At 67.4% G+C, this 56,811-nt stretch carries 58 protein-coding genes (2 of these 58 cut by a window edge); 46 read left to right on the forward strand and 12 right to left on the reverse strand.

Annotated features, from left to right (window positions below):
• Positions 1 to 377, forward strand: partial view of a sterol desaturase family protein gene (locus G341_RS0104500; RefSeq protein WP_018177920.1) — the 3' portion only. The gene continues 322 nt to the left of window position 1, outside the view; the window shows 377 of its 699 coding nt (coding positions 323-699); its start codon lies beyond the left edge, outside the window; its stop codon occupies positions 375 to 377.
• Here the strand turns inward: G341_RS0104500 and G341_RS0104505 are convergent.
• Positions 346 to 1,449, reverse strand: a complete 1,104-nt coding sequence (locus G341_RS0104505) for an isochorismate synthase (protein ID WP_018177921.1) — start codon at positions 1,447 to 1,449, stop codon at positions 346 to 348. The genes G341_RS0104500 and G341_RS0104505 overlap by 32 nt on opposite strands.
• Before the next feature lie 154 nt (positions 1,450 to 1,603).
• On the opposite strand from G341_RS0104505, the gene G341_RS20960 reads away from it, so the two are divergent.
• Positions 1,604 to 2,086 (forward strand): MarR family winged helix-turn-helix transcriptional regulator, encoded by a 483-nt coding sequence (locus G341_RS20960; protein WP_051092642.1) that lies wholly within the window; start codon positions 1,604 to 1,606, stop codon positions 2,084 to 2,086.
• A complete protein-coding gene (locus tag G341_RS0104515; RefSeq protein WP_018177923.1) occupies positions 2,086 to 3,774 on the forward strand; it encodes an MDR family MFS transporter in 1,689 nt (562 codons plus the stop codon). Before G341_RS20960 ends, G341_RS0104515 begins: the two co-directional genes overlap by 1 nt.
• 154 nt (positions 3,775 to 3,928) lie before the next feature.
• Here the strand turns inward: G341_RS0104515 and G341_RS0104520 are convergent, their stop codons facing one another.
• Entirely contained in the window at positions 3,929 to 4,411 is a 483-nt protein-coding gene (locus G341_RS0104520; RefSeq protein WP_018177924.1) for an inorganic diphosphatase, read from the reverse strand.
• 184 nt (positions 4,412 to 4,595) lie between these two features.
• Between G341_RS0104520 and dacB the strand changes: the two genes are divergently transcribed.
• The 22 genes from dacB (at position 4,596) to G341_RS0104630 (ending at position 26,817) form a co-directional block, all read left to right on the forward strand.
• Positions 4,596 to 5,933, forward strand: coding sequence for a D-alanyl-D-alanine carboxypeptidase/D-alanyl-D-alanine endopeptidase (dacB, locus tag G341_RS0104525; protein WP_051092643.1), 1,338 nt, complete (start codon positions 4,596 to 4,598; stop codon positions 5,931 to 5,933).
• Entirely contained in the window at positions 5,930 to 7,009 is a 1,080-nt protein-coding gene (locus G341_RS0104530) for a zinc-dependent metalloprotease (RefSeq protein ID WP_245556909.1), read from the forward strand. The genes dacB and G341_RS0104530 overlap by 4 nt, the downstream gene beginning before the upstream one ends.
• Complete coding sequence (tilS, locus tag G341_RS0104535; protein WP_018177927.1) at positions 6,988 to 7,923, forward strand: tRNA lysidine(34) synthetase TilS; 936 nt, start codon at positions 6,988 to 6,990, stop codon at positions 7,921 to 7,923. The genes G341_RS0104530 and tilS overlap by 22 nt, the downstream gene beginning before the upstream one ends.
• Positions 7,924 to 8,116: 193 nt before the next feature.
• A complete protein-coding gene (gene hpt / locus G341_RS0104540) occupies positions 8,117 to 8,698 on the forward strand; it encodes a hypoxanthine phosphoribosyltransferase (RefSeq protein WP_018177928.1) in 582 nt (193 codons plus the stop codon).
• Positions 8,698 to 10,050 carry an amidase gene (locus G341_RS0104545; protein ID WP_018177929.1) on the forward strand — a complete coding sequence of 451 codons (1,353 nt, stop codon included), beginning with the start codon at positions 8,698 to 8,700 and terminating at the stop codon, positions 10,048 to 10,050. The genes hpt and G341_RS0104545 overlap by 1 nt, the downstream gene beginning before the upstream one ends.
• On the forward strand, positions 10,031 to 11,275 hold the full coding sequence (locus G341_RS0104550) for an MFS transporter (RefSeq protein ID WP_018177930.1): 1,245 nt from the start codon (positions 10,031 to 10,033) through the stop codon (positions 11,273 to 11,275). The genes G341_RS0104545 and G341_RS0104550 overlap by 20 nt, the downstream gene beginning before the upstream one ends.
• A 109-nt stretch (positions 11,276 to 11,384) precedes the next feature.
• Positions 11,385 to 12,632 (forward strand): lipase family protein, encoded by a 1,248-nt coding sequence (locus G341_RS20965; protein ID WP_162140698.1) that lies wholly within the window; start codon positions 11,385 to 11,387, stop codon positions 12,630 to 12,632.
• Positions 12,633 to 12,790: 158 nt separating this feature from the next.
• Positions 12,791 to 15,037 carry an ATP-dependent zinc metalloprotease FtsH gene (gene ftsH / locus G341_RS20970; protein ID WP_018177932.1) on the forward strand — a complete coding sequence of 749 codons (2,247 nt, stop codon included), beginning with the start codon at positions 12,791 to 12,793 and terminating at the stop codon, positions 15,035 to 15,037.
• Between the two features lie 26 nt (positions 15,038 to 15,063).
• On the forward strand, positions 15,064 to 15,696 hold the full coding sequence (folE, locus tag G341_RS0104565; RefSeq protein WP_245556914.1) for a GTP cyclohydrolase I FolE: 633 nt from the start codon (positions 15,064 to 15,066) through the stop codon (positions 15,694 to 15,696).
• Positions 15,697 to 15,788: 92 nt separating this feature from the next.
• Entirely contained in the window at positions 15,789 to 16,619 is an 831-nt protein-coding gene (folP, locus tag G341_RS0104570) for a dihydropteroate synthase (protein ID WP_026303247.1), read from the forward strand.
• On the forward strand, positions 16,612 to 16,998 hold the full coding sequence (gene folB, locus G341_RS0104575; protein ID WP_018177935.1) for a dihydroneopterin aldolase: 387 nt from the start codon (positions 16,612 to 16,614) through the stop codon (positions 16,996 to 16,998). The genes folP and folB overlap by 8 nt, the downstream gene beginning before the upstream one ends.
• A complete protein-coding gene (gene folK / locus G341_RS0104580) occupies positions 16,995 to 17,489 on the forward strand; it encodes a 2-amino-4-hydroxy-6-hydroxymethyldihydropteridine diphosphokinase (protein ID WP_018177936.1) in 495 nt (164 codons plus the stop codon). The genes folB and folK overlap by 4 nt, the downstream gene beginning before the upstream one ends.
• Positions 17,486 to 18,007 carry a DUF3180 domain-containing protein gene (locus G341_RS0104585; RefSeq protein ID WP_018177937.1) on the forward strand — a complete coding sequence of 174 codons (522 nt, stop codon included), beginning with the start codon at positions 17,486 to 17,488 and terminating at the stop codon, positions 18,005 to 18,007. The genes folK and G341_RS0104585 overlap by 4 nt, the downstream gene beginning before the upstream one ends.
• Before the next feature lie 187 nt (positions 18,008 to 18,194).
• Positions 18,195 to 19,319 carry a DUF6779 domain-containing protein gene (locus G341_RS0104590; protein ID WP_026303248.1) on the forward strand — a complete coding sequence of 375 codons (1,125 nt, stop codon included), beginning with the start codon at positions 18,195 to 18,197 and terminating at the stop codon, positions 19,317 to 19,319.
• Between the two features lie 184 nt (positions 19,320 to 19,503).
• Positions 19,504 to 20,418: a Rossmann-like and DUF2520 domain-containing protein gene (locus tag G341_RS0104595; protein ID WP_026303249.1), complete on the forward strand. Its 915-nt coding sequence runs from the start codon at positions 19,504 to 19,506 to the stop codon at positions 20,416 to 20,418.
• Positions 20,415 to 21,359 (forward strand): pantoate--beta-alanine ligase, encoded by a 945-nt coding sequence (panC, locus tag G341_RS0104600; RefSeq protein ID WP_051092645.1) that lies wholly within the window; start codon positions 20,415 to 20,417, stop codon positions 21,357 to 21,359. The genes G341_RS0104595 and panC overlap by 4 nt, the downstream gene beginning before the upstream one ends.
• Positions 21,360 to 21,364: 5 nt before the next feature.
• Positions 21,365 to 21,787: an aspartate 1-decarboxylase gene (panD, locus tag G341_RS0104605; RefSeq protein WP_018177941.1), complete on the forward strand. Its 423-nt coding sequence runs from the start codon at positions 21,365 to 21,367 to the stop codon at positions 21,785 to 21,787.
• 2 nt (positions 21,788 to 21,789) lie between these two features.
• On the forward strand, positions 21,790 to 22,584 hold the full coding sequence (locus G341_RS0104610) for a type III pantothenate kinase (RefSeq protein WP_018177942.1): 795 nt from the start codon (positions 21,790 to 21,792) through the stop codon (positions 22,582 to 22,584).
• Positions 22,585 to 22,842: 258 nt separating this feature from the next.
• Entirely contained in the window at positions 22,843 to 23,208 is a 366-nt protein-coding gene (locus tag G341_RS0104615) for a hypothetical protein (RefSeq protein WP_425402064.1), read from the forward strand.
• A gap of 133 nt (positions 23,209 to 23,341) precedes the next feature.
• Positions 23,342 to 24,880 carry a lysine--tRNA ligase gene (lysS, locus tag G341_RS0104620; RefSeq protein WP_018177944.1) on the forward strand — a complete coding sequence of 513 codons (1,539 nt, stop codon included), beginning with the start codon at positions 23,342 to 23,344 and terminating at the stop codon, positions 24,878 to 24,880.
• Positions 24,881 to 25,006: 126 nt separating this feature from the next.
• Positions 25,007 to 25,339: a histone-like nucleoid-structuring protein Lsr2 gene (locus G341_RS0104625; protein ID WP_018177945.1), complete on the forward strand. Its 333-nt coding sequence runs from the start codon at positions 25,007 to 25,009 to the stop codon at positions 25,337 to 25,339.
• Between the two features lie 74 nt (positions 25,340 to 25,413).
• Positions 25,414 to 26,817, forward strand: coding sequence for an outer membrane protein assembly factor BamB family protein (locus tag G341_RS0104630; RefSeq protein ID WP_162140699.1), 1,404 nt, complete (start codon positions 25,414 to 25,416; stop codon positions 26,815 to 26,817).
• A 24-nt stretch (positions 26,818 to 26,841) separates the two neighbouring features.
• Here G341_RS0104630 and G341_RS0104635 read toward each other — a convergent pair whose 3' ends face one another.
• A complete protein-coding gene (locus G341_RS0104635) occupies positions 26,842 to 28,449 on the reverse strand; it encodes a FadD3 family acyl-CoA ligase (protein ID WP_018177947.1) in 1,608 nt (535 codons plus the stop codon).
• A 143-nt stretch (positions 28,450 to 28,592) separates the two neighbouring features.
• Between G341_RS0104635 and G341_RS0104640 the strand changes: the two genes are divergently transcribed.
• The 7 genes from G341_RS0104640 to G341_RS0104670 all read left to right on the forward strand — a co-directional run bounded on the left by G341_RS0104640 (position 28,593) and on the right by G341_RS0104670 (position 34,834).
• The gene (locus G341_RS0104640; protein ID WP_051092650.1) at positions 28,593 to 29,786 is read left to right on the forward strand and encodes an acyl-CoA dehydrogenase family protein; all 1,194 of its coding nucleotides are present in this window, start codon (positions 28,593 to 28,595) and stop codon (positions 29,784 to 29,786) included.
• Positions 29,787 to 29,873: 87 nt separating this feature from the next.
• Positions 29,874 to 30,674: an SDR family oxidoreductase gene (locus tag G341_RS0104645; RefSeq protein WP_018177949.1), complete on the forward strand. Its 801-nt coding sequence runs from the start codon at positions 29,874 to 29,876 to the stop codon at positions 30,672 to 30,674.
• Positions 30,675 to 30,709: 35 nt separating this feature from the next.
• Positions 30,710 to 31,867, forward strand: a complete 1,158-nt coding sequence (locus G341_RS0104650) for an acetyl-CoA C-acetyltransferase (RefSeq protein ID WP_018177950.1) — start codon at positions 30,710 to 30,712, stop codon at positions 31,865 to 31,867.
• A gap of 272 nt (positions 31,868 to 32,139) precedes the next feature.
• On the forward strand, positions 32,140 to 32,271 hold the full coding sequence (locus tag G341_RS24265) for a hypothetical protein (protein WP_281171100.1): 132 nt from the start codon (positions 32,140 to 32,142) through the stop codon (positions 32,269 to 32,271).
• A gap of 78 nt (positions 32,272 to 32,349) precedes the next feature.
• On the forward strand, positions 32,350 to 32,964 hold the full coding sequence (locus tag G341_RS20975) for a hypothetical protein (RefSeq protein WP_018177952.1): 615 nt from the start codon (positions 32,350 to 32,352) through the stop codon (positions 32,962 to 32,964).
• Positions 32,965 to 33,021: 57 nt separating this feature from the next.
• Positions 33,022 to 34,011, forward strand: a complete 990-nt coding sequence (locus tag G341_RS0104665; RefSeq protein ID WP_018177953.1) for an alpha/beta hydrolase — start codon at positions 33,022 to 33,024, stop codon at positions 34,009 to 34,011.
• A 70-nt stretch (positions 34,012 to 34,081) separates the two neighbouring features.
• Positions 34,082 to 34,834 carry an isocitrate lyase/PEP mutase family protein gene (locus G341_RS0104670; protein WP_018177954.1) on the forward strand — a complete coding sequence of 251 codons (753 nt, stop codon included), beginning with the start codon at positions 34,082 to 34,084 and terminating at the stop codon, positions 34,832 to 34,834.
• A 19-nt stretch (positions 34,835 to 34,853) separates the two neighbouring features.
• Here G341_RS0104670 and G341_RS0104675 read toward each other — a convergent pair whose 3' ends face one another.
• Positions 34,854 to 35,498: a hypothetical protein gene (locus G341_RS0104675; protein WP_018177955.1), complete on the reverse strand. Its 645-nt coding sequence runs from the start codon at positions 35,496 to 35,498 to the stop codon at positions 34,854 to 34,856.
• A 451-nt stretch (positions 35,499 to 35,949) separates the two neighbouring features.
• On the opposite strand from G341_RS0104675, the gene G341_RS0104685 reads away from it, so the two are divergent.
• Positions 35,950 to 37,470, forward strand: coding sequence for an aldehyde dehydrogenase family protein (locus G341_RS0104685; RefSeq protein WP_018177956.1), 1,521 nt, complete (start codon positions 35,950 to 35,952; stop codon positions 37,468 to 37,470).
• An 85-nt stretch (positions 37,471 to 37,555) separates the two neighbouring features.
• Positions 37,556 to 37,921 (forward strand): hypothetical protein, encoded by a 366-nt coding sequence (locus G341_RS0104690; protein ID WP_245556911.1) that lies wholly within the window; start codon positions 37,556 to 37,558, stop codon positions 37,919 to 37,921.
• Between the two features lie 95 nt (positions 37,922 to 38,016).
• On the opposite strand, the gene G341_RS0104695 is transcribed toward G341_RS0104690, so the two are convergent.
• Positions 38,017 to 38,838: a crotonase/enoyl-CoA hydratase family protein gene (locus G341_RS0104695; RefSeq protein ID WP_018177958.1), complete on the reverse strand. Its 822-nt coding sequence runs from the start codon at positions 38,836 to 38,838 to the stop codon at positions 38,017 to 38,019.
• Between the two features lie 167 nt (positions 38,839 to 39,005).
• On the opposite strand from G341_RS0104695, the gene G341_RS0104700 reads away from it, so the two are divergent.
• Complete coding sequence (locus G341_RS0104700; protein WP_018177959.1) at positions 39,006 to 39,548, forward strand: TetR/AcrR family transcriptional regulator; 543 nt, start codon at positions 39,006 to 39,008, stop codon at positions 39,546 to 39,548.
• Positions 39,549 to 39,623: 75 nt separating this feature from the next.
• Here G341_RS0104700 and G341_RS0104705 read toward each other — a convergent pair whose 3' ends face one another.
• The 4 genes from G341_RS0104705 to echA20 are packed head-to-tail and all read right to left on the reverse strand — an operon-like array spanning position 39,624 to position 43,103.
• Entirely contained in the window at positions 39,624 to 40,718 is a 1,095-nt protein-coding gene (locus G341_RS0104705) for an NAD(P)H-dependent flavin oxidoreductase (RefSeq protein WP_018177960.1), read from the reverse strand.
• Positions 40,715 to 41,479, reverse strand: coding sequence for a CoA-transferase subunit beta (locus G341_RS0104710; protein ID WP_026303255.1), 765 nt, complete (start codon positions 41,477 to 41,479; stop codon positions 40,715 to 40,717). The genes G341_RS0104705 and G341_RS0104710 overlap by 4 nt, the downstream gene beginning before the upstream one ends.
• Positions 41,476 to 42,345, reverse strand: coding sequence for a CoA transferase subunit A (locus G341_RS0104715; RefSeq protein WP_018177962.1), 870 nt, complete (start codon positions 42,343 to 42,345; stop codon positions 41,476 to 41,478). The genes G341_RS0104710 and G341_RS0104715 overlap by 4 nt, the downstream gene beginning before the upstream one ends.
• The gene (gene echA20, locus G341_RS0104720; RefSeq protein ID WP_018177963.1) at positions 42,345 to 43,103 is read right to left on the reverse strand and encodes a (7aS)-7a-methyl-1,5-dioxo-2,3,5,6,7,7a-hexahydro-1H-indene-carboxyl-CoA hydrolase; all 759 of its coding nucleotides are present in this window, start codon (positions 43,101 to 43,103) and stop codon (positions 42,345 to 42,347) included. The genes G341_RS0104715 and echA20 overlap by 1 nt, the downstream gene beginning before the upstream one ends.
• Before the next feature lie 49 nt (positions 43,104 to 43,152).
• Here echA20 and G341_RS0104725 point away from each other — a divergent pair, with 49 nt between their 5' ends.
• The 5 genes from G341_RS0104725 (at position 43,153) to G341_RS0104745 (ending at position 47,404) form a co-directional block, all read left to right on the forward strand.
• Positions 43,153 to 43,917 (forward strand): SDR family oxidoreductase, encoded by a 765-nt coding sequence (locus G341_RS0104725; protein WP_026303256.1) that lies wholly within the window; start codon positions 43,153 to 43,155, stop codon positions 43,915 to 43,917.
• Positions 43,918 to 44,007: 90 nt separating this feature from the next.
• Positions 44,008 to 44,925, forward strand: coding sequence for an SDR family oxidoreductase (locus G341_RS0104730; protein WP_018177965.1), 918 nt, complete (start codon positions 44,008 to 44,010; stop codon positions 44,923 to 44,925).
• Positions 44,925 to 45,290, forward strand: a complete 366-nt coding sequence (locus G341_RS0104735; protein ID WP_018177966.1) for a DUF8021 domain-containing protein — start codon at positions 44,925 to 44,927, stop codon at positions 45,288 to 45,290. The genes G341_RS0104730 and G341_RS0104735 overlap by 1 nt, the downstream gene beginning before the upstream one ends.
• Before the next feature lie 72 nt (positions 45,291 to 45,362).
• Complete coding sequence (locus G341_RS0104740; protein ID WP_026303257.1) at positions 45,363 to 46,019, forward strand: GNAT family N-acetyltransferase; 657 nt, start codon at positions 45,363 to 45,365, stop codon at positions 46,017 to 46,019.
• 86 nt (positions 46,020 to 46,105) lie between these two features.
• Positions 46,106 to 47,404: an FAD-binding oxidoreductase gene (locus tag G341_RS0104745; RefSeq protein ID WP_081622424.1), complete on the forward strand. Its 1,299-nt coding sequence runs from the start codon at positions 46,106 to 46,108 to the stop codon at positions 47,402 to 47,404.
• Between the two features lie 9 nt (positions 47,405 to 47,413).
• On the opposite strand, the gene G341_RS0104750 is transcribed toward G341_RS0104745, so the two are convergent.
• Genes G341_RS0104750 through G341_RS0104760 form a run of 3 tightly spaced genes read right to left on the reverse strand, consistent with a single transcriptional unit; the run spans position 47,414 to position 50,477 of the window.
• Positions 47,414 to 48,784, reverse strand: a complete 1,371-nt coding sequence (locus G341_RS0104750; RefSeq protein ID WP_018177969.1) for a WS/DGAT/MGAT family O-acyltransferase — start codon at positions 48,782 to 48,784, stop codon at positions 47,414 to 47,416.
• Between the two features lie 42 nt (positions 48,785 to 48,826).
• Positions 48,827 to 49,309 (reverse strand): nitroreductase family deazaflavin-dependent oxidoreductase, encoded by a 483-nt coding sequence (locus G341_RS0104755; protein ID WP_018177970.1) that lies wholly within the window; start codon positions 49,307 to 49,309, stop codon positions 48,827 to 48,829.
• A gap of 1 nt (position 49,310) precedes the next feature.
• Complete coding sequence (locus G341_RS0104760) at positions 49,311 to 50,477, reverse strand: steroid 3-ketoacyl-CoA thiolase (protein WP_018177971.1); 1,167 nt, start codon at positions 50,475 to 50,477, stop codon at positions 49,311 to 49,313.
• A 207-nt stretch (positions 50,478 to 50,684) separates the two neighbouring features.
• Between G341_RS0104760 and G341_RS20980 the strand changes: the two genes are divergently transcribed.
• The 6 genes from G341_RS20980 to G341_RS0104790 all read left to right on the forward strand — a co-directional run.
• Complete coding sequence (locus G341_RS20980) at positions 50,685 to 51,908, forward strand: cytochrome P450 (protein ID WP_043450635.1); 1,224 nt, start codon at positions 50,685 to 50,687, stop codon at positions 51,906 to 51,908.
• A 13-nt stretch (positions 51,909 to 51,921) separates the two neighbouring features.
• Positions 51,922 to 53,139, forward strand: a complete 1,218-nt coding sequence (locus G341_RS0104770; protein ID WP_018177973.1) for a cytochrome P450 — start codon at positions 51,922 to 51,924, stop codon at positions 53,137 to 53,139.
• A gap of 108 nt (positions 53,140 to 53,247) precedes the next feature.
• Positions 53,248 to 54,009, forward strand: coding sequence for a class I SAM-dependent methyltransferase (locus G341_RS20985; protein ID WP_043450583.1), 762 nt, complete (start codon positions 53,248 to 53,250; stop codon positions 54,007 to 54,009).
• 224 nt (positions 54,010 to 54,233) lie between these two features.
• Positions 54,234 to 55,478, forward strand: coding sequence for a cytochrome P450 (locus G341_RS0104780; RefSeq protein ID WP_018177975.1), 1,245 nt, complete (start codon positions 54,234 to 54,236; stop codon positions 55,476 to 55,478).
• 277 nt (positions 55,479 to 55,755) lie between these two features.
• Positions 55,756 to 56,244: a hypothetical protein gene (locus G341_RS0104785; protein ID WP_245556912.1), complete on the forward strand. Its 489-nt coding sequence runs from the start codon at positions 55,756 to 55,758 to the stop codon at positions 56,242 to 56,244.
• Positions 56,245 to 56,247: 3 nt separating this feature from the next.
• Positions 56,248 to 56,811, forward strand: part of the annotated coding region (locus G341_RS0104790) for an MMPL family transporter (protein WP_018177977.1) (this coding region is incomplete at its 3' end). Its footprint extends 1,147 nt past the window's final position; 564 of its 1,711 annotated nt are in view.

The following is a 56,811-nucleotide window of genomic DNA, read 5'->3' on the forward strand; positions in this document are numbered from 1 at the left end:
ACCATCGGAATCCGCGCGATATTCCGCTGATCTTCATCCCGTGGCAGGTGGTGGTCGTGCTGCTGCCGTCGGTGGTGCTGATCGGGTTGTTCGCCTTCGTCGGCCAGCGTGGTGAGGGCCTGACGTTCATCGCGATGGTGACGACATTCCTGCTCGGCTACGAGTGGACGCACTACCTGATCCACACCGACTACAAGCCGCGGCATGCGCTGTACCGGGCGGTGTGGCGCAACCATCGCTTCCACCATTTCAAGAACGAGCACTACTGGTTCACGGTCACCACGTCGGGCACCGCGGATCGCTTGCTGCGGACCCACCCCGACCCCGAGTCGGTCGAATCCTCGCCTACGGCGAAGAATCTGCACGCGCTGGGATGACCGCGGACCCGGTCAGGGCGCGCAGGATCGTCGCGAACTTGGTGGTCGTCTCGGCGAGTTCGGCCTCCGGATCGGACTGCGCCACGATGCCGCCGCCGGCGTGGGCGATCAGGGAGCGTCGATCGGCCGACAGCTCCGCGCAGCGGATGGCCACCATCCAGTCGCCGTCACCGGCTTCGGTGTTGTAACCGATTGCCCCGGAATAGAATCCGCGTGGCCCCTCGACCTCGGCGATGATCGCGGCGGCCGAGGCCGTCGGGGTGCCGCAGACGGCCGGCGTCGGATGCAGCGCCAGCGCCAGCTCCAACGAGGTGATCGACGGGTCGGCGAGGGTGCCGACGATCGGCGTCGCCAGGTGCCACACCTCGCCGGTGGCCAGCAGCACCGGTGTGTCGGGCGCCTGCACGTCGACGCAGAACGGGCCCAGGGCCTCCCGTAGATAGTCGACGACGAAACGATGCTCGGCGTGATCCTTCGCCGATTCCGAAAGTGACTGGGCGGCAGCCTGATCGGCCGCCGGATCGGTCGACCGGGGCGCGCTGCCGGCGTACGGGTGCGCATACACCTGCGCGCCGCGTTTGGACACCAGCAGCTCCGGCGACGCGCCGATCAGCAGCCGATCCCGATAGTCGGGGCCCGCGGCGGACAGGTCGACGCAGAAGGCGTTGTGTTCGGCGTTGCCGCCGGCGAGCGCCTCGGTCAGGGCGAACTCGTCGACCGCGGATTCGGTGGCGAGCTCGATCGCCCGCGCCAGAACGACTTTGCCGGCGGCGCCGGCCGCGATGCTGTCGCGCACGGCGGCGACCCGGTCGCGGTGAGTGTTCGCATCGGGGCGGGTGCCGCGCAGCGCCACCGAATGTCGCAGCGGTGCTTGGCCTGTCAGCGGCCGCGAGTCCCGGACGAGCCGCTCGGGGATCGACAGCGCCGCCGGACCCTCGGGCTCGAAGGAGAAGGCGCCGACCATGGCCGATCCGGCCCGGGCGGCGTCGACCGCCGGGCCACGGGCACCGAACTGCCGGACCGGGCCGTCGGCGCGCACGGTGCCGTCGCGTCCGGACAGGAGAAAGCTCACGCCAATCACCGTAGCCACCCGGACCCTGTGTGAGACGTCGTGTGTGCTGTGTGCTGTCGCACGTCGGATGACCGACTTGATTCCGCGCGCACCCCGACGCATACTTGCACCGGTCAAATAGTTGGCAAATGAAACTTATTGAGGCGTAAAAGTAATGTCACGAAGCTCGGACGTCGAAGCACTGATGGATGCGATGCGTCGCTTCCAGCATGTGCGAGAGCGGTTCATCGCGGCACGGATGCAGACCTCCGACGGCGCGGTGGAAACCGCGGCCTTCGCCTGCCTCTTCGTGTTGAATCACGGTCCGGCGCGGTCCGGTGCGGTCGCCGAAAAGCTCTACACCGACCCGTCCACGGTCAGCCGGCACGTCGCCAACCTGGTGAAACTCGGCTATGTGCGGCGCGAAGCCGATCCGGACGACGGTCGCGCGACCATCCTCGTGATCACCGATCTCGGCCGCAAGCGTGTGGGGCAGCTGCGCGCGCAGCGGGCCCATTCGATGCTCGCCGCGATGGAGGACTGGTCCGACGCCGATTTGCATACGCTTTCGACCCTGTACGGCCGGTTCGTGGACCAGGCTGAGGTGACCGCGTGGGGCACTGCCGCTGCGCAGGTTCAAGACTTGGAGGAGATCTGATGGCAACGGCCGAAACCACCGGCACGGCACCGACCGCGCTGACCCACCGGCAGATCCTGACGATCTTCGCCGGGCTGATGATGGGCATGTTCCTGGCGTCGCTGGACCAGACCATCGTGTCGACGGCGATCCGCACGATCTCGGACGATCTGCACGGCTACTCCATGCAGGCATGGGTCACCACCGCATATCTGATCACCTCGACCATCGTGACGCCGCTCTACGGCAAACTCTCGGACATGCACGGCCGCAAGCCGTTCTTCATGCTCGCGATCACGATCTTCATCGTCGGGTCATTTCTGTGCAGCACATCGACATCGATGTATGAGCTCACGGCTTTCCGCGCGCTGCAGGGTCTGGGCGCCGGCGGCCTGATGTCGCTGGCACTGACCATCGTCGGTGACGTCGTCTCGCCACGGGAACGCGCCAAGTACCAGGGCTACTTCCTGGCCGTCTTCGCCACCTCCAGCGTGCTCGGCCCGGTGCTCGGCGGGTTGTTCGCCGGACAGGATTCGATCATCGGGGTCGCCGGCTGGCGCTGGGTGTTCCTGGTGAATGTGCCGATCGGCGTCGTCGCGCTCGGCGTCGTCTTCCGAGTCCTCAACTATCACCAGGTCAAGAGCACCAAGGCGCGGGTCGACTGGTGGGGTGCCGCGGCGCTCTCCGTCGGCGTCGTCCCGCTGCTGATCGTGGCCGAACAGGGGCGGACCTGGGGCTGGGGGAGTGGGAGCGCGATCGTCTGCTACATCGTCGGCCTGATCGGCATCGCGGGCTTCATCGCGGTCGAGAGGTGGATGGGTGAGGCGGCGATCATTCCGCTGCGCATCTTCAACAACCGGGTCTTCTCGCAGGGCATCCTCATCGCGGTGGTCGTCGGCGCGGTCATGTTCGGCGGCATCTCGATGCTGCCCCAGTATTTCCAGGTGATCCGCGGGTCCAGTCCCACGGTCGCCGGTCTGCAGATGCTCCCGATGGTGCTCGGCCTGATGGTGGCCTCGATCGCCTCCGGTCAGATGATTTCCCGCACCGGGCGGTACAAGGTGTTCGCCGTCATCGGCGCGGCCGTGATCACCATCGCCACATTCCTGTTCCATTACATGTCGGTGGATACCCCCCTCTGGCAAGTCATGACCATGGCGTTCTTCGTCGGTTTCGGCCTCGGCAATTTGATGCAGCCGATGACGTTGGCGTTGCAGAATGCATTGCCGCCCAAGGACATGGGGGTGTCGACCGCAGCGGCGACGTTCTTCCGGCAGATCGGTGGTACCGCCGGCGTGGCCGTGTTCTTCTCGGTGCTGTTCAGCCTGATGGGACCGAATATCGCGGACCAGATGAAGCAATCGGCGGCGGACCCGGCGTTCCAGCAAGCGGTTGTCCAGACAGCCGCGGACACGTCCAACGCGAAAGGTTCGGCGTTCGCCTGCAACCTGGTCGAACAGTCCCATCCGGGGGCGCCGATCTGCGCCGGCCGCGCGGGCACCGGCGCGAGCATCATGGATGACACGTCCGTGCTCAACCACGTGCCCAAGATTGTGGCCCATCCGTTCAAGGCGGGCTTCGCCGACTCGATGGATGTGGTTTTCCTGTCGGTGTCGGTCTTGGGCGTCATTGCGCTGATCCTGGTGATCTTCTGGCAGGAGGTGGCCTTGCGAAAGCAGTCCGGCACGCAGGCGCAGATGATGGAATAGCGTCGCCCTGAAAACCTGACCAGAGCGGCGGAAGAACCCCGGATACGGGCTTCATACCGCTGAGCGGTCAGGGTTTCAGGGACTATCCGCTTCGAACAACGAACAGGGGCCCACGGTCGATGACCGTGGGCCCCTGTTCGGGCTTCTTATCGGATCAGTGTCCGGGGAACCGATCCTGCGCCTCGCGGGCGACCTTCTCGGCCTGCTCGCGGCCGACCCAGCCGGCCGCCGAGACCTCTTTGCCCGGCTCCAGGTCCTTGTAGTGCTCGAAGAAGTGCTGGATCGCCTTGAGCTCGTAGTCCGGCACGTCGGCCAGATCCTGGATGTGATCCCAGCGGGGGTCACCGGCCGGGACGCAGAGCAGCTTGTCGTCGCCGCCGGCCTCGTCGGTCATCTGGAACATCGCGACCACGCGGGCCTCGACGATCACGCCCGGGTAGACCGACTCTGGCAGCAGCACCAGGGCGTCCAGCGGATCGCCGTCTTCGCCCAGGGTGTTCTCCAGGAAGCCGTAGTCGGCGGGGTAGCCGAACGACGTGTAGAGGTAGCGGTCCAACTTGACGCGGCCCGACTCGTGGTCGACCTCGTACTTGTTGCGCTGTCCCTTCGGGATCTCGATGGTGACGTCAAACTCCACGTCGGGGTCCTCCTGCTGATGGTTCGGCCGGTGATAATCGCCTCAACGATACTGTTAGGAAGGGCTGGCGCTACGCGCCGGTAGGAAACCCTGGTGCACCGCGCCGGGGCCCTGTCAGAAGACCTGACGCGATGCGCCAGGAGCGGGCGTCGGCATCGGCGCCAACGGTGAACCGGAGGGATAGTTGCGCAAACGCCCGGGGCTTGCGTGGTTTGCGGTGGTGTTCGTCGTGGTCGTAGCGGTTGCTGCGGTCGCGCTGATCTATGCGCTGCGAGTCGACAAGAGCACCACCAGCTCGCCCGAACCCGCGCCCCCGACCGTGGTCCAACGCATCAATCCGGTCGCCGCGGCGGCACCCGTGCCCACCCCGGCGGGGATCGCGCAGGAGATCAAGCCGGCGCTCGCCAACCCGGATATCGCCGACGTCACCGGACAGATCACCGATGCGGCCACCGGCCAGGTGCTCTGGTCGCACGACCCCGACGAGAAGCGCACCCCCGCGTCGACCACCAAACTGCTGACGGTCAGCGCCGCGTTGCTGGCGCTGCCGCCGGACGCCACCCTTACGACCAACGTCGTGCAGGGTCCGGGCGGCCAGCTGATCCTGGTCGGCGCCGGCGATCCCACCCTGTCGGTGCAGCCGGACGGGCAGCCGACTTTCTATACGGATGCGCCGCGGATCTCCGCGCTGGCCGACCAGATCCGGGCGAAGGGCCTCGATCCCACGTCGATCGCGATCGACACCGGTGCGTTCACCGGCTCCGACTGGGATTCCACCTGGGATCGCGACGACATCGCCGGCGGCAACCTGACGCCGATCCAGCCGTTGATCGCCGACGGCGGCCGGCTGCAGCCGCTCAAGGACTACTCGCCGCGCACGGCCACGCCCGCGCTGGATGTCGGCAAGACGCTCGCCGCCGACCTCGGCGTCTCCGGTGCCGTGACCACCGCGACAGCCCCGGCCGGCGCACCGGTGGTCGCCTCGGTGAAGTCGGCGCCGCTGCTCACCCGGCTCGGCGACATGATCCGCGACAGCGACAACATCCTGGCCGAGACCGTGTCGATCGAGATCTCGCGGGCGACCGGCGGTCCGGCGTCGCTCGCCGGCGGTGTCGCCGCCGTGCAGAATGTGTTGACCACCAACCAGTTCGATCTCGGGTCGACCTTCCTGCATGACACCAGCGGCATGTCGACGGCGAATCTGATCAGCCCGGACACCCTGGACCACGTGCTGCTCGGCGCGGCGTCGGGACAGAATCCGAAGCTGCGGCCGCTGCTGGACATGCTGGCGATCGGCGGCGTCGACGGCACGCTGTCCGACCGGTTCGCCGCCAATGGCGTCGCCGGTTGGGTGCGAGCCAAGACCGGCACGCTCACCGGCGTCAACACCCTGGCCGGCATCGTGCAGGACACCGACGGCCGCGTGCTCACCTTCGCCCTGATGGCCGGCGGCGACATCAACAAGTCGCGGCTGGGCCTGGATGCGGTCGCATCCTCGCTGCGCGGATGTGGCTGCCGATGAACGAATCAGCAAGCAACGGAGCTGATTCCGCCGACAAGGGTGAGTCGACCCCCATCGCCGATCGGGTCGATTGGGGTACGGCCGCGTCGCTCGGCCGGAAGCTGGTGCGGCCCGGGCCGAAGACCACCGACTACACCCGCGACCTGGCGCGCGGCGAGCTGATCGCCGCGTCCGCCGCTGCCGAAGAACCGGTCCGTGAGGTGACTCGCCTGGCCGACGGGCACGTGGTGCCGACCGCGCGGGTGCTCGACCGCGGCGAATGGATTTCGGCTGCGGCACAGTCGATGTCGGTGATGCTCGGCGGCGACGGCACCTCACACAGCACCGGCATCTCGGCGCGACTGTCGGGCGCGCAGGCCGGAGGTGTGCTGTCGCTCCTGTCGTCGGCGATCCTGGGTCAGTACGACCCGTTCACGCCCGACCCGGTCTCCGGTGCCGACGGCACGCTGCTGCTGGTGCTGCCGAACATCATCGCGGTCGAGCGGGCGCTGCACGTGGTGCCCAAGGACTTTCGGCTCTGGGTGTGCCTGCACGAGGTGACCCATCGGGTGCAGTTCTCGGCGAATCCCTGGCTGCGCGACTACATGCGCCAGAACATCGACGTGCTCACCGCGGAGTCGGGCGAGTCGGTGAACGAACTCGTCAGCCGCATCGCGGCCGCGGTGAAGTCCGACAAGCCGCGCGAGAAGGGCGTCATCGGCGCGATGCAGCTGCTGCAGACGCCGGAGCAGTACGAGGCCTTCACCCGGATGATGATGCTCGGCACGGTGCTCGAGGGCCATGCCGATCACGTGATGGATGCCGTTGGTCCGCAGAAGGTTCCGACAGTCGCTGCGATCCGCGAGGCGTTTGATGCCCGGCGCACCCGCAAGCAGAATCCGATGCAGCGCATCCTGCGTGCCCTCCTCGGCATGGACGCCAAGATGGCGCAGTACATCAAGGGCAAGGCGTTCGTCGACGAGGTGGTGGCGACCGCCGGCATGGCCCGCTTCAACACGATCTGGACCGGCCCGGAGACCATGCCGCGGCCCGAGGAGATCGCGACACCGCGGCTATGGATCGACCGGGTCCTGTAACCGCCGCGCTCAGCCGCCGCGTCGCCGACTTCGCGGTGGAGTTCGGCCTCGGCGATCGCGTCTGCGTCGGGTTGTCGGGCGGGACCGACTCGCTGGCGCTGACCGCGGCCTGCGTGGCAGCCGGTCTCGACGTGCATGCGGTGGTCGTCGATCATCGGCTGCAGCCGGGCTCGCACGCGGTGGCGGCGACGGCGGCTGCGGTCGCCGCGGGGTGGGGTGCCACCAGCGAGGTGATCGCCGTGGATGTCGACACCGCCGGCGGCCCGGAAGCCGCCGCCCGCCGCGCGCGCTACGCGGCGTTCGACAGCATTCGCGACGGCCGGCCGGTGCTGCTCGCCCACACTCGCGACGACCAGGCCGAAACGGTGCTGCTGGGCCTCGCGCGGGGCTCGGGGCTGCGGTCGATCGCCGGCATGGCGCCGTGGCGCGCGCCGTGGGGGCGGCCGCTGCTGGGAGTGGCGCGGCCCGAGACCGAGGCGGCCTGCACCGAACTCGGCATCGAGCCGTATCGCGACCCGCACAACGTCGACCCGCGATTCACCCGGGTGCGCCTGCGCCGCGAGGTGCTGCCGCTGTTGGAGGACGTCTGCCAGGGCGGGGTGGCTGCCGCGTTGGCGCGCACCGCCGATCAGGTACGCGAGGCCGACGCGGCGCTGGACGAGATCTCCGCCGGGCTCACCGTCGACAGTCCCGATCTGGCGCGCTGGCCGGTCGCGATCCGCACCCGGGTGGTGCGGGGCTGGCTGCTGCGGGTGGGGGCGACCGAACCGAGCGCGGCGACCATCGAGGCGGTCGACCGGCTGGTCTGCGGTCGCACGCGGGACGCGCAGGTCGCGATCGGCGGCGACCGTGAGCATCGGCTGGTGGCGATGCTGATCGACGGCCGGCTGCAGACCGGGAGCACCCCGCGCTGATCGCCGACCGGATCCTCACGCTCGCCGAGTGGACCTTGAGGTGCGCCGAGTGGACCCTCATGCGCGCCGACCGGATCGACCAGTCCACTCGATGGATCTGAGTGTCCGGTCGACGAACGTGAGTGTCCGGTGGACGAACGCGAGTGTCCGGTCGGGGGACGTGACCGTTCGGCCGATATGGCACGCTTGACCGGTGAGCGAAGACCGGGATCCGTACGGAGCCGACATCGAAGCCGTTCTCATCACCGAAGAACAGATCCGGACCCGGACCGCCGAGCTGGCGCACGCCGTGGCCGAGCGCTACCGCGACATCTCACAGGACCTGGTGCTGATCGGTGTCCTCAAGGGCGCGGTCATGTTCATGACCGACTTCGCACGGGCGCTGCCGATCCCGTCGCAGATGGAGTTCATGGCGGTGTCGTCGTACGGATCGGCGACGTCGTCATCCGGTGTGGTGCGCATCCTCAAGGATCTCGACCGCGACATCGAGGGCCGCGACGTGCTGATCGTCGAGGACATCATCGACTCCGGCCTCACGCTGTCGTGGCTGATGCGCAACCTGCGCACCCGCAACCCGCGGTCGCTGGAGGTGGTGACGCTGCTCCGCAAGCCCGACGCGGTGCGCACCACCATCGAGGTGGCCGATGTCGGCTTCGACATCCCGAACGACTTCGTCGTCGGCTACGGTCTCGACTTCAACGAGCGCTACCGGGACCTGCATTACGTGGGCCGGCTCAATCCGTCCGTGTACTCCGATCCGCAGGATCTGTCCTGATGACCGCGGTCGAGACGGCGGCCGCCGTTCGGGCGGGGGAGCTGACGCCGCGGCAGACCGTGCAGGCGGCGCTCGATCGAATCTCCGCCAACGACACCACGATTCACGCATTCGTGGCGGTGCGCGCCGAGAAGGCGCTGGCGGAGGCGGACGAACTGGCGGCGCGCGCGGATCTGGCGTCGCTGCCGCTGGCCGGCGTTCCGGTGGCGATCAAGGACAACGTGCAGGTCGCCGGTGAACCGATGACGATCGGCTCGAAGGCGACGTCCCGTGCGCCGCAGCCGACCGACCACACCGTGGTGCATCGCCTGCGTGACGCCGGTGCGATCGTCGTAGGCATCACGGCAGTCCCCGAGCTGTGCATGTGGGGCGCGACCGACAACCCGGACGTGATCAGCCGTAACCCGTGGAACACCGACCGCACGTGCGGCGGGTCGTCGGGCGGTTCGGCCGCGGCGGTGGCCAGCGGTCAGGTCGATGTCGCGCACGGCAACGACGGTCTCGGATCGATCCGGATACCGTCGGCCGACTGCGGGCTCTTCGGCATCAAGCCGGGCCCCGGGGTCGTGCCGGCCGAGTTCGGGGGCAACGGCTGGTACGGCATGAGCGAGAACGGCCCGATCGCCACGACCGTCGCCGACGCGGCTCTGATGCTGAGTGTCCTGGCCGATGATCCGAGCTATGCGACAGTGTCCGGCGACGGGCCGTTGACGATCGCGGTGGCCGCCAACCATCCGCTGGTCGGCGGCCGCACCGATACGCATTTCGCCAACGCGCTGCAGCGGGCCGTCGATCTGCTGCCGGAGCTCGGACACACGGCGGTGCACAGCGATCTGCCGTATCCGAAGAATCCGCTGCCGCTGTTCCTGCGCTGGCTCGGCGGTTCGGCCGCGGATGCCCAGGACATCGCCGAACACGGCGGCGACGTGTCGAAGCTGCAGTCGCGCACCAAGTTCCACGTCGCGCTCGGCAAGCAGGTCAACAAGCGCGGACTGGTCACCGACGCGCAGCGCGACCGGATCGCTGATTCCGTTGCCGCATACCTGGATTCCGCAGGCGCCGATCTGCTGATGACGCCCGCGCTGGCCCGGCCGCCTCTCGAGGCCCGGTATTGGAGCACCAAGAGCTGGGCGGCGAACATCTGGGCGAACGTGAACTACGCGCCGTTCCAGGGCGTCTTCAACGTGATCGGCTGGCCGGCCATGTCGGTGCCGTTCGGGGTGCACCCGGTGACGAACACGCCGCTCGCGATCCATGTCGCCGGACGTCCGGGGTCGGAGAAGACGATGCTGGCGCTGGCGGCGCAGATCGAGCGGGCGCGGCCCTGGCAGCGTGTCGCCCCCGGATTCTGAGCCGGCCGATGCGGCGTTGACCGACAACGCAATCGGCGACGCCGAGGCACGCCCAGGAATTCCCGCCGAGGTCTGGGTCCTCGTCGCGGCCGCCTTCGTCATCGCGCTCGGTTACGGCGTGGTGGCCCCCGTGCTGCCCGAGTTCGCCCGCAGCTTCGATGTCTCCATCGCCGCGGCGACCGTGGTGGTCAGCGCTTTCGCCCTGATGCGGCTGGCGTTCGCGCCGGCCACCGGTCCGCTGGTGCGCAAACTGGGCGAGCGGCCGATCTACATGGTCGGGCTGCTGATCGTCGCGGCGTCCACGCTGGCCTGCGCGTTCGCTCAAAACTATTGGCAGCTACTGGTTCTGCGCGGCCTCGGCGGTGTCGGCTCGGTGATGTTCACGGTGTCGGCGATGGGTCTGCTGATCCGGATCGCGCCGCCGAAGATCCGCGGCCGGGTGTCCGGTGTGTACTCGTCGAGCTTCGTGCTCGGCAACATCACCGGCCCGCTCATCGGCGGGGCGCTGGTGGGGTTCGGCCTGCGCGTGCCGTTCGTCGTCTATGCGGTCGCCCTGGTGGTGGCGACGTCGGTGGTGTGGTTGGCGCTGCGGGGCTCCCATCTCGCCGCCCCGGCGGGGCCGGTGACCGCGGGCACTGACGTTCGTGATGCGCTGCGTGACAACGCCTATCGGGCGGCCCTGCTGACCGCGGTGGTCTTCGGCTGGGTATACGCCATGCGGATATCGCTGGTGCCGCTATTCTTCGCGGACCATCTCGGTGAGTCCGCCGCGATCGCCGGCTTCGCGCTGGCCACCTATGCGGTCGGCGACGTGATGGTGATGATTCCGGCCGGACGTGCGTCGGATCGCTTCGGCCGCAGGCCTTTTCTGATCGTCGGAATGCTCATTCTCGCCGGTGCCACCGCGGCGCTGGCGATGACGCACTCGGTGGTGATGGCGTTCATTCTGACGATGGTCGCCGGCTGGGGCACGGGCATGGTCGCGCCGGTGATCCAGGCGACCGTCGCCGATGTGCTCTACGGGGGCCGCGGCGGCACGGCGTTGTCGACGTATCAGATGGCGCAGGACAGCGGCACGGTGGTCGGACCCGTGATCGCGGGCGTGATCGCCGATCAGCTCGGGTTCGGCGGCGCCTTCCTGGTGACCGCCGCGCTGGCCGCCACGGCGGGCCTGGTGTGGGTGATCACCCGCGAGACGGCGCGGAGTTCGACGCACGCTGCGTGAGTCGGGCGTGCCGGTGCGCTGCCCCATCAACTGTCCGCGACGCGCTGAGTTAATCCGACATTTGATGTCATCAATATGTCTACTGTGAGCTATGCGGTGGGCTCGGTCGGTGATAACCACGGGTTGTCTGGCGCTGACCCTCGCGACCGGCGTCGCCACCGCCGCGGCGGCCCCGTCGCCGACCGGCACACCGAGCCGACTGGCGCGCACCCTGCAGCGGATGGCTCAGCCGTCGCCGACCGGCGATCCGTTCTTCGATGCGCCGCAGGCGGATCTGGCCGCGCTGTCGCCCGGCGAGCTGATCGTGCCCCCGCGCGACGTCACCCCGATGGCGCAGCTCAAGTGGTTCGCGCCGGGGATTCGCGCGTGGCTGTTGAAGTTCCGCACGACCGACGCGTTCGGCGCCCCCAGCTTCGGCACCGCCACACTGCTGATCCCCGGGACCCCGTGGCACGGCCCGGGCGCGCGGCCGCTGCTGGTCGACAACTTCGCGATCGATTCGCTCGGGCCGACATGCACCCCGAGTTACCGCATGCTGCATACCGATGACGCGGATCAGCTCGCGATCGTCGAGGCACCACCGGTCGCGGTTCCCGCGATGCTGCTGCGCGGCTATGCGGTCCTCGTGCCCGACCATGAGGGCCCGCACATGGCCTACGCCGACGGTCATACCGCGGGGCCGATCGTGCTGGACGCGATCCGCGCGACCTATGCCGCCCAGCCGGTGTTCCGCGACGCCACATTCGCGATGGTCGGCTACTCCGGCGGCGCGATAGCCACCGGGTGGGCCGACAAGATGATGGCGGACTACAGCCCGGGCCTGCTCGCGCACTACGCGGGTTCGGCGCTGGGCGGCGTCCCGGCCGATTTCGATCGGCTGCGCTACACGATGGACGGATCGCTGGGGACCGGGCTGTACATCGCGGCCATCGTCGGGCTGATCCGCGGCCGGTACCCGGAACTCACGCAGCTCGCGTCGACGAATGCCGAGATCGGCGGGAATCTCGCCCGTGCGGTCGGGCTGCAGAATCAGTGCTTCGTCCAGCTCGCCACGTTGGGCGCGACCTTCCTGCCGGTGCGGCTGTTCGCCACGCTCGCCAATCCGTACGCCAATCCCGTCGCGCAATATGTGCTGAACGATTCAAAGCTGACCGGATCGCCGCTCGCCGGGCCGTTGCTGCTGTTCAATGCGGCGCACGACGAGTGGATCCCGGCGGCGGGCACGGAGGCGCTCTACGAGGACCAGCGCGATCGGGGAGTGAATGTGCAGTACGTGAGCGTTCCGGGGGACCACGTCCTGGGTGCCGCGACGGGGTATCCGGCCGCCGCCGACTGGGTCGTCAGCCGATTGGGCTGATCAGGATACGACGGGCGAGCATCGTCCAGCGGGAACGAACTGACCCGGCCAATGCGTTCACAGGTAGCCTGAACAGTTAGGTACTGGGTACGCGAGTGCCCGGAATACGCATCACCGAGCACATCGAAGGGACCAGCCGGGATACCTGGCGCAGTTCTATGAACCGTAAGACAGTCTTTCGCAACCTGGCGATCCTCGCGATCATCGTGCTGGCGATCTGGGGTTATTCGGTCCTTCGGGACAACAACCGCGACTACAAGAGCGTCGACACCTCGGTGGCCGTCGCGCAGTTGAACGCCAAGAACGTCGACAGCGTCAAGATCGACGACAAAGAGCAGCGCCTGCGCATGACGCTGAAGGCGCCGAATGATGCGACCAAGAACTCCAAGAAGATCTCCGCTAAGTATCCGGACCGCGCGTCCGGCGAGATCTTCCAGGATGTGCAGAACTCCGGCGCCTCGTATCAGACCAACGTCAGTCAGCAGAGCATCCTGACGCAGCTGCTGATCTTCATCCTGCCGCTGGTGCTGCTGTTCGGGCTGTTCTTCTTCGTGATGAACCGCATGCAGGGCGGCGGCCGCGGCGGAATGATGGGCTTCGGCAAGTCGAAGGCCAAGCAGCTGACCAAGGACATGCCCAAGACCACATTCTCCGATGTGGCGGGTGCCGACGAGGCGGTCGAAGAGCTCTACGAGATCAAGGACTTCCTGCAGAACCCGTCGCGGTACCAGGCGCTCGGCGCCAAGATTCCGCGCGGTGTCCTGCTGTACGGCCCGCCCGGCACCGGTAAGACGCTGCTCGCGCGGGCGGTCGCGGGCGAGGCGGGCGTCCCGTTCTTCACCATCTCCGGCTCGGACTTCGTGGAGATGTTCGTCGGCGTCGGCGCTTCGCGGGTCCGCGACCTGTTCGAGCAGGCCAAGAACAACAGCCCGTGCATCATCTTCGTCGACGAGATCGACGCGGTCGGCCGCCAGCGCGGCGCCGGCCTCGGCGGCGGTCACGACGAGCGCGAGCAGACGCTGAACCAGCTGCTCGTCGAGATGGACGGTTTCGGTGATCGTCAGGGCGTCATCCTGATCGCCGCGACCAACCGTCCCGACATCCTCGATCCGGCGCTGCTGCGCCCGGGCCGCTTCGACCGCCAGATCCCGGTCGGCAACCCGGATCTGGCCGGACGACGCGCGATCCTCAAGGTGCACTCGGCCGGCAAGCCGATCAGCCCGGACGCCGATCTCGACGGTCTGGCCAAGCGCACCGTCGGCATGTCCGGCGCCGACCTGGCCAACGTGATCAACGAGGCCGCGCTGCTGACCGCCCGTGAGAACGGGTCGGTCATCACCGCCGATGCGCTCGAAGAGTCGGTCGACCGCGTCGTCGGCGGCCCGCGGCGCAAGTCCAAGATCATCAGCGAGCAGGAGAAGAAGATCACCGCCTACCACGAGGGCGGCCACACGCTCGCGGGTTGGGCGATGGAGGACATCGAGCCGATCTACAAGGTGACGATCCTGGCCCGCGGCCGCACCGGCGGCCACGCGCTCGCGGTTCCGGAGGACGACAAGGGCCTGATGACCCGGTCGGAGATGATCGCCCGGCTGGTCTTCGCGATGGGCGGCCGCGCGGCGGAGGAACTGGTGTTCCACGAGCCGACCACCGGGGCGTCGTCGGACATCGATCAGGCGACGAAGATCGCCCGCGCGATGGTCACGGAGTACGGCATGTCGGCGAAGCTCGGCGCCGTGCGCTACGGGCAGGAGTCGGGCGATCCGTTCCTGGGTCGGTCGATGGGCACGCAGTCGGACTACTCGCACGAGGTCGCGGTCGAGATCGACACCGAGGTGCGCAGCCTGATCGAGGCCGCGCACACCGAGGCGTGGGCGATCCTCAATGAGAACCGCGATGTGCTGGACGAGCTGGCGACGGCGCTCCTGGAGCGGGAGACGTTGCACCGCAAAGATCTTGAGGAGATCTTCGAGAACGTCAAGACCCGTCCGCGGATCACCGAGTTCAACGACTTCGGTGGCCGTACGCCGAGCACCAAGCCGCCGGTGAAGACGCCGGGCGAGCTGGCGATCGAGCGCGGCGAGCCGTGGCCCCCGGAAGAGGTGAAGGAACCGGTGCCGGTCGGCCCGGCCACCGGCGGCTTCCCGCCGGCCGGGGCTCCCGCGCCGGGCAGCTATCCGAATCAGCCGGCATACCCGCCGCCGTACCAGGGCTACCCCGGAGCGCCGAACCCGCAGCAGGGCCAGACGCCCGACTATGGGGCCCCGGCCGGCTGGTCGGCTCCCGGCTGGCCGCCGCCGGCCGGCGGACAGGCGCACCCGAATGGCGCGCCGCAGCAGGCACCCGGAGAGCACAACGGGTCCGGGCAGGAGCCCGACTCGCGCAACGGACAAGGACCGCAATAACGATGACGCTCGACGGACTCGCGGCGATGCAGACCGGGTCGGGTGACCGCGGCGATGCGGCGGACGGCCGCAACGGTCGCGCGATCGCGCCGTTCGATGCGGCGCGCGCCGAGGCCGCCGTGCGGGAGTTGTTGATCGCGGTCGGCGAGGACCCGGACAGGGACGGCCTCAAGGAGACCCCGGGCCGCGTGGCCCGCGCGTACGCCGAGGTGTTCGCCGGCTTGCATGTCAATCCCGACGACGTGCTGGCCACCACCTTCGACGTCGGTCACGACGAGCTGGTGCTGGTCAAGGACATCCCGATGTACTCGACCTGTGAGCACCATCTGGTCTCGTTCCATGGCGTCGCGCATGTCGGGTACATCCCGGGCAAGACCGGTCAGGTCACCGGGCTGTCGAAGCTGGCCCGGCTGGTCGACCTGTATGCCAAGCGGCCGCAGGTCCAGGAGCGGCTGACCAGCCAGATCGCCGACGCGATCGTGGCGCGGCTCGATCCGCGCGGCGTGATCGTGGTGATCGAGGCGGAGCATCTCTGCATGGCCATGCGCGGTATTCGCAAGCCGGGGGCGACGACGACGACGTCGGCGGTGCGCGGCCTGTTCAAGACCAGCGCGGTATCGCGCGGTGAGGCACTGGATCTGATCTCGCGCAAGGGATAGCCGCGGTGACCACCGGCCGTACACGTATCCCGGGCGGACCCGCCAAGTCCTCCGATGGCCGATCGGCGAACGGCTCCCGCACGACCCGAATCATGGGCGTGGTCAACGTGACCGCCGATTCGTTCTCCGACGGCGGTCGCTATCTCGAGGCGGACGCGGCGATCGCGCATGGCGTCCAGTTGGTACGCGACGGTGCGGACATCGTCGACGTCGGCGGCGAGTCGACGCGGCCGGGCGCCGCGCGCGTGCCGGCCGAGGTCGAGCAGGATCGCGTCGTCCCCGTCGTGAAAGGGCTGGTGGCCGCGGGAATCACGGTGTCCGTCGACACCATGCGCGCGAGCGTCGCCGAGGCCGCCATCGAGGCCGGGGCGAGCATCGTCAACGATGTCACCGGCGGTGGCGGCGACCCCGACATGGCGAAAGTCGTTGGCGCGTCCGGAGTTCAGTGGATCCTGATGCACTGGCGGGCACTGGGCGGCGCCGAGTATCTGCACAGCGTGGACAACATTGGGGGCTATCGAGACGTGGTGGCCGAGGTGAGTGGCGAGTTGCTGGGCCGGGTCTATGACGCGGTCGAGGCCGGCGTCGATCCCGAACGGCTGATCCTCGACCCCGGACTCGGATTCGCCAAGGCGGCCGAACACAATTGGGCCCTGCTGCACGAACTGCCGACCCTGGTGGGACTCGGCTTCCCGATCCTGATCGGCGCGTCCCGCAAGCGCTTCCTCGGGTCGCTGCTCGCCGACGAGAACGGTCCGCGGCCACCGGCCGGCCGCGAGGTGGCGACCGCGGTGGTGTCGGCGCTGGCCGCAGAGCAGGGGGCCTGGGGCGTGCGGGTGCATGATGTTCGGTCCACCGCCGACGCGATCGCGGTGACGGCGGCGTGGGCGGATCGAGGACGGCGAGGGAGAGTCGATGGCTGATCGAATCGAGTTGCGCGGGTTGGCCGTTCGTGGACACCACGGGGTCTTTCCGGAAGAGCGGCGGGATGGGCAGGACTTCGTCGTCGACCTGGTGCTGTGGCTGGACCTCGCGCCGGCGGCGCTGTCGGACGAGCTCGCCGACACCGTCGACTACGGCGCCCTGGCGCAGCGCGCCCACGACATCGTGGCCGGCCCGCCGCGCGATCTCATCGAGACCGTCGCCACCGAGATCTGCGAGGACATCATGACCGACGCGCGGGTGGCCGCCGCCGAGGTCACGCTGCACAAGCCGGGGGCGCCGATCCCGCTGTCGTTCGGCGACGTCTCGGTGGTGGTGCGCCGCTCCCGGAAATCCGCCGGCGGAGCGAGGCTGCGGTGAGCCGTGCCGTGCTCTCGATCGGCTCGAATATCGGCGATCGGTGGGAACATCTGCAGTCGGTGGTGAACGATCTTGCGCCGCATATCGTTTCGCTGTCCCCGGTCTATCGGACCCCGCCCTGGGGGCCGGTCGAACAAGACGATTTTCTCAACGCGATCGTGATCGTGGACGCCCCCAGGGTGGACGCGCGCGGCTGGCTGGCGCGTGGCCAGGAACTGGAGAACGCCGCGGAGCGGGTCCGGGAAGTCCGTTGGGGCCCCAGGACTTTGGATGTCGACGTGGTGACGGTGCAGCACGTCGTCTCCGACGATCCGGTGTTGACGCTCCCGCATCCGCGGGCGCATGAGCGGGCCTTCGTGCTGATCCCATGGCTCGCCGCCGACCCGTCGGCATCGTTGGCGGGGACGCCGGTGGCCGAACTCGTCGCGGCGCTGCCCGCCGACGAGCGTGAGGCCGTCACGGTCATCGAGCAACGATTGGAACTGCCGTGAGCGCGCCGGCACCGACGCCGAAGAACGACGGCAGCCCCAACGGACTCGGCCCGACCCGGATCCGGGACCTGGCGGCGATCGCCGTCGTCACCGGTGTGGCCGCGTGGTTGCTGGTGCGGGTCGACTACGGGGACTGGCCCTCGCTGCCGCTCCTGGCCGGAATCGCGCTGTACGTGATCGCCGCGCTGGAGGTGATCATCGCGTTCGTGGTGCGCTCGCGACTGGAGCATCGCGGAGTGGGTGCCGATTCGAGCCAGCTGCATCCGTTGACCGCGGCGAAGATCGTCGCGCTGGCGAAGGCGTCGGCGTTGCTGGGCGCGTTGGCCACCGGATTCTGGGTCGGATTGCTGGTGTTCCTGCTGACCCAGCGCGGCGAGCTGGACGCGGCCGGGCGTGATCTGCCCGGTGCGGTCGTCGGCCTGGTGGGAGCGGTGGCTCTGGTCGCCGCCGCGCTGTGGCTCGAGTACTGCTGCCGGGTGCCGAAGGATTCGGGCGACGACCCCGCGACCGGTACGTGAGTCGCCGGTATTCCGAAGGCGCCTCTGAGCACGCCGCTGCCGTGGTTGTGCGGCGCGGGTACCGAACGCTCGGACGGAGGTTGTCGGCTCGTCGCGACGGTGCCGGCGCACGATCGGTACTGACCAGTTCGCGACTTTCCGGTGCAGGTCATCGAGGAAACGGTCACGGGACGGTATGTTGACCGGCATGACGACCTCGACCGGCCGGGGGGCCGACACTCGGCGAAGGAGCCGCAGTGCCGGACAGTGGTTGATCGGTGCATTGCTGGTGCTCGCCGTCGCCGCGAGCATCCTGATGATCTTCACCGCCAAGAACATGCCGATCGCGGCAGCTCTTGCGGTGGTGGCCGCGCTGTGGGCCGGCGTGATCGCCGCGATCCTGGTGACCCGGTACCGCCGGCAGGCCGATGCCGCCGAGGCCAAGTCGCGGGACCTGCGGCTGGTCTACGAGTTGCAGCTGGAGCGCGAGATCACGGCCCGCCGGCAGTACGAGATGGGCGTCGAGGCGCAGGTGCGCAAAGAGGTCGTCGGCAATGCCAACGAGGAACTCGCGGCGCTGAAGGCCGAGCTGCGGTCGCTGCGGTCGGCGGTCGAGGTCCTCGTGGGCGGCGAACTGCCCGAGGAGCAGACCGCGCTGGGCCGCGAGAAGCTGCGCGAACTCGGCCACGGCGTCGAGGCGGTCGATCACCGTGCCGTCTTCGACGGTGCCGTTGCCGAGCAGGACTTCGCGAGCACCCCGCGGCCGGACGCCGGCGGCCAGCATTCCGCCGAGCACGGCGCGTCGGCCCAGACCGCGACCTTCCCCGTCGTCGAACCGGATATCGCTGTGGCCGAACATGATTCGTCGGAGGATGAGGCGAACGCAGCCGGCATCATCGACACCGAGACGGTGTTCGAGACGCAGAACCCGCGGCCCGAGCCCACGGGGAACGTCGTCGAGGCCGAGTCGGTCGAGCCGGCGGCCGCCGGGCGGCACGGCAAGCCGTTGTCGCGCCGCGGCGGTCTGGTCGATGACACCCCGACGGACGAATGGGAGTCGATCTCGCGGCCCAATGGAATCCCCGCCGACCTGCTCGACGACGAGCCCGCCGCCGCGGTGCCGGAGCCGGAATACGCGGCCTCATCGGCCGGGTCGCACGCCCGGCACGGTGCGCCCGCGGCACCGGCGAGCACCGATGCGGCTGCGCCGGAAGCGGAGGAGCCGACCGGCGGCCGCCGCGGCGCACACACCGGCGGACGGTCGGTCTCGGAGTTGCTCAACGGCGCGCAATCGATGGTGTCGGGCGGCGGACGTCGGCGTCGCCGCGACTGAGCAGTGGCTTCCGCTGACTCGTGGCCCGAGGTAGGCGGGTGAAGCCAGTCACACGAAAGTGGCGCGTTTCCCAGCGGCCGAATACGCTCGGCCCTGCACGTCAGCGCAGGGCGCTGCACGAACGCAACCCTGGTAATCGTCTGGTACCCGAGTTCGGGACTGGAACGCACGCTTGGAGGAACCGGTGACCTCGAGCACCACCTGGCCCGCGCCTGCGCGGTTGTCCGTCGGTGTCGTTTCGGGTGGCCGCGTCGGCAGTGCCGTCGGGCACGCCCTCGAGGCGGCCGGACACGTTGTCGGCGGTGTCGTTGCTTCTTCTCCTACTTCTCAGGCGCTCGTAGCGCGCCGTCTCCCGGATTCGCAGATCGGCGATCTCGCCGCGGTCGCCGCGGTGGCCGAACTGCTGGTGATCGCGGTTCCGGACAGCGCGCTGACGTCCGTCATCGACGAATTGGCGGCGGTGGTCCGGCCGGGCACGATCGTCGCGCACACCGCCGGCGCGCACGGGGTCGGCATCCTCGACCCGCTGACCGCCCGGGGCGCGACGCCGCTGGCGATCCACCCGGCGATGACCTTCACCGGGGCGGACGAGGATCTGACGCGGCTGCGGACCGCCTGCTTCGGCATCACCGCGTTGGACGACATCGGCTACGCGATCGCGCAGGCCCTGGTCCTGGAGATCGGCGGCGAGCCGGTGCGGGTGCGCGAAGAGGCCCGCACGCTGTACCACGCGGCGCTGGCGCACGGCGCGAATCATCTGGTCGCGCTGGTCAGCGACTCCGTCGCCGCATTGCGGATCGTCCTTGCCGGACAAGAACTTCCGGGCCAGGAGCCGATCACCGACGCTCCCGACGGGCTCCCGGAACGCATCCTGCAGCCGCTGCTGACGGCCGCGCTCGACAACACCCTGCGGTCGGGTCCGGCGGCCCTCACCGGTCCGGTCGCGCGCGGTGATGCGGCGGCGGTCGCGGCGCATCTGGAAGCGCTCGACGAGGCAGATCCGCAACTGGCAGTGGCGTACCGGGCGATGTCGCGGCGGGCCGCGGCCTATACCGACGCCCCGGCGCCGTTGCTGGACGTATTGGCGGGACCGCAATGACGGAAGGTGCTTCCTTGAATTCCGCTGAGGCCCGGCCATTCGTCCCGGGCGAACTCTCCGTGCACCGCGACCCGGCGGTGGTGAGCCGGATCAGCCGGGCGCTGCGGGCCACCGGACGCAAGGTCGCGCTGGTGCCGACCATGGGTGCGCTGCATGCCGGCCATCTGGAACTGGTGCGGGCCGCAAAGCTGGGCGGCGCAACGGTATTCGTGTCGATCTTCGTCAACCCGCTGCAGTTCGGAGCGGGCGAGGACCTCGACGCGTACCCGCGCACCTTCGAGCGGGACTGCGAGCTGCTGCGCGCGGAAGGGGTCGAGGTCGTGTTCGCCCCGACCGTCGCCCATATGTATCCGGCCGGGCCGCGGACCACGGTGCAGCCGGGCCCGCTCGGTGCCGAGCTGGAGGGTCGCGCACGGGCCACGCATTTCGCGGGCATGCTGACCGTCGTCCTGAAGCTGCTGAACATCGTGGATCCGCACACCGCGTACTTCGGTGAGAAGGACTATCAGCAGTTGACGCTGATCCGCCAGATGGTGATCGATCTCAACATCGATGTGAAAATCGTTGGCGTGCCGACGGTTCGGGAACCCGATGGGCTTGCGATGTCGTCCCGCAATGCTTATCTCGACCCCCGTCAGCGCGAGCTGGCCACCACGTTGTCCGCGGCGCTGATCGCCGGCGCGCACGCCGCGGCCGGCGGGGTCGAGGGAATTCTCGCCGCCGCCACCGCCGTACTGAACGAGGCGCCGGAGATCGAGGTCGACTATCTCGAGGTCCGCGGACCCTGGCTGGAAGCGCCGCCGGAGCAGGGCGACGGCCGGCTGCTCGTCGCCGCCAAACTCGGAACCACCCGTCTGCTCGACAATGTCGGCGTCGCCATCGGCACCGGCTTCCTGAATCGTCCTGAATCCGGCGAGTCACTCGCCCAGAAGGGAAGTTAGCCACCATGTTTCGCGCCATGATGAAGTCCAAGATCCACCGCGCGACGGTCACCCAGGCCGATCTGCACTACGTGGGATCGGTGACGGTCGACGCCGACCTGCTCGACGCCGCCGACCTGCTCGAGGGCGAGCAGGTCACGATCGTCGACATCACCAACGGCGCCCGGCTCGAGACCTACATCATCGCCGGCGAACGGGGCAGCGGGGTGCTCGGAATCAATGGCGCGGCAGCGCATCTGGTGCATCCGGGCGATCTGGTGATCCTCATCGCCTACGGCGTCTACTCCGAGCAGGAGCTGGCGCATTACCGCCCGCATGTGGTGTTCGTCGACGAGCAGAACCAGATCACGCAGCTCGGCACGGATGCCGCCGAGGTCCCCGACGGTTCGGATCTATTGGATCCGCGGATCCTCGCCGACGCGCGGTAACGATGCTGCTCACGCTGGACGTCGGCAACACGAACATCCATCTTGGGGTGTTCGCGGGCCGCGGTGATCACGCGAGGCTGGTGCGCGACTGGCGCATGCGGACCGAGCCGCGGATGACGGCCGACGAGCTGGCGCTGACGATCCGCGGGCTGCTCGGCGCAGACATCGAGCAGGTGACCGCGGTCGCGGCCCTGTCGACGGTGCCGTCGCTGCTGCGCGAGATGCGGGTGATGCTGCCGAAGTATTTCGGCGCGGGCCCGCATGTGCTGCTGGAACCCGGCGTGCGAACCGGCGTCCCGCTGCTGGTCGACAACCCCAAAGAGGTGGGCACCGATCGGGTCGCCAACGCCCTTGCCGCGCATCACATCTATGGAACCGCCTGTGTCGTGGTCGATTTCGGTACCACCACGCTGGTCGACGCGGTGAGCGCCAAGGGCGAATTCCTGGGCGGCGCGATCGCCCCGGGCATCGACCTGGCGGTCGAGGCGCTCGCCGCCCGCACCGTCACCCTGCGCAAGGTGGAGCTCCTCCCGCCGCGCAGCGTCGTCGGCAAGAACACGATCGAGGCGCTGCAGTCGGGGATCCTCTACGGATTCGCCGGGCAGGTCGACGGCCTGGTCGGCCGGGTGCGTGCCGAGGTCCCGGGTTTCGATGCCGCCGACGTCACGGTCGTCGCTTCCGGATTCCTCGCGCCGTTGGTGTTCGACGAATGCTCGACGCTGACCGTGCACCATCCGTACCTGACTCTCGACGGACTGCGGCTCGTCTACGAGAAGCAGCGGGCCAAGGGCCTCTGAATGCCTCGGTCGGGCGCGGCGGTGTGACTTTCGCCTCGTGCGATCGAAATCTTGGCCGTGTCAGACGGGTATGTCAGACTGTTCGACGTGAGCAAGAGCTGTCAGGTGTGTCGCTAGGGGCCTTCGCGCCCCATCCACGCCTGCCCTGATCTCTTCTCACGAAAGCCCTCTGCCATGACTTTGGCCGTTACCCCTGTTTCTGTCACCTCCGTTTCTGCACCGTCCACCCGCACGCCTGTCGTGGCGAGCCGGTCGGCCGTGCCGCTGTCCATCACCGCCGATCGTTTCGTCGACGAGGTCACGGCAGGCGCCTATGCCGTCGACATCCGCGGTCAGCAGACCCGCGATACCGACGGAATCGTCGTGGGCGCCTTGGCGATCGAGCCTGCTGATGTCCTCGACCGGCTGACGCCCGGCAGCGGCCATGCGCTCGCGGCCGCCGCGCCGGCCACCCGCTGGATCCTGGTCTCCGACGACGGCCACGACGCCGAATGGCTGGCCTGGCACCTGCAGGCACGTGGACTGACCGGCGTGCGATTCGTCGTCGGCGGTCAGCGAGCGCTGCGCCGGTCGGCCATGCCCGATCATGTGCGACGGGTGTTGGCGACGGTCGCCGAGCACTGATTTTCTGTGGCTCTGGAGCGAGCACGGACAATAATCGCCGTTTGCCGCCGTATCTCTGACAGATAATCTGCGCGCTCGTGGCCCTCGGCCGCGGTTTCGGCGAGGACGCATCTCGCCAGTACGCTGTGCATCTGTGACGGATTCGCAGCAGCCCACCGCAACATCTGACAGCCCGGCCGGCGTCGCCGATCAGGTACCCGAGCAGCAGCGGATTCGCCTGGAGAAGCGCGATCGACTCATCGCCGCCGGCGGAGACGCGTATCGGGTCGACGTTCCGCGCACGCACACGTTGGCGCAGATCCGCGAGCAGTACCCGGATCTGGAGGCCGGCACCGAGACGGGTGACATCGTCGCCGTCGCGGGTCGGGTGATCTTCGTCCGGAACAAGGGAAAGCTCTGCTTCGGCACCCTGCAGGAGGGCGACGGCACCCAGCTGCAGGTCATGATCAGCCTCGCCGGCGTCGGCGAGGAGGCGCTCGCGGCCTGGAAGGCCGATGTCGATCTCGGCGATTTCGTCTTCGTTCGCGGCGAGGTGATCAGTTCGCGCACGGGCGAATTGAGCGTCATGGCCGCCGAATGGGGAATGGCATCAAAGTCGCTGCGCCCGTTGCCGGTCGCGCACAAGGAAATGAATGAGGAGTCCCGCGTCCGGCAGCGCTATGTGGACTTGATCGTGCGGCCTGGGGCGCGGGAAACCGCGCGAACGCGTGTCGCCGTGCTCCGCGAGTTGCGGGCCGCGCTCGATCGTCGCGGGTTCCTGGAAATCGAGACCCCAATGCTGCAGACGCTGCACGGCGGTGCGGCCGCTCGTCCGTTCGTGACGCATTCGAACGCCTTCGACATCGATCTCTATCTGCGAATCGCCCCGGAGCTGTTCTTGAAGCGGGCGGTCGTCGGCGGATTTGAGAAGGTCTACGAGATCAATCGGAACTTCCGCAATGAAGGGGCCGATTCAACGCATTCGCCGGAGTTCGCAATGCTCGAAACATACGAGGCCTACGGCACATACGACGATTCGGCCCGGATGATGCGTGAGTTGATCCAGGAAGTCGCGCAGGGATCGATCGGCACTTTGACGCCGACCATGCCGGATGGCACCGAATACGATCTTTCCGGCGAGTGGACCTCGCTCGAGATGTATCCGTCGCTGTCCGCGGCCGCCGGTGTCGAGATCACGCCGGAGACGACCGTCGCCGACCTGCTGGCCCTGGCCGCCAAGGTGGGCCTGGAGGTGCCGCGCGATCGCGGCTACGGCCACGGAAAGCTCGTCGAGGAATTGTGGGAGCATTTGGTCGGCTCGACATTGTCGGAGCCGGTGTTCGTCCGCGATTTCCCGGTCGAGACGTCACCACTGGTGCGCGCGCATCGCAGCGTGCCGGGCGTGGTGGAGAAGTGGGACCTGTATGTTCGCGGATTCGAACTCGCGACCGGATATTCGGAGTTGGTGGATCCGGTAATCCAGCGGGAACGGTTTGTCGACCAGGCACGCCTCGCTGCGGCCGGCGACGATGAGGCGATGGTGCTGGACGAGGAGTTCCTCGCCGCGATGGAACACGGAATGCCGCCCACGACCGGTACCGGGATGGGTATCGATCGACTGTTGATGGCGCTGACCGGCCTGGGTATTCGCGAAACCATTCTGTTTCCGCTCGTCAAGCCAACTGTGCGGTAAGACCGCCGGCGTTAGTCCGGATTAATTACACATCCCTTCCGGTGGAAATGTTTCTCCATTCCGGTTACTGTTGCGGACAGCGAGAATAACTCGCCACTGTTTCCGAATTAATTGGAGAATGGCGCAATGGCAAAGAAGGTCACGGTCACGCTGGTCGACGACGTCGACGACACCAAGACCGCCGACGAGACCGTGGAATTCGGTGTGGACGGTGTGACGTACGAGATCGATCTGTCGTCATCGAACGCCGATAAGCTCCGCAAAGACCTGGCCAAGTGGGTCGAGCACGGTCGGCGGGTCGGCGGCCGCAAGCGTGGCAAGAGCCTGGGTTCCCGCGCGTCGGTGGATCGCGAGCAGACCGCGGTAGTGCGCGACTGGGGAAAGAAGAACGGCTACGAGGTCTCGGCACGGGGCCGTATCTCTCAGGAAGTCATGGACGCATATAACGCGGCGCATTGAGCCTTCACAGATAATCGACAGCGGCCGCCGGGTGTCCCGGTGGCCGCTGTTGCATGTTCGGCGAGGAGACTCCAGTGACACATCCGGCACCCGGACCCGTGACCCGCGGACCGTCGGCGCAGTCGGCGTATCGATGGCTCGGCATCGCGATCGCCGTGGCGGTGGTGGTCGCGGTCGTCGCGACGGTGTTGGCACTGGTCGGCATCCCGGTCAAGGGATCGGCGGGCGTCAGCGCGGGCCCGGCCGGAACGGCCGGCGGACCGTTCACCGCCTCGCTGCCGACGCAGCCGGTGCAGCGGTGGACGGCGGCGGGATCGGACGTGTTCGGCTCGAGTGCCCACGACATCGGCTACACGAGTTCGGGTGGCGGAATCGCGGTGCTCGGTGCCCACACCGACGGCGACAACCAGGTGATGGCGGTGAACGTGGCCGACGGGCGCCCGCACTGGCCGCGCCCGACCCCGGTGCCCAATGCAAACGGGTGCTGGGTGACCGACTTCGGCGACGTGCTGTGCAAGTCGTCGTCCCTCGGAGACGACCAGGCCTCGGTGTACTTCATCTCGGGGACCGACGGTTCGATTCGCAAACAGATCCGGGTGCCGGCCGGGTTGATCGACATCGCCGCGGTCGATTCGACGTGGATCGTCTACGTGTCGGCCTATGGATCGGATGCGACGGATGTCTACGGCTACGGCCCGGACGGCACGCAGCGCTGGCATGTCGGCGGGGACCTCTACCAGACGCCGCTGGTGTCGCGGTCGACCGGCCTGGTCGCGATCCAGAACAGCTCGCAGGGGCAGGTGGTGCGCGGCACGGACGGCCACGTGGTCTATTCGACGGGTGGACGCAGCTCCGGCTTCAACCGGATCACCATGTTCTACAACGGATTCGCCGTGAGTTCGATCCCGTCCGGCGGCGGTCCGAACGAGGTCGCGCTGTATGACGCGGGCGGCCGTCAGGTCACCGTCAACCGTGACGACTGGCAGGCCACCAGCCAGACCAACTACGACCCGTTCAGCGCCAGCTTCGACTGCAGCGGGGTCGTGGTCTATCAGAGCACCGCATCGGGCAAGGGCGAAACGCTCGGGGTGCTCGACCCGGTCAGCGGAAAGCTGTTGTGGCGCACCACCTTGGACGGCGGGCTGCGCAACGACCGCTGCAACGGCGACCGGGTGTTCTCCATCCCGATCGACAACGGCTACAGCGACACCGTCTTCGACCTGCGCAGCGGGCACGCGTACGGCACCATCGATCTGGTCAGCAGCGATGCGCTGATGGGCAGCGACGGTAAGTCGGCGGTGTACCGGATCTCGTCCGCGCCCGGATCGCACACCGTCGTGGCGATCGCGGCGTTCGACCTGACGACGCTGCAGAAGGTGTGGACCTATCCGCTCGACTCCGGCACCGACTGGAATCTCGACGACGCCGGGCTGTGGAAGATCAACACCACCACGATCTCCCGCTACACCTCCGGCTGATCGGACGCAGGCGGTGCGCGGTCGTCAGGCCAGGTCGCGCTTGAGGATCTTGCCCGCGGCGTTGCGCGGGAACTGGTCGACGAAGACCACCGAGCGCGGCACCTTGAACCCGGCCAGGCGTTCCTTGGCGAAGGCGATCACCTCGTCCTCGGTGACCGAAACACCTTCGCGCACGGTGAGATACGCCTTGCCGATCTCGCCGAGCCGCTCGTCCGGAACGCCGATGACGGCGGCTTCGGTGACGCCGTCCAGCCGCGAGAGCGCCTGCTCGATCTCGGCGGGATAGACGTTGAATCCGCCGCTGATGTACATGTCCTTGAGTCGGTCGGTGATCCGCAGATTGCCATGCTCGTCGATGGTCCCGATATCGCCGGTGTGCAGCCAGCCGTCGGCGTCGATCGCGGCCGCGGTCGCATCGGGATCGTCCAGGTAGCCCTGCATCACCATCTTGCCGCGAGCGAGCACCTCGCCCTGATCCGACAGGGAGATCTCCATGCCCTCGAAGGCCCGGCCGCAGGTGTTGGCGACGGTCTCGTCATCGTCGTCCGGTGTACAGGTCGACACGAATCCGCTGGTCTCGGAGAGGCCGTAGGCGGTGATGACCGTGTCTACGCCGAGATCCTGCTGGATCCGCTCGACCAGGACGACGGGCACGATCGACGCGCCGGTGACGACCAGTCGCACCGAGGAGAGATCGAATTCGGACCGCTTCGGGTCGTCGAGGATCGTCTGGAAGATGGTGGGCGCGCCCGGAAAGACCGTCGCCTTGCGTGACTGCGCCAGCGTCATCGCCGCCTCGGTCGAATACACCGCCAGCGGCAGCATGGTGGCGCCGAACAGGGTGCACACCAGGATTCCGGCCTTGTAGCCGAAGGTGTGGAAGTACGGGTTGAGCATCAGATACTGATCGTCCGGATTGATCCGCCCGTTGCGACCCCAGGCCCGCGACCCGTTGATCGTCTGCTGATGCTGCGCCAGAACACCTTTCGACCGTCCGGTGGTCCCGGAGGTGAACAGGATGTCGGAGATGTCGGTGGGCGCGACCGCATCCGCGCGGCGCTCGGCCGCGGCGGCGTCGAGTGCCGATGCGGCCGACTGGAAGTCGTTCCAGTCGAGGGTGCCGTCGCGGTGGACGTCATCGGCGTCGAGGCGGATACGGATGACCGCCGCGAGGTCGAGCGAGTCGACGTCCAGCGAACCGCCCGCCGCGGCGACCAGATCGTCGAACTTCTCGACGCCGAGGAAGGCGCCGACGACGACGAGGCCCTTCGCGTGGGTGCGCTCGAGGATCTCCAGCGCCTCCGGCGCGGTGTAGCGGGTGTTCAGCGGCACCAGGGTGGCGCCGGCGTAGTGGACGCCCAGTGCGGCGATCGGCCAGTGGAAGCTGTTCGGCGCCCACACGGCGACGCGGTCGCCGGCGTCGACGCCCTGGTTGATGAGGCCGGCGGCGAAGGTGCGTGCCTCGGCGTGCAGCTGGGCCCAGGTGAGCGTGACCGGCTCGCCCCACTGGTCGTCGATGACGGCGGTGCGCTCGGGCCACAGCGCCGCGGCCCGCCGCAGCGCCTGCGTCGTCGTCGTAACTGCATCGACGTCGGCGACATCGGTCGCTGAACGGACTTCAGATCCGGACACAAATCCTCCAATAGCGTGCGCTTATACCCCTGCTCAGGACACCCGAGATACAAAACCTAGCAAATGCTTGGTAGGTTGGCTGCGTGAACATCGCCACCGCACTCGTCGACCGTAGTGTCGATCTCGGCGATTACGCCGATTCGATGGATGATTTCGTCGTCGCCGTCCGCGACTGGTTGTCGGCGAACCTCGTCGGAGAATTCGCCGAATTGCGTGGTCGTGGCGGCCCGGGCAGCGAGCATGAGTTCCACGACGCGCGTCTGCGCTGGGACCAGCATCTCGCGGCCAACGGACTGACCTGCCTCGGCTGGCCCACCCGATACGGCGGCCGCGGCGCGACCATCGAGCAGCGCATCGCGTTCCATCAGGAATACGCGCGCGCCGGGGCGCCGGCGCGGGTCAACCACATCGGTGAAGAACTGCTCGGCCCGACGCTGATCGAGTTCGGCACCGAGGAGCAGAAGGCCCGCTTCCTGCCCGGCATCGCCGACTCGACGGTGCTGTGGGCGCAGGGCTACAGCGAACCGGGCGCCGGGTCCGATCTCGCGAACGTGTCGACGACGGCCGAGCTGCGCGACGGCAAGTGGATCGTCAACGGGCAGAAGGTGTGGACCTCGCTGGCGCATGTCGCCGAGTGGGCGTTCGTCATCTGCCGCACCGAGCCGGGTTCGAGCCGGCACAAGGGACTGAGCTTTCTCCTGGTGCCGCTGCACCAGGACGGCGTCACCGTGCGACCGATCCAGCAGCTCACCGGCACCTCCGAGTTCAACGAGGTCTTCTTCGATGATGCCGAGACCGACGAGTCGTTGGTCGTCGGCGCGCCCGGGGACGGCTGGGGCGTCGCGATGGGGCTCCTGCAGTTCGAGCGCGGCGTCTCGACGCTCGGCCAGCAGGTCGGGTTCGCCCGTGAGCTGGACGGGATCGTCGCCACCGCGAAAGCCAATGGGGCCGATCGGATTCCGTCGATCCGCGAGCGCATCGCCCGCGCCTGGCTGGAGCTGCGCGTCATCAAGGCACATGCCGCGCGCACCCTCGCGACGGTCGAGACCGCGGGATCCGGCGCCGACGCCTCGGTGTCGAAGCTGTTGTGGGCCAACTGGCATCGCTCGCTCGGCGAGCTGGCCGTCGACGTGACCGGACCGGCCTCGCTGATCGGGCCGGACGCCACGTCCGAGGGTAAGCCCAACGACCTGTCAGACCCCGAGCATGTCGAACTAGACGAGGCTCAGCGACTGTTTCTCTTCACGCGCGCCGACACGATCTACGGCGGCTCGAATGAGGTGCAGCGCAACATCATTGCCGAGCGCGTGCTCGGCCTTCCGCGAGAGGCCCGCTGATGGCGAGCCGAATCCGGTCCGCATCCGTAGACGTTGCGGGCACCTTGCACTCCATCCACTGCGAAGCCCGCTAAGAGAGGCAGCTGAATGACCAAGTCACCCCTGGCCGCTATTCCCGAGGAGATCGGCGGACACGATCTGCTGGCCGGCAAGAAGGTCGTCGTGACCGCCGCCGCCGGCACCGGCATCGGCTTCGCCACCGCGCGCCGGGCGCTGCTCGAGGGCGCCGACGTGCTGGTGTCCGACTTTCACGAGCGTCGTCTCGGCGAGACCGTCGAGAACCTGAAGGGCGAATTCGGTTCGCAGCAGGTCGAATCCTTCGTCTGCGACGTCTCCAGCACCGAGCAGGTCGACGCGCTGATCGCGGCGTCCGCAGAAAAGCTGGGGCGCATCGATGTGCTCGTCAACAACGCCGGACTCGGCGGCGAGACGCCGGTCGTCGACATGACCGACGAGCAGTGGGACCGCGTCCTCGACATCACGCTGAACAGCACCTTCCGCGCCACCCGAGCCGCGCTGCGCTACTTCAAGTCCGTCGGACGGGGCGGGGTCCTCGTGAACAACGCATCGGTATTGGGTTGGCGCGCACAGCATTCGCAGGCGCATTACGCGGCGGCCAAGGCCGGCGTCATGGCGCTGACCCGCTGCTCGGCCATCGAGGCCGCCGAATACGGCGTGCGCATCAACGCGGTCGCGCCGTCGATCGCGCGGCATCCGTTCCTGGCCAAGGTGACCAGCGAAGAACTGCTCGACGACCTGGCATCGCGCGAGGCCTACGGTCGCGCGGCCGAGGTCTGGGAGATCGCCGCCACCATCGCGATGCTCGCCAGTGACTACACCACCTACCTCACCGGCGAGATCGTCTCGATCTCCAGCCAGCGAGCATAATTTCTATAGCCCTCACCAGTAAGGGGAGAGATCCGATGAGCACACCACAGGCCTACATCGTCGACGCCGTCCGCACGCCGGTCGGCAAGCGCAACGGTTCGCTGGCGAAGGTGCACCCGGCAGACATGGGCGCCCACGTCATCAAGGCGATCCTCGATCGCACCGGCATCGACCCGAACGTCGTCGACGACGTCGTCTTCGGCTGTGTCGACACCATCGGCCCGCAGGCCGGCAACATCGGTCGCACCGCCTGGCTCGCCGCCGGGGGGCCGCTGAGCGTGCCCGGCACCACGGTCGACCGCCAGTGCGGATCATCGCAGCAGGCAATCCATTTCGCGGCGCAGGCCGTGATGAGCGGCACGCAGGACGTGGTGCTCGCCGGCGGCGTGCAGAACATGAGCGCCATCCCGATCAGCCAGGCGATGATCGCCGGCCAGGAGTTCGGCTTCACCACGCCGACGGCCGAGTCGAAGGGCTGGACCGAGCGGTTCGGCGACGCCGAGATCAGCCAGTTCGTCGGCGCCGACATGATGGCCAAGAAGTGGGACATCAGCCGCCTCGACATGGAGCAGTGGTCGCTGCAGTCGCATCAGCGCGCCAAGGCGGCCATCGCGGCCGGCCGCTTCGACAACGAATACGTGGCCCTGGGCGACTGCGTCGTCGACGAATGCCCGCGGGAGACCTCGCTGGAGAAGATGGCGTCGCTCGACGTGCTCGCCGAGGGCTCGGACCTGACCGCCGCGGTCGCCTCGCAGATCTGCGACGGTGCCTCCGCCACCCTCGTGGTGTCCGAGAAGGCGCTCAAGGAGTACGGCCTCAAGCCGCGGGCGCGGATCCACCACATCAGCGTGCGCGGCGACGACCCGGTGATGATGTTGTCGGCGCCCGTCCCCGCCACCAAGTACGCCCTGGAGAAGACGGGGATGTCGATCGACGACATCGACGTCGTGGAGATCAACGAGGCCTTCGCGCCCGTCGTCCTGGCGTGGCTCAAGGAGACCGGCGCCGACCCGGCCCGCGTCAACCCCAACGGCGGCGGCATCGCCCTCGGTCATCCGCTCGGCGCCACCGGCGCCAAGCTGTTCGCCACCCTGCTCAACGAACTCGAGCGCGTCGGCGGCAAGTACGGCCTCCAGACGATGTGTGAAGGCGGCGGGACCGCCAATGTCACCATCATCGAGCGGCTGAGCTGACACTCACTGCAAACCAACACACGCGCGGCTCTGGGTCAGGTGACCCGGGCCGCGCGTTTTTTCGTGTCGGCGGAATGGCTGTTTGCGACGCTGTGCGCTGCAGGGTTCGCGATAGTACACGAAATTTCTCCCGTTGAGTGGAATATTCTCGACATCCGGTTTGGAGTGGGGCACCCCGGGCATGTAGTTTGAACCGGTCACTAATCCGGGTGATCGAACTCATATCGATCACTGCCTGTGACTGCCACAACCTGTTTGAGAAAGGCTTCACTATGTCCAACCTCCCAGATCTCAGCGGCCTCACCCAGCTGCTGGCCACCGTCAACGCTGTGCTCGGCCAGGCCGGCTCGAACGACCAGGGCGGCAGCCAGGCTGGTACCGGCAGCATGGGCCCGACGGCCTGACCCGTCGACTGGGCATTGTCAGAATCTGACATCGGACGACGGGCCGCGACGCATTCTCTGCGTCGCGGCCCGTCTTCTGTGTCCGCTGGCCCCGCCCGTCCGCTCCGGGTCGCCGAACTTGCCGAGGCCGCGCGCCTGACCGGTGACGCGCTGGTCGAGATGCCATTGTTCGACTGGGTGCTCGGCGGCGACGCCGCCGATCCGGAGGCGCGCGCGGTGCTGGCCACGGTGATCCTGCGCCCGATGCTGCTGTCCGGCCGGGTGCTCGGCGTCTTCGATGGCGACCGGCTCGACGGCGTGCTCGCCTGGCATGCGCCCGGCGATCGCGAGGCGAGTGCCGGCACCCAGGTCGCAGAGGACGCGCAGCGACTCGTGCAGCGGCCGGAGATGGCACGACGACTCGTCGATCTCTGGTCGCGCGATCCGTTGCCGCCGCCCGGGCCCGACGCGGTCGGCGTGCCGATCGCGGCGGTGCGACCGGACGCGCGCAGTGCCGGTGTGCTGCACCGGCTCATGGAGCCGGTCGAGCATTACTGCGCAACCCATCGCCGACAGTTCTTTGTCTGGACCGGACGCGAAGAGCTGCGCGACGGCTTCGCCCGCGGCTGGAACCTGACCCTCTACGCCACCGTCGAGGTCGCCGACGGTGCCACCTTGTACGGGCTGGTGTCGGCGCCGGTCACCGATTCTTGAATTCCGCGTCGTCCCTCTGAAAAATTCATCGCGCATCACCGCGCCCAAGGAGAGTTTGTGAAGTTCTCACACCGTGTTCGTCTCGCCGGGGTCCTGTCCTCGGCCGCCCTGTTGCTGACCGGTCTGGCCGCCGGTCCCGGATTGGCGGCGCCGTCCGGCGTCACCGCATCCAGCGACGTCAGCCCGCGGGAGTCGAACATCGTCGTTCATTCCGCAGCGATGGATCGCAACATCCCGCTGACAATCCTCAAGCCCAAGGATCAGTCACGGCCGGCGCCGGTGCTGTACCTGCTGAACGGCGCGGGCGGCGGCGAGGACACCGCGACCTGGCAGCACAACACCGACATCGTGAAGTTCTTCGCCAATAAGCAGGTGTACGTGGTGATCCCGATGCAGGGCGCCTTCACCTACTACACCGACTGGATCAAGCCCGACAAGAAGCTCGGCGTCAACAAGTGGTCGACATTCCTCGGCAAGGAGCTGCCGGCCGCGATCAACGGCACTTATAAGACCACCGGCGTGAACGCGATCGCCGGCATCTCGTCGTCGGCCACGTCGGTGCTGAATCTGGCGATCCAGCACAAGGGCCTCTACAAGGCGGTCGGCTCGTACAGCGGCTGCGCCAGCACCTCCAGTGAGTACGGCATCCTCTATATGCGGCTCGTGATCGAGGTGCGTGGCGGCGGCGATGCCCGCAACATGTGGGGCCAGTACGGCGGCCCGCTGTGGAAGCAGAACGACCCGGTGCTGCGCGCGGGCGAACTGCGCGGAATGTCGCTGTACCTGAGCGCCGCGACCGGCCTGCCGGGTGAGCATGACAACCTCGGGGTGGTGCCGGACCCGAGCACGCTGGCCGACCGGATGGTCGTCGGCGGCACCATCGAGGCGGCCACGCGGCTGTGCACCGAAGAGCTCGCGTCGCGTCTGCACCAGCTGAATATTCCGGTCACCGTCGACCGGCCGCTGGGCGGCACGCACTCGTGGCCGTACTGGCAGGACCAGCTGCACAAGTCCTGGCCGCAGCTGGGCCGAGCGATCGGCGCCTGACACCACCACGACGCAGCGATGCACACCGAGAACGGTGTGCATCGCTGCTCCGTCATGCCAGACTGGCGCCATGACCTCCCTCGCTGATCTCGCCGCCACCCTCAAGTCCCTGCACCGCAAGGGCGACCCCGTCGTCCTGCCGACCACATGGGATGCCTGGTCGGCGAATACCGCGGTGGCCGCGGGGTTTTCGGCCCTCACCGTGGGCTCGCATCCGATGGCCGATTCCGTCGGCCGCGCCGACGGCGAGGGGATGACCTTCGAGGAGGCCATGACGCGCGTCGCCCAGATCACCGGTGCCGTATCGGTGCCGGTGTCGGTGGATATCGAATCCGGGTACGGGCAATCGCCGGAGCGGCTGATCGAGGGGCTGCTCGGCGCCGGCGCCGTCGGCCTGAACATCGAGGACACGGTGCACTCCGAGGGCGGCCGGTTCCGCGACGCGCAGGAGCACGCCGATCTCGTGGCCGCGCTGCGGGCGGCCGCCGACGCGGCGGGCGTTCCGGTGGTGATCAACGCTCGCACAGACATCTTCAAGAATCAGGTCGGCGACGAGTCCGATCGGGTCGATCGGGCCATCGCGCGCATGCAGCTCTGCGTCGACGCCGGTGCCGACTCGCTGTACCCGGTGGGGTTCCACGACGACGACACGCTTCGACGGCTCGCGGACGGGCTCCCGCTGCCGGTCAACGCGATCGCCAACCCGGCCACGGGCGATCTGGCGGCGCTCGCCGCGGCCGGCGCGGGACGGATCAGCTTCGGCCCGATCTGGCAGATGGTGCTCACCGAGCGGTCGAACGAACTGCTGGCCCGCTGGCGCTAGCGGCGTTCGGGCCTGCGGGTCAGGCGCGCACGTCGCGATCGCGCGGCACGGTCTTCGGGATCGGCGGGCGATCGGAGACGACCCCGTACATGGTGATGCCGTTCCGTTCGGTGGTGGCGAATTCGGCTGTGTTCCAGCCGGATATGAACCAGTCGCGGAGAGCCGGCGATCCGGTCCAGGCGTAGAACGGCCGATTCCGCTCGTGACAGAACGCTTCGACCGTCCGCATCAGATCGAGTAGGGCCCGTCCGCCCCGGGCCTCCGGGAGCAGCGCGACGAACAAGCAGTTGACCGCGTCGTCGACCGGCGACGGCAGTGGCGGGCTCGTCCAGAGTTCGAGCAGGCGTTCCCGGAGCCCAGGGGTTCGAGCGGCGACGGCGACATCGGCCGGCGTCAGCGGCGGCTGTCCGTCGGGGGAGAGGTCGACGTCATGCGGCTGCCAGGCCAGCACTCCGACGAGGCGGCCGTCCTCTTCCGCGCCGGCGGCGCAGCCGACGCGAAGCAGCGGCCGCAGCAGAAGTTCGGCCAGCCATTCGAGCTTCTCGGGATCGTCGACATGCTCGCCGAGGAGCCACTGGTACAGCGGGATCTGGCCGATGCCTTGCGCCATGACGGCGACCGCGGGTCGCAGGTGGCCCTCGTCGAGGGTGATGATGTGTGCCATCGAGGCCTTCTTGTCAATGCGGGTCGACAGACAGGTGGGCCGCCTCGTCGAGTGACGAAGCGGCCCACCGATCAGCCTTCAAAGTGGCTACGAGCCGGAAGCGCTTCCGCTGTCGCCGCTCGATCCGGCACCCAGTGCCTCGAGGATCGGGGTGATGAAGTCGATTTCCATCCGGATCGGACCATCTGCCATTTTCACGCTTCTTTCTCTAGGAGGATGTTCCGCCCGATTGGCTCCAATCGGACGGAGCCGACGTTACGGACTCGTGTTCAAAAAATCGCACAAAAACTCTAGTTCGTTATCTAAGCGTAATAGTCGAAGTATCGCGAATTTCAATTGTATGATCGCTGGTCACGACCGCTTTCTGTCCGGAGCGAGCGCTCGGACTGGATAACGATCTGTGACTTGCCGCATACTGGAGCGGACACAGTCGTCACCAGAAGGGCATCTCATGACCAAACCGGCCGATACCAGCGCAGCCAACGTCGGCGCAGCAGCCGACGTGCAACCGTCCTCGGAGCAGCACACGCTCGAGGAGCTGGTGGAAATCCAGCGCGCGGCGTTCCTGCGCGACGGCATCCCTGATGCTCGGACGAGGATCGACCGGATCAACCGCCTGCAGGCGCTGCTGCTCGATCACGCCGAGGAGATCGCCGAGGCGCTGACCGCCGACTTCGGTTCGCGTCCGCGGGAGCTGTCGATCGCGACCGATGTGGTCGGCTGCATGCTCGACATCGCGCATCAGAAGCGACACCTGACCAAGTGGATGGCGACCGAGGCGCCCGGCAAGATCCTCGCGACGATGGGTCTCAAGCAGCAGGTGCGGCACGATCCGCTCGGCGTCGTGGCGATCATGGGGCCTTGGAACTTCCCGCTGCAGCTCACCTTCGTGCCGGCCGGTGCCGCCTTGGCGGCCGGCAACCGTGTGCTGCTGCGGCCGTCGTCGATCACCAAGCGCACCACCGACGTGATCGCGCGGCACGCGTCCGATTACTTCTCGGTGGAGGAGCTGGCGGTCGTGACGAGCAAGTACGGCTCGGGCTCGGACTTCGCGAAGCTCAAGGTCGACCACATGTTCTTCACCGGCTCGCCCGAGGTCGGCGCGTCGGTGGCGACCGAGGCCGGTAAGAACCTGGTGCCGGTCACGCTGGAGCTGGGCGGCAAGAACCCGGTCGTCGTCGACAAGGACGCCGACCTCGACAAGGCGGCCAAGCGCATCGCCGACTCGCGTCTGGTCAACAGCGGCCAGGTGTGCCTGTGCCCGGACTACGTCTTCGTCCCCGAGGACAAGATCGGCGAGTTCACCGACAAGGTGCTGGCGCGCTGGCGCGAGACCAACCCGTCGATCCGCGACAACGGCGACTACACCGCCACCATCAACACCAAGAACTACGAGCGCATCGTCGACCTGATCGACGACGCCGAGAAGCTTGGCGCCACCAAGCATCAGGTGATCCCGCCCGGCGAGCGGCTGCCCGACGCCGAGGTCCGCAAGATCCCGCCGACGCTGCTGACTGGCGTCAAGGCCGGCATGAAGATCGAGGAGGACGAGGTCTTCGGTCCGGTGCTTACGGTCTATCCGTACCGCGAACTCAGCGAGGCGATCAGCCATATCGCCAGCCATCCGCATCCACTGACGATGTATTGGTACGGGCCGGAGAACGAGCGTTTCAAGACGCTGCAGGACAGCACGCGCAGCGGGTCGATCAACGCGAATGACTTCGCGCTCAACCTCTTCGGGCCGAATCTGCAGTTCGCCGGCGTCGGCAAGAGCGGCATGGGCGGTTACCACGGCAAGTACGGTTTCGACACGTTCTCGCATGCGCGCGCGGTGGCGATCTCCAAGATGCCGCTGTCGGTCGCCGAGCTGCTGTCGGCGCCGTTCGCGCCGAAGGACATCCGGCTGACCAATATGCAGCTCAAGATGTGGCGCAAGCTCACGGCGCGGGCGCAGAAGAAGCTGCAGCGCTAGGGCCGGCCTGCGGCCGGTAACGATCCGGCGGGCGACGATCGACATCCATAGGACGGGTGTTTTGTTCGCTTTCGGAAGGGTGTCGATGAAACGATCAGTAGCCGTTGCCGCCGGATCCGCCCTGGCCGCATCCGGTCTGGGGCTTGGTGTGATGGTCGGCGCCGGCACCGCGCAGGCCGGACCGCAGGATTGCACCGTCACCCGGGACCTGGTCAGCGCCACTGCGACATGCCATGACCACAACGCCCCGGCGGGCCGGGAGTACACGGTCGTGGTCGAGTGCAATGGTCTGCACGGTGTGCCGAACGCGTTTCCGCTCATGGCTTTTGGTCCGTATCGCGGATCCTGGGGCGGTTCCTTCGGTCCGTCTGGCCACGGGTCGGCATCCTGCCTCGGACCATTCAGTGTCGGTGTGGCCGCCGGCGCTCATGTCGAGATGTATCGATCCTGATTCGAGGCTAGCGCCGCTGGAGCCTGACACATACGGCCCGTCGAGGAGAATGTCTCCTCGACGGGCCGTATGTGTCAGGACTCCAACGAGATCGGCTACTTGCCCTGCCAGCGCGGTGCGCGCTTCTCCGCGAATGCCATCAGCCCCTCTGCGGCGTCGGCGGAGGTGAAGGCGGCGGCGCTGGCGGTGCCGGTGCGCTCCCAGTCGGGAGCCTCCGCCGGAATGGCGCCGTCGGTGATACCGCGGGCGATGCGCTTGGTGGACTGGACGGCGACGGGCGCGTTCACCATGATCGCGTCGGCCAGGGCGAGCGCCTCATCGATCAGCTTGTCGCCGGGGACGACGCGATTGACCAGGCCGAGCGTCAGCGCCTGCTCGGCCGAGATGGGCTGGCCGGTCAGCATCGCCTCCATGGCGATCTTCGGCGGGATCTGGCGGCCGAGCCGGAAGGCGCCGCCGGCCGCGGCGACCAGGCCGCGCTTGACCTCGGGCAGGCCGAAGGCCGCGGTGTCGGCCGCGACGGCGAGGTCGCTCGCGAGCACCAGCTCGGTGCCGCCGCCGAGTGCGAAGCCGTTGACCGCGGCGATGATCGGCTTGGAGATCGCGTGCTGCACGAAGCCGGCGAAGCCCCAGCGCGCGGCGCGCTCGTCGGCCAGGAACTTGCCCTGCGCGGCCTCCTTGAGGTCCTGCCCGGCACAGAACGACTTGTCGCCCGCGCCGGTCAGAACGACGACCCACACGTCGGTCGTCGCCTCGGCGTAGTCGAGCGCCTCGCCGATCCCCAGGGTGACGTTCGCGCTGACCGCGTTGCGGGCGTCGGGACGGTTGATGGTGACGATCAGAACGTGTCCACGCAGTTCGGCGAGAACGTCGCCGTCACCGCCGATCGGCACCTCGGTTGCGTCACTGCCTGTCATGGCTGCCCTTCTGTCGTCGTATCCGCTGGTAGGTTTCCAAACCTAAGCGGCCATACACAGCCAGGCAACCAAGCGCTTGCTAGGGTGGAGGCGATGGGTGTATCCGGGAGGTTGTCTTGACAAGCGGGCCGAACGCAAAGACGTCGCGGCGCGAAGAGCTGTTGGCGATGGCCGGCCAGATGTTCGCCGAGCAGGGATTGCGCAACACGACCGTGCGCGACATCGCCGACGCCGCAGGCATTCTGTCCGGCAGCCTGTATCACCACTTCGATTCCAAAGAGTCGATGGTCGACGAGATCCTGCGCCGATTCCTCGATGAACTGTTCGCGCAATACCGGGAGATCGTCGCGGCCGGCCTGTCCTCGCGCGAGACGTTCACCCAGCTGGTGGTCGCGAGCTTCGCGTCCATCGAGCGTGATCACAACGCGGTCGCGATCTACCAGGACGAGGCCAAGCGGCTGGTGGCGCAGGAACGCTTCGCCTACATCAAGGACCGGAACATCGAATTCCGGCAGCTGTGGCTCGGAATGCTCGAACGCGGAATCGCCGACGGCACTTTCCGCAGCGATCTGGACACCCGCATGGTGTACCGGTTCATGCGCGACACGGTGTGGGTCGCCGTGCGCTGGTACCGACCCGGCGGCACGCTGACCGCGGACCAGGTCGCCGAGCAGTACCTGCATATCGTGCTCGACGGCATCGTCGCCTGAGACGCGCCGCAAACCCCGGACAGACGAAAACGGCCCCGGCGGAATCGATTCCGCCGGGGCCTGTCGTCGACCGGGTTACAGCGACTTGAGTTTCGCGAGGCGTTCGTGGGCCTGCGTCATGATCTGCTGGATCAGCTCGTCACAGCTCGGCAGATCGTCGATCATGCCGACCACCTGACCCGAGGCCAGCACGCCGGCCTCGGTATTGCCTTCGACCAGACCGGCTTTCAGCAACATCGGGGTGTTGCCGGCCATGATCACCTGCTGCCAGGTGCGCTCGCCCGACTTACGCATCGTGCGACCGTCCTTCAGCATGGTCGACCACTTCATGCCGGTCATCTTCTTGAACCGGTTGGCGTTGCCGACCGCGGCGACGGTGCCGCCGATCGTGCTGCCGTCCTCGAGCTTGTCGACCAGCTCGGTGCGCAGCACGCGGTGCGGCATGCCATCGACCTTGCGCGACACCACCGTTCCGTTGAACAGGTCGCGCTTGAGGTACTCCTCCTTGACCGAATCCGGCACCGAGCTGTCGCTGGTGAGCAGGAATCGAGTACCCATCGCGACGCCCTCGGCGCCATACGCCAGCGCGGCGACGAGGCCGCGACCGTCGAAGAAGCCGCCCGCGGCGACAACCGGAATCCCGTCGTCGCCCAACGCATCCAGCACGCTCGGCAGCAGCAGGGTGGTGGCGACCGGTCCGGTGTGGCCGCCGCCCTCACCGCCCTGCACGATCACCGCGTCGGCGCCCCAGGAGGCCACCTTGACGGCGTGCTTTGCCGCGCCGATCGACGGAATGACGACGACGCCATTGTCTTTCAGCTTGGCGATGAGCTCCTTCTTCGGAGCCAGCGCGAAGGACGCGACCTTGACGCCCTCGCGGATCAGCAGATCGATCCGCTCGGGTGCGTCGCTGCCGTCGGCGCGGATATTGACGCCGAACGGCTTGTCGGTGAGCTTCTTGGTCTTGGCGATCGCGACCTCGAGCTCCTCGTAGGTCATCGTCGCCGATGCCAGGATGCCCAGCCCGCCGGCGTTCGCGGTGGCCGATGTCAGCGCTGGGCCGGAGACCCAGCCCATACCGGTCTGCACGATCGGGTACTTGATCCCGACCAGCTCGGTGAACCGGGTGTTGATCGTCGGCGCCTCATTGCGCCCTCCGGCCGTGCTCACTTAGCAGCCTCCGGCTGGGGAACTTCCTTGCTGCGCAGGCCCTTCGGGTCCAGCTCCTCGCGGATGATGCGCAGCTCCTCGTCGGACGGCAGGCGGGTGGTGCCCGCCTCGGCCAGTCCGGCGATCTCGAAGCTGGTGTTCGCCGCGACCTCGTCGGCCGTGACACCCGGATGCAGCGACAGCGCCCGCATCGTGTGGTCCGGTCCGCCGAAGTCGAACACGCCGAGGTTGGTCACCACGCGGTGAATGTTCAGATCCCGGTAGGCGGGGTTCTGCGGATCGGCCTTGTCGTAGCCGACGCCCGAGACGATGTCGACCTGGTCGACGAATACGCGCTTGCTGTGTCGCGCAACCCAATACGACGTCGGGTGGTTGATGGTGTTGCCCGGTGCACCGCGCACGCCGAACATCTGACGCGTCGGCTGCTGCAGCGGGCCGAAGGCGCTCAGGTTCTGGTTGCCGAACCGGTCGATCTGGTTGGCGCCCATGACCACATGGCGACGGCCCGACGCGACGACGTCGAACACCTTGCGGAACGGCATCCAGCCCTCGATGTCGCCCTTGGCGCCGACGGCCGGGGTGTCGGCGAAGATCAGTGCCTCACCGTCGGTGATCAGCAGGTCGGGCTCGGTGGTCAGACGCACGAGTCGCGCGCCGATCAGCGGGGTGGTCGCCATCGGCGACGCCATGATCTCGCCTGCGCCCGAGAAGATCTCGGCACACGCCACCACACAGATGTCGGCCAAAGTCACTTCACTCATGCCTGCTCCTCCTGCCACAGCTTGACCTGCTTCTGGTATTCGGCCTCGTCGACGGCCAGGAACCGGTCGCTGAAGACTTTCCACGACTCCGGATCCTTCGCCGACTCGGCATAGAACCGCTGGAACTTCTCGTCGCGCTTGTACTCGCCCGCGAAGGTGAAGTGGGCGCCGTTCGGGGTCTCGACGACCTTGTCGACGTTCATCCGGTTGAGCAGCAGTCGCTGCGTCGGAACGGTTTTCACCAGCTCCTCGGTCTCGACGATGCGGTCGGTCTCGAGGTAGCGGCGCTGGGCCGCGGCCAGGTACAGATCATCGAAGTACGGGTCGACGCCGGTGTACGCGGCGTTGCCGTGCTTGTCGGCCAGATCCAGGTGCACGAAGGCGGCATCCAGGTTGAGGGCCGGCATCGCGATCAGGGTCTCGCCGTCGTCGTACGGCGAAGCGACGGTGCGCAATTCGTCGCCCCAGAAGGTGCGGACATCGCTGCCGAGACCTGCGCGGATCGGCAGGAACGGGAGGCGTGCGGCGGCGGCCTCGAGGCCGCACTTCACCATGCCCTCGTCCATCTCGCGCGACTCGATGGCGCCGGTGGTGCGCGCGTGGGCGAACCACGGGTCGTAGAACGGCGGCGAGTCGAGCGACACGAAGCCGTAGTACGCCTTGCGGACCTTGCCTGCGGCACAGAGCAATCCGAGATCCGGGCCGCCGTAGGTGACGACCGTCAGGTCGGCGATCTCCGACCGGGCGAGCGCGCGGACCAGGGCCATCGGCTTGCGCCGGGAGCCCCAGCCGCCGATGCCGATCGTCATTCCGCTGGACAGCTCGCCGATGATCTCGTCGAGGCTGCTGGTCTTATCGGTTGCCATCAGTTCTCCTTCGCCTTCCCCGTCTTCACGAATTCGTCGCGGTGCTCGTCGGCCACGCCCGCCAGATTCAGCTCGAAGGTGTAGCCCTGCTCGAGTCGGTAGCTGGTCTTCACGTCGACCGGGTCGATGCCATTGATCGCTTCCTTGGCGGCCCGGATCACCCGGGTGTCCTTGGCGGCGATCTTGCGTGCGACCTCCAGGGCCGCCTCGTCCAGCTCGGCACGCGGGACCACGTTGTAGACCGAGCCGAACTGGTGCAGCTGCTGCGCGGTCGCGTTCTGCGCCGTGTAGTAGAGCGTGCGCATCATGTGCTGCGGGACCAGGCGCGCGAGGTGCGTGGCCGCGCCGAGCGCACCGCGCTCGACCTCGGGCAGGCCGAAGATCGCATCGTCGGAGGCGACGATGCAGTCGGCGTTGCCGACCAGGCCGATGCCACCGCCGACGCAGAAGCCGTTGACCGCGACGATCACCGGGACCGCGCAGTCGTAGACGGCGGCGAAGGCGTGGGCGCAGCCGCGGTTGGCGCCGATGAGGGCGTCATAACCCTCGGTGGCCTGCATTTCCTTGATGTCGACGCCGGCGTTGAAGCCGCGTCCCTCGGCGCGCAGGATCACCACCCGCGTGTTCATGTCGCGTCCGGCGGCCGTGATGGCGTCGCCCAACTCGAACCAGGCTGCCGACGGCAGCGCGTTGACCGGGGGAAAGTCGACCGTCACCGTCACGATCCCGGGCTCGACCGTCGCGGTGGCGATCGTCATGGTCCCTCCTCAGAAAACCAACCAAACATTTGCTTGGTAGGGTAGCAGGGTGTTCAACCTGGGACTTGATGGGCAGATAGTGCTGGTCACCGGCGGAGTGCGCGGCGTGGGCGCCGGCATCTCGCAGGTACTGACCGATCTCGGCGCGACGGTGATCGCCTGTGCGCGGCGCGAGCCGGAGGGCGACGAGCGCCCGTTCGCGGAGTTCGCCTCCACGGACGTGCGCGATCCGGAGGCCGTGGCCGCGCTGGTGGACGGCATCGTCGCCCGACACGGCCGGCTCGACGCCGTCGTGAACAACGCCGGAGGGGCGCCGTTCGCCCTCGCGGCCGACGCGTCGGCGAAGTTCCACAGCAAGATCGTGGAACTGAACATGCTTGCGCCGCTGATCGTTTCGCAGGCCGCGAACGCCGTGATGCAGCAGCAGGATCGCGGCGGCTCGATCGTCAACGTCTCCAGCGTGAGCGGGCACCGGCCGTCGCCGGGCACCGCGGGCTACGGCGCCGCGAAGGCCGGCCTGGACAGCCTGACCGGATCGCTGGCCGTCGAGTGGGCGCCGAAGGTGCGGATGAATTCCGTCATCGTCGGACCGGTGCGCACCGAGCTCGCCGAACTGCATTACGGCGACGAGGCCGGCATCGCCGCGGTCGGCAAGACCATCCCGATGGGTCGGATGGCCGAGCCCGCCGACATCGGCCGCGCAGTAGCCTTCCTCGCATCGCCGATGGCCGAATACATCACGGGTTCGACGCTGACCGTCCACGGCGGCGGCGAGCGTCCCGCTTTTCTCGACGCGGCCACGACGAATAAGTGAGCCCGGACGGGAAGGCAGCCGTGGCGGCCGTCGTCTTCCTCGTCACAGACGCAGCAAACACCAACAAGGACAAGTAGGAGCAGATCAGATATGGGAATCGTTGACGGACGCGTTGTCATCATCACCGGCGCCGGTCGCGGTATCGGCCGCGAGCATGCGCTGGCATTCGCCGCCGAGGGCGCGAAGGTCGTCGTGAACGACCTCGGCGCCGGCCTGGACGGTCGCGACGTGGGCGAGCACCCGGCCGAGCAGGTCGTCGCCGAGATCAAGGCGGCCGGCGGCGAGGCCGTCGTCAACGGCGACGACGTCGCCAGCTGGGACGGCGCGGCCAACCTGGTGAAGACCGCGATCGACAACTTCGGCGGCCTGGACGTGCTGGTCAACAACGCCGGTTTCCTGCGCGACAAGATGCTGGTCTCGATGGACGAGTCCGACTGGGACGACGTGATCCGCGTGCACCTCAAGGGCCACTTCGCCCCGCTGCGGCATGCCGCCGCCTACTGGCGGGCCGAGTCGAAGGTGGGCCGGCCGCGTGCCGCCCGCATCATCAACACCAGCTCCGGCGCCGGCCTGTACGGCTCGGTCGGCCAGGGCAACTACGCCGCGGCGAAGGCCGGCATCGCCGAGATGACCATCCAGGCCGCCGCTGAGATGAAGGGCTACGGCGTGACCGCCAATGCCATCGCGCCGGCCGCCCGTACCCGCATGACCACCAGCGCCGGCGAGGCGATGGCCGCGCAGATGGCCGCGCCCGCCGATGGCTCGTTCGACAAGATGGACCCGGCGAACATCTCGCCGCTGGTCGTCTGGCTGGGCTCCGAGGAGTCGGGTTCGGTGAGCGGCCGCGTCTTCGAGATCGAGGGCGGGCTGATCGCGTTGTCGGACGGCTGGCAGCGCAGCGCGCAGCGGGACAAGGGCGCTCGCTGGAACCCGGCCGAGCTGGGCCCCGTGGTGACCGACATCCTCGCCGAGGGCCCCGCGCCCATGCCGGTCTACGGCGCCCGCTGATGGCCGGGGGCCAGGCCGTCTCCGACGAGCAGTTGATCGCCGCCGCCCGCAGCTACGTGGAGGCGCTGGCGACGCACGATCCCTCGCAGGTGCCGTTCGCCGCGGACTGCACGCGTACGGAGCTCGGGGTCAAGACCGGCCGCAGCGGAGATCATCTGCGCCGCAGCCTGACCAGCGGCCCGCAGTACCGGGTCATCAAGTACGTCAGCGACTTCACGCCGCGCGTCGAGGACGGCGTCGTGCATGTGACGTTCTACGTCAACGTCCTCTTCGGGCTGCGCTCCCAGGTCACCGAACGGTTCGAGTTCAACGCGGCCGGCGAGATCACGCGCATCGTGGCGTCCTTCGGGCTGCCGCGCCGCTGAACCACGCTTCCACCCAGCCCCGGCGGCCAGTTCACCGGGGCAAAACACAATACGGAGACTAGGCTCATGGCCATGACTGAGCACGACAAGGCCGCTACCCGCCGCGACATCACGCATGCCCTGGAAACCGCCCTGGAACGCCGCCACGAGGTGCTCGACCTGATCGTCGACGCCGAGGATCAGGCGGCCGCGGAGAAGGCGATCGCCGACCTGCTCGGCGTGCCGGAGATCGGCGCAAAGGCCGTGCTGGGCATGGCATTTCGCCAGCTGACCAAATCGGAGCGGCGCAAGAACGCCAAGGAGCTGGAGGATCTCAACAGCCAGCTGACGTTCACGCTCACCGAGCGTCCGGCGGCGTCCGGCGACGGGCTGAGCCTGCGCGCCTTCAACGGCGACCTGGATGCCGAGCTGTTCAAGCTGCGCACCGACGAGCTCGGCGCGGCCGGGGACGGCTCGGGGTCGCCGGCTGGTTCGATCGAGCAGGAGATCGCGGCCGCCAGGCAGCGGGTCGACGCCGAGGAAGCGGTCTGGCTGATCGCGGCCGAGGGCGGCGACGACGTGGGCATCGTGTTCGGCGAGCTGTCCGACGGCGAGGTGGACGTGCGCATCTGGATCGCGCCCGATCATCGCAAGAAGGGCTACGGCACCGCCGCGCTGCGCAAGTCGCGCTCGGAGATGGCCGCGTACTTCCCCGGCGTGCCGATGGTGGTCCGGGCACCCAGCTCGTAGCGCCTGTCTAGGCTGTACCGGTGATCGACCTGACCGCGCTGGCGTCCCGACTGCCCGAGGGCGCGCTGATCTCCGACGCCGATCGGATGGAGAAGTACCGGCGCGATCGGGCGAATGATCCGAATGCCGGTGTGCCGCTGGCGGTTATTCGCGTCGAGTCGGCGCAGGACGTGCAGACCGTGGTGCGCTTCGCCGCCGAGCATTCGCTGCCGATCATCACCCGCGGCGCCGGCTCGTCGCTGTCGGGCGGCTCGACGGCGATTGACGGCTGCCTGGTGCTGTCGACGGAGCGGATGACGGCGATCGAGGTGGATCCGCGCACGCGGACCGCCGTGGTGCAGCCCGGGGCGATGAATGCCGACGTGAAGGCGGCCGCCGCCGCGCACGACCTGTGGTATCCGCCGGATCCGTCGTCGTTCGAATTCTGTTCCATCGGTGGCAATCTCGCGACCAACGCCGGCGGATTGTGCTGCGTCAAGTACGGTGTCACCACCGACTACGTGCTCGGGGTCGACGTGGTGACCGCCGATGGCGAGCTGGTCGAACTGGGTGGTCCGCGTTTGAAAGATGTTGCGGGACTGCCGCTCACGAAGTTGTTCGTGGGCAGCGAGGGCACGCTCGGCATCATCACCCGCGGCGTGCTGCGGCTGATTCCGGCCCAGCGCCCGGCGGCGACGCTGGTGGCGACCTTCGCTCAGCTGGCCGACGCCTGTCAGACGGTGCAGGACATCACGCGCGGCATGCGACCGTCGATGCTGGAGTTCATGGACCAGGTCTGCATCAATGCGGTCGAGGACGAGACCGCGATGGAGCTGGACCGGTCGGCCGCGGCGATGCTGATCATCCAGTCCGATGAGCCCGGAACACACGCCGGCGCCGAGATCGACCAGATCCGCATCATCTGCGAAAAGAACTCGGCGACAGAGGTATACGCGACCGACGACGCCGACGAGGGCGAGGCGTTCGTGCAGGCCCGGCGGATCGCGATCCCGTCCGTGGAGCGCAAGGGTGCGGTCCTGCTCGAGGACGTGGGCGTCCCGATCCCGCAGCTGGGCGACCTGGTCCTGGGCATCGATGCGATCGCCCGCAATCGGGATGTGACGGTGGCGGTCATGGCGCATGCCGGCGACGGAAACACCCACCCCCTCATCGTGTTCGACCCCGCCGACGCCGAGCAGCTGGAGCGCGCCGAGCTCGCCTACGGCGAAATCATGGACCTGGCAATCGAATTGGGTGGCACGATCACCGGTGAGCACGGCGTCGGCCGGCTCAAGCAGCCGTGGCTCAAGGACTATCTGTCGCCGCAGGCGCTGGCGCTGAACCAGAAGATCAAGGACGCGCTCGACCCTCAGGGGATTCTGAACCCCGGAGTGGTCTTCAACTAGCGCGGACGCTTACGAGACGGCCTTTTCCAGGTCGAGTAGCGCATCCTCGAGGTGATGGATCATCCGCTGCAGGCTCGGCAGGGTCCGGCGGCAGCCGGTGAGCCCGAAGTCGAGCTTGTCGTAGTTGCTGGTGAGCGTGATGTTCAGGGCCATGCCGTCCATCGGGATCGAGGCCGGATAGACGCCGTCCAGTCGGGCGCCGTTCCAGTACATCTGCTCCTTCGGCCCGGGCACGTTGGAGATGAGCACGTTGAACGGCGGCCGAGTGTGGCTGACGAAGCCCGGCAGCGGGGTCAGCGCCAGTGGCGCCCCGTTCATCGCGCTCATCGCGAGGATCTGCAGCGGCGACAGTTCGCCCATGACGGCCTTGGCGGCCTGCACCGAGGCGCGGATGGTGGCCAGCCGCTCTGCTGGATCGTCGACGTCGGTGGCCAGTGTCGCGATGATCAATCCGACGGAATTGCCGCCGTCGTCGAGATTGTCGCTGCTGCGCAGCGAGACCGGCACCGCCGTCGTCAAGGACTTGTCGGGCAGCGCGTCCTGCTCCAGCAGATAGGTGCGCAGGGCCCCGGCGCACATCGCCAGCACGACATCGTTGAGGGTGGCCCCCGCCTTGCGGCCGATGTCGCGAACGCGCTCGATCTCCCACGACTGGGCGACGAATCGACGGGAGCCGCCGATCGGCTGGTTGAGGAGGGTGTCGGGGGCGTCCAGCGGGGTGATCAGGTTGTTGTCGCGGAACGCCTGATTGGCGATCTTCACGCCGGCCGGCAGTAGCCCGGCGATCGAACCGACAGTGTCGAGCACCTCGGGGAGCAAGCGTCCCAAGGAGACTCGCGTATCCACCGACGGCTTGCCCCGGCGCAGCGTCGGCGACCAGGGCGCCGTGCAGGTGTGGTCATCCGGATCGGTCGACAGCGAGTTCTGCAGCAACCGCAGCGCCGAAACGCCGTCGACGACGGAGTGATGGACCTTGGTGTAGGTGGCGAACCGCCCGTCCTGCAGCCCCTCGACCACGTGCATCTCCCACATCGGCCGATGCCGGTCCAGGAGCGCCGAGTGCCAGCGCGACGTCAGCTGGAAGAGCTCACGAATGCGGCCGGGCCGGGGGACGGCGGAGTGCCGGACGTGATACTCGAAGTCGATGTCCTCGTCCTCGGTCCACCAGGTGGTGCCGAGCAGGTTGACCGGGTCGGCCGGGCGACGTCGGAAGCGCGCGCTGACATTGGTCTGCGATCGCAGCGTGTCCAGCACGTCGGTGATGAACTCCGGGCCCGCATCCTCCGGCGGAGTGAACAATTGCAGGCCCCCGACATGCATCGGATGTTCGCGCGATTCCGCCAGCAGGAACATCGAATCGGTGACCGGCATGTAACCCATAGCGATGATTGTCGCGCATCGCTTATCGCCGGGTAAGCCGTTTTAATCAGCTGGGCTGCAGATCACAACGGGTATCGAGCGCTCGGTCCATTCCTGGTACTGGTCGTAGTCGGCGTAGACCTCGACCAGACGCGGCCACAGCCGATCGCGTTCGGCCTGGTCGGCCGCGCGAGCGATCATGTCCCGCTTGATCTTTCCGATCTGCACGGTCACACGCGGATTGGCGACGATGTTGCCGAACCACATCGGGTTGGTCGCTCGGCCGCCCTGCGATGCCACGAAGACGACGTTGTCGTCGTCGGACATATAGATCAGCGGCACGGTGCGCGGCTGTCCGGTCTTGCGGCCGGTGGTCGTCAGCAGGCAGACCGGCGCGGGCTTGCGCAGCCCGGCACCGATGCGCCAGGTCTTGCCGAGGCGCCCGCCGGTGCGGCGATACAGCTCGGTGTTGAGCCGCGAGCCCCACTTCATGCCGCGCTGGACGGCGTCCGAGTCGAGCTGGTCCGGCCGGGCCTTGCCGGTCATGTCAGATCCGCTCGATGATCGAGGCGGTCGACAGGGCACCGCCGGCGCACATGGTGATCAGCGCGGTCGACTTGTCGGTGCGCTCCAGCTCGTGCAGCGCAGTGGTGATCAGTCGCGAACCGGTGCTGCCGACCGGGTGGCCGAGGGCGATCGCGCCGCCGTTGACGTTGACCTTGTCCATGTCGGCGTTGTGGACCTGGGCCCAGGACAGCACGACCGAGGCGAACGCCTCATTGATCTCGACGAGATCGATGTCGTTCAGCGACATTCCGGACTTGTCGAGCACCTTCTGCGTCGACTGCACCGGGCCGTCGAGGTGGTAGTAGGGCTCGGCGCCGACGAGGGCCTGCGAGACGAACCGGGCGCGCGGCGTGAGGCCGAGCGCCTTGGCCTTGTCCTCATCCATGATGAGCACGGCGGCCGCGCCGTCCGACACCTGCGATGCCGTTCCGGCGGTGTGCATTCCGCCTTCCATGACCGGCTTGAGACCGGCGAGGGACTCCAGGGTGGTGTCGCGCAGACCCTGATCCTTGGTGACCGACAACGTGTTTCCGGTGAGCTCGCCTTCCTTGGTGCGCTCGGGCGCCTTGAGCTCGAAGACCTCGCGGTCGAAGCGACCCTCGGCCCAGGCCTGCTTGGCCAGCCGCTGGCTGCGCTCGCCGAGGCCGTCCAGATCGGCGCGAGTGAGCCCGCGGCGCTTGGCGATTCGCTCGGCGGCCTCGAATTGGTTCGGCATGTCGATGTCCCATGACGCGGGGCGACGCTCGCCGGCGCCTTCCAGCATCACGTTGGCGCCCAGCGGAACCGTGGACATCGACTCGACGCCGCAGGCGACGCCGGCGTCGATGGTGCCGGTGGCGATCAACCCGGCGATCAGATGGTTGGCCTGCTGCGCGCTGCCGCACTGGCAGTCGACGGTCGTCGCGCCGACGAACTCGGGCAGCCCCTCGTTCAGCCACGCGGTGCGGGTGACGTTGTTGCCCTGCGCGCCGACCTGCATCACGCAGCCGCCGATGACCTGCTCGATGAGGGCTGGGTCGACGCCGGCCCGCTCGAGGACCGCACGCTGCGCGGCGCCGAGAAGCTCGACCGGATGCAGGCCCGAGAGCCAGCCGTTGCGCTTGCCGATGGGGGTGCGGGTGGCTTCGACGATGACCGGGTTGCCCATGGTGAATCCTTCTGTACAAGTGCGCCGGCGAGCCGGCCGCAAAACTAGAACACGTTCTAATCGATGGTAGCGCACCGCCGCGATTTGGTGAGCGAGCCGGTGGCCCCCGAACTTGACGATCGTTCAGTTTCCGCAGGTAGCTGCGCTAAACGGGGTCCGGTGATTGACTGGAACTGGAACATGTTCGCCTGCGACGGGAGCGCAGAAATGGCCGCCATCGAATGCCCGTTTCATGACCTGACCGATCCGATGCGGATCGAGGCAGGCATCCCGTATGACGATTTCGCCCGATTGCGGGCGACCGGAAAACTCAACTGGATGGAGCAGTCCGGCAGCGGCTTCACCGACGGCGGACTCTGGATCGCGTCGCGGCATGAGCACATCCTGGAGATCTCCAAGCGCAGTGATGTGTTCTCGTCCTGGCAGGACGGTGCCATCATCCGGTTCAGCGACGATGTCACCCGCGAGCAGATCGATATGAATCGGCTGATCATGCTCAATCAGGACGCGCCGGAACACACCCGGCTGCGCAAGCTGATCGCCAAGGGATTCACGCCGCGCGCGGTGAGTGCGTTGCGCGATGCGCTCACCGCCCGGGCGGAGAAGATCGTCGGTGCGGCCGCCGCCAAGGGCAGCGGCGACTTCGTGGCGGATGTTGCGGTCGAACTGCCGCTGCAGGCCATCGCCGAACTCATCGGCGTGCCGCAGGAGGACCGCAGCAAGGTGTTCGACTGGTCCAATCAGATGCTCGCGCCGGAGGATCCGGATCTCGGCGTCGATATGGACCCCATGGATCTGTCGGCCCAGGTGATGGCATACGCGTACAGCCTCGCCGAACTGCGGAAGGCCGATCCGCGAGACGACATCGTCACCAAGCTGGTACATGCGGATATCGACGGGGAGAAGCTTGCTCCGGAGGAGTTCGCGTTCTTCTTCATCCTGCTGGCGGTCGCCGGCAACGAGACCACCCGCAATGCGATCAGCCACGGGATGAACGCCTTCTTCGACTTCCCCGATCAGTGGGAGCGGTACAAGGCCGAGCGGCCGTCCACCCTGGCCGACGAACTCGTCCGGTGGGCGACCCCGGTGATCTGCTTCCAGCGCACGGCCCTGGAGGACTACGAACTCGGCGGGGTGACGGTCGAGAAAGGCCAGCGCGTCGGGATGTTCTACAGCTCCGCCAACTACGACGAGTCGGTCTTCGACGATCCATTCACGCTGAACGTCTTCCGGGACCCCAACCCGCACTTGGGTTTCGGTGGCCATGGTGCGCACTACTGCGTCGGCGCGAATCTGGCCCGGATGGAGATCGACATCATGTTCAACACGATCGCGGACCTGATGCCGGGCATCGCCCGCGCATCGGACGCGCGGCGGCTCCGCCAGGGCTGGATCAACGGCATCAAGGAACTTCAGGTCACCTACGGGTAGGAGAAGCAGAGCAATGACGTGTCCGATCAAGCACGACCTCACCGATCCGATGCTGATCGAGGAGGGGCTGCCGATCGCCGAATTCGCGGCCGCCCGCAAGACGGGTGAGCTGCAGTGGATGGAGCAGGCCGGCAGCGGGTACGAGGACCCGGGCATGTGGGTGGCTACCAAACACGAGCACATCCGCGAGATATCCAAGCGCACCGACGTTTTCAGCACCTGGCAGAACAGTTCGATGGTGCGGTTCTACGAGGGTGTCACCCGTGAGCAGATCGATGTCACGCGCTTCCTGCTGATCAATCACGACCCGCCGGAGCACACCCGACTGCGCAAGCTGGTGGCCAAGGGGTTCACCCCGAAAGCCGTTGGTGCGCTGGAGGATGCGCTGCGCAGTCGGGCGAACAAGATTGTGGCGGAGGCGAAGTCCAAGGGTTCGGGCGACTTCGTGGCGGACGTGGCGGTGGAGCTGCCGTTGCAGGCGATCGCGGAGCTCATCGGCATCCCGGATCAGGACCGCGAGCAGATCTTCCACTGGACCAACCAGATCATGGCCTACGACGATCCGGACCTGTCCGGCGGCGTCGACCCGATCGAGGCCAACGCCCAGATCCTCGGCTACGCATACCAATTGGCCGATGCGCGCAGCAAGGAGCCGGCCGACGACATCGTCACCTCGCTGGTGCAGGCCGATATCGACGGCGAGAAGCTGAGCCCGGAGGAGTTCGCCTGGTACTTCATCATGCTGTCGGTGGCCGGCAACGAGACCACCCGTAACGCGATCAGCCACGGGATGAACGCGTTCTTCGATTTCCCGGATCAGTGGGAACGCTTCAAGGCCGAGCGGCCGTCGACGGTGGCCGACGAGATGGTGCGGTGGGCGACCCCGGTGATCTGCTTCCAGCGCACCGCGTTGTCGGACTACGAGCTCGGCGGCGTCATCATCAAGGCGGGGCAGCGGGTGGGGATGTTCTACAGCTCCGCCAACTATGACGACGCGGTCTTCGACGATCCGTTCTCGCTGAATGTGTTCCGGGATCCCAATCCGCACTTGGGTTTCGGCGGTCATGGCGCGCATTATTGTGTTGGCGCGAACCTGGCGCGGATGGAGATCGACATCATGTTCAACACGATCGCCGACCTGATGCCGGACATCACCCGGGCCGGCGATGCGCGTCGGCTCCGGCACGGCTGGATCAACGGAGTGAAGGAACTGCAGGTCGACTACGGCTGAGGCCGGGCGGCCGGCCGTCATGCGGGTCATTCGACCCAGCTGGGTATCGGAATCGCTTAGTGTGGCAGACGAAATAGTTCGTTTCGTGCCGCGCAAAGGAGATGCCCGATGGCTGCAGTGACCGACCGTGAGATCCGCTCGATCCCCGGCTGGTTCTTCCGAACCGATTGGGCGATGTTCCGCTTCGCGTTATCGGAATCGGGGCGGCAGATCGCAGTGGGCGACCTGGCGGAAATCGGCGCCTACCTGGGTAAGAGTGCGGTGCTGATCGGCGAGTACCTGCGTGATGGCGAGGTCTTCACCGTCATCGATCTGTTCGGTGCCGAGTCCGACGACGCCGCGAACTCGGCTGAGAACGCGGCGCAGTATCCGGTTCTGACCAAGCGCAAGTTCGAGGACAACTACCGGCGGGTGCACGGCAATCTGCCGACTGTGATCCAGGCGCCGAGTTCCGAGATCACCGAGCATGCGGCGCAGGGGCGGCATCGTTTCGTCCACGTCGATGGGTCGCATCTCTACGACCATGTGGCCGGGGATGTGACCGCCTCGCGCCTCCTTCTCGCGGAACAGGGTGTGGTGGTCTTCGACGACTACCGCACGGTGCATGCGCCCGGCGTCGCGGCGGCGGTGTGGCAGGCGATGGACGACGGCCTGAAGCCCTTCGCGGTATCGGAGACGAAGCTGTATGCGACCTGGGGCGATGCCGAGCCGTGGACGCGAGCCATCGACACCTGGATGCCGGCCAGTGGGTTGAATCACGAGGTCGACGCGATCGCCGGGCACAGCGTCTATCGGGTGTGGAGCCCGCCGAATATCGTCGGCCGGACGGCGATGTCGGCCTTCAACCTGGTGCAGCGGCTACGGGCCTGAGTCGGCACGCAGAATTTTTTCGGCGGCGGTCCCGGAGTGGTGCATTGCACAAAACTGGTGGCCAGCGAATGGATTCGATCGTCCAAATTAGAACACGTTCACTTTGGACGATAGTTCAGTTTCCGCAGGTCAGTGGCTTTTTTCACACCGCGATGCTCTAATGGGTTTGTAACACGTTTCCATTCCGTTCGCGGGATGGGTTAGCCCAAACGAGGAGTAGTACCGTGACCGCTGCCAAGTGCCCGTTCCATGAGCCCGGCTTCGACTTCACCAGCCCGGACCTGCTGGAGAAGGGTCTGCCCGCAGAAGAGTTCGCCGAGCTCCGCAAGACCGCGCCGATCTGGTGGAACGCTCAGGAGCAGGGCAAGGGCGGCGGTTTCGCCGATGAGGGCTACTGGGTTGTCACCAAGCACGAGCACATCCGCGAGATCTCCAAGAACAACGAGCTGTGGTCGACGCACGAGAACGGCGTCATCATCCGGTTCGACGACGAGATGGAGCCCGAGCAGCTGGAGGTCACCAAAGACAACCTGCTCATCAACCAGGACCCGCCGACGCACACCCGGCTGCGCAAGCTGATCTCGAAGGGCTTCACGCCCAAGGCTGTTCACGCCCTCGAGGAGAGCCTGAAGGCGCGCGCGGAGAAGATCGTGACCGAGGCCGCGGCCAAGGGCAAGGGCGAGTTCGTCCACGACGTCGCCGTCGAGTTGCCGCTGCAGGCGATCGCCGATCTGCTCGGCGTGCCGCAGGAGGATCGCGAGAAGCTGTTCAACTGGTCGAACTCGATGATGAACTACGACGACCCGGCCTTCACCGCGGATCCGCAGGTCGCGTCGATGGAGATCCTGGGCTACGCGTACCAGATGGCGGAGGCCCGCAAGCAGTGCCCGGCCGAGGACATCGTCACCACGCTGGTCAACGCGGACATCGACGGAGAGTCGTTGTCGGAGATTGAGTTCGGCTACTTCGTCATCCTGCTGACGGTGGCCGGCAACGAAACCACCCGTAACGCGATCACCCACGGCATGAACGCCTTCCTGGAGAACCCGGATCAGTGGGAGCTCTTCAAGCGTGAGCGTCCGGCCACCGCGGTCGATGAGATCGTCCGCTGGGCCACGCCGGTCAATGTCTTCCAGCGCACCGCCAAGGAGGACCTGGTCCTCGGCGGCCAGGAGATCAAGAAGGGCCAGCGCGTCGGAATGTTCTACGGCAGCGCGAACTTCGACGAAGAAGTCTTCGACGATCCGTTCACCTTCAACATCCTGCGCGACCCGAACCCGCACGTCGGGTTCGGCGGCCACGGATCGCACTACTGCGTCGGCGCCAACCTGGCGCGCGTCGAGATCAACCTGATCTTCAACGCCATCGCCGACTACATGCCGGATATCACCAAGCTGGGCGAGCCGAAGCGGCTGCGTTCGGGCTGGATCAACGGCGTCACCGAGCTGGACGTGGCGTACACCAAGTAGCGCCCCCAACAACTCTGGGTCGGACTCCGCTGGGGCTTGCGGAGTCCGACCCAGTTTTCTTTCTGTGTGGATTCTCTAAGAAGTTTGGAACGATTTCGAGAATCTGTGTCAAGCCATGTTAGGTTGAGACGGTGTCGTGGAACTCGTCTCAGCGCTTGGCATTTGCGGCATCCTTGCTGGTTTCCGAGGCGGTGGTGGGCCGGTCGGGCGCGGCGGCTGCGCCTAGGCTCGTACTGCTAGTATCCGGTACCGGTAGTAACGCTGCAAAGGACTCCGTATGACGCCTGCTGTTGTCAGACCCGTCGCCACGACTGTTGTCGTGGGCATCGCCGTCACCTGCGGGCTGCTGCTATCCGGTTGCAGCACTGACGATCTGCAGGGCGGCAAGGTGCACTACAGCACCTATCCGCCGGTCAGCATGCTGCCGCCGAGCAGCCCGGGCAGCCCGGTGGTTCCGGCCGCCTTTCCCGCGGAGATTCCGGTGGTGAAGGGCCTGTATGCACTGCGCTCCGGGGCGGGCGGCACCCAGGTGCTGACGGTCACCGGCATCACGCCGGATGCGCTCGGCGATGCCCGAAAGCTGTTCATCGACGCGGGATTCGAGCCGCAGACCTTCGTCGGGCAAGAAGCGTTCATGAATACGCGGTATCTGGTGCTGCTCGGCAGCGAAGACCTGCCCGACTCGTTCACCCTGACCTACACGGTCACCACGATGTCCATGCCGGGGATCGGTTCGATCCCGACGTCGATCCCGAAGCTGTTCTGAGTCATGGCACATCAGTACAGCGCGACGTTCGAGCGTGCCGGTCGATTCATCGCCCGGCACGCGGTGGCGGTGATCCTGATCTGGGTCGCGATCGGCATCTCGGTGAATGTGGCCTGGCCGCAACTGGATCGAGTGGCCAACGAGCATTCGGTGAGTCCACTGCCGTCGGCGAAGGTGAGTCCGTCGCTGAAGGCCATGCGCGACATGTCGGAGGCCTTCGGGCAGAAGAATGCCGACAACGCGATCGTCATCGTGATGGCGAGCGATCGCGGCTTCGATCGCGAGGCGCAGTCGCTGTATGACGCCCTGATCCATCGCCTGCGGGCCGACACCGGCAACGTCGCGTTCGTGCAGGACGTGCTGTCCAACCCGGATGTGCGGTCCAATCCCATTGCGCGCGACCAGGTCATGAGCAAGGACGGCAAGGCGTGGCTGGTGTCGGCGACGCTGCAGGGCGAGCTGGGCTCGCCGCAGTCCGCGCGCGCCAGCCGGCAGGTGAACAACCTGGTCGAGCATACGTTCAAGGGGACGTCGGTGCAGGCCGAGGTCACCGGTGCCACTGCCACG

It is taken from the genome of Jongsikchunia kroppenstedtii DSM 45133 (assembly GCF_000380485.1).
Lineage (GTDB): Bacteria > Actinomycetota > Actinomycetes > Mycobacteriales > Mycobacteriaceae > Jongsikchunia > Jongsikchunia kroppenstedtii.

Coding starts and splice junctions, on each gene's coding strand:
- G341_RS0104530 (WP_245556909.1), top strand. CDS start 5,930: ATGAACGAATCAGCAAGCAACGGAGCTGATTCCGCCGACAAGGGTGAG.
- G341_RS0104730 (WP_018177965.1), top strand. CDS start 44,008: ATGGGAATCGTTGACGGACGCGTTGTCATCATCACCGGCGCCGGTCGC.
- G341_RS0104785 (WP_245556912.1), top strand. CDS start 55,756: ATGACGCCTGCTGTTGTCAGACCCGTCGCCACGACTGTTGTCGTGGGC.
- panD (WP_018177941.1), top strand. CDS start 21,365: ATGTTTCGCGCCATGATGAAGTCCAAGATCCACCGCGCGACGGTCACC.
- G341_RS0104670 (WP_018177954.1), top strand. CDS start 34,082: ATGACCTCCCTCGCTGATCTCGCCGCCACCCTCAAGTCCCTGCACCGC.
- G341_RS0104715 (WP_018177962.1), bottom strand. CDS start 42,345: ATGGCAACCGATAAGACCAGCAGCCTCGACGAGATCATCGGCGAGCTG.
- folE (WP_245556914.1), top strand. CDS start 15,064: ATGCAGACCGGGTCGGGTGACCGCGGCGATGCGGCGGACGGCCGCAAC.
- G341_RS0104710 (WP_026303255.1), bottom strand. CDS start 41,479: ATGAGTGAAGTGACTTTGGCCGACATCTGTGTGGTGGCGTGTGCCGAG.
- G341_RS0104515 (WP_018177923.1), top strand. CDS start 2,086: ATGGCAACGGCCGAAACCACCGGCACGGCACCGACCGCGCTGACCCAC.
- G341_RS0104640 (WP_051092650.1), top strand. CDS start 28,593: ATGGATGATTTCGTCGTCGCCGTCCGCGACTGGTTGTCGGCGAACCTC.
- G341_RS0104610 (WP_018177942.1), top strand. CDS start 21,790: ATGCTGCTCACGCTGGACGTCGGCAACACGAACATCCATCTTGGGGTG.
- G341_RS0104690 (WP_245556911.1), top strand. CDS start 37,556: ATGAAACGATCAGTAGCCGTTGCCGCCGGATCCGCCCTGGCCGCATCC.
- G341_RS0104645 (WP_018177949.1), top strand. CDS start 29,874: ATGACCAAGTCACCCCTGGCCGCTATTCCCGAGGAGATCGGCGGACAC.
- G341_RS0104545 (WP_018177929.1), top strand. CDS start 8,698: ATGACCGCGGTCGAGACGGCGGCCGCCGTTCGGGCGGGGGAGCTGACG.
- G341_RS0104760 (WP_018177971.1), bottom strand. CDS start 50,477: ATGGGCAACCCGGTCATCGTCGAAGCCACCCGCACCCCCATCGGCAAG.
- G341_RS20985 (WP_043450583.1), top strand. CDS start 53,248: ATGGCTGCAGTGACCGACCGTGAGATCCGCTCGATCCCCGGCTGGTTC.
- G341_RS0104695 (WP_018177958.1), bottom strand. CDS start 38,838: ATGACAGGCAGTGACGCAACCGAGGTGCCGATCGGCGGTGACGGCGAC.
- G341_RS0104685 (WP_018177956.1), top strand. CDS start 35,950: ATGACCAAACCGGCCGATACCAGCGCAGCCAACGTCGGCGCAGCAGCC.
- G341_RS0104770 (WP_018177973.1), top strand. CDS start 51,922: ATGACGTGTCCGATCAAGCACGACCTCACCGATCCGATGCTGATCGAG.
- G341_RS24265 (WP_281171100.1), top strand. CDS start 32,140: ATGTCCAACCTCCCAGATCTCAGCGGCCTCACCCAGCTGCTGGCCACC.
- G341_RS20980 (WP_043450635.1), top strand. CDS start 50,685: ATGGCCGCCATCGAATGCCCGTTTCATGACCTGACCGATCCGATGCGG.
- G341_RS0104590 (WP_026303248.1), top strand. CDS start 18,195: ATGACGACCTCGACCGGCCGGGGGGCCGACACTCGGCGAAGGAGCCGC.
- echA20 (WP_018177963.1), bottom strand. CDS start 43,103: ATGACGATCGCCACCGCGACGGTCGAGCCCGGGATCGTGACGGTGACG.
- G341_RS0104650 (WP_018177950.1), top strand. CDS start 30,710: ATGAGCACACCACAGGCCTACATCGTCGACGCCGTCCGCACGCCGGTC.
- folP (WP_026303247.1), top strand. CDS start 15,789: ATGGGCGTGGTCAACGTGACCGCCGATTCGTTCTCCGACGGCGGTCGC.
- G341_RS0104735 (WP_018177966.1), top strand. CDS start 44,925: ATGGCCGGGGGCCAGGCCGTCTCCGACGAGCAGTTGATCGCCGCCGCC.
- G341_RS0104700 (WP_018177959.1), top strand. CDS start 39,006: ATGGCCGGCCAGATGTTCGCCGAGCAGGGATTGCGCAACACGACCGTG.
- ftsH (WP_018177932.1), top strand. CDS start 12,791: ATGAACCGTAAGACAGTCTTTCGCAACCTGGCGATCCTCGCGATCATC.
- G341_RS20960 (WP_051092642.1), top strand. CDS start 1,604: ATGTCACGAAGCTCGGACGTCGAAGCACTGATGGATGCGATGCGTCGC.
- G341_RS0104755 (WP_018177970.1), bottom strand. CDS start 49,309: ATGACCGGCAAGGCCCGGCCGGACCAGCTCGACTCGGACGCCGTCCAG.
- folB (WP_018177935.1), top strand. CDS start 16,612: ATGGCTGATCGAATCGAGTTGCGCGGGTTGGCCGTTCGTGGACACCAC.
- G341_RS0104750 (WP_018177969.1), bottom strand. CDS start 48,784: ATGGGTTACATGCCGGTCACCGATTCGATGTTCCTGCTGGCGGAATCG.
- G341_RS0104745 (WP_081622424.1), top strand. CDS start 46,106: ATGGAGAAGTACCGGCGCGATCGGGCGAATGATCCGAATGCCGGTGTG.
- G341_RS0104625 (WP_018177945.1), top strand. CDS start 25,007: ATGGCAAAGAAGGTCACGGTCACGCTGGTCGACGACGTCGACGACACC.
- panC (WP_051092645.1), top strand. CDS start 20,415: ATGACGGAAGGTGCTTCCTTGAATTCCGCTGAGGCCCGGCCATTCGTC.
- G341_RS0104675 (WP_018177955.1), bottom strand. CDS start 35,498: ATGGCACACATCATCACCCTCGACGAGGGCCACCTGCGACCCGCGGTC.
- G341_RS0104740 (WP_026303257.1), top strand. CDS start 45,363: ATGACTGAGCACGACAAGGCCGCTACCCGCCGCGACATCACGCATGCC.
- tilS (WP_018177927.1), top strand. CDS start 6,988: ATGGATCGACCGGGTCCTGTAACCGCCGCGCTCAGCCGCCGCGTCGCC.